General features: G+C 57.3%; 56 protein-coding genes and 2 tRNA genes (2 of these 58 running past the window's edge). 24 read left to right on the forward strand and 34 right to left on the reverse strand.

Annotation, left to right across the window (positions count from 1 at the left end; translation table 11 throughout):
- Positions 1-488 carry the final stretch of a carboxyl transferase domain-containing protein gene (locus tag INT39_RS07070; RefSeq protein ID WP_193073234.1) on the forward strand. Its footprint begins 2,797 nt before the window's first position, so the window shows 488 of its 3,285 coding nt (coding positions 2,798-3,285); its start codon lies off the left edge, out of view; it ends in the stop codon at positions 486-488.
- 136 nt (positions 489-624) lie between these two features.
- Here the strand turns inward: INT39_RS07070 and INT39_RS07075 are convergent, their stop codons facing one another.
- From INT39_RS07075 to INT39_RS07100, 6 genes are all read right to left on the reverse strand, one after another.
- Positions 625-2,262: an amino acid ABC transporter ATP-binding/permease protein gene (locus tag INT39_RS07075; protein WP_193073238.1), complete on the reverse strand. Its 1,638-nt coding sequence runs from the start codon at positions 2,260-2,262 to the stop codon at positions 625-627.
- Positions 2,255-3,949, reverse strand: a complete 1,695-nt coding sequence (gene cydD, locus INT39_RS07080; RefSeq protein ID WP_193073241.1) for a thiol reductant ABC exporter subunit CydD — start codon at positions 3,947-3,949, stop codon at positions 2,255-2,257. Before cydD ends, INT39_RS07075 begins: the two co-directional genes overlap by 8 nt.
- 20 nt (positions 3,950-3,969) lie before the next feature.
- Positions 3,970-4,971 (reverse strand): cytochrome d ubiquinol oxidase subunit II, encoded by a 1,002-nt coding sequence (gene cydB, locus INT39_RS07085; RefSeq protein ID WP_193073244.1) that lies wholly within the window; start codon positions 4,969-4,971, stop codon positions 3,970-3,972.
- A gap of 1 nt (position 4,972) precedes the next feature.
- Entirely contained in the window at positions 4,973-6,373 is a 1,401-nt protein-coding gene (locus INT39_RS07090; protein WP_193073246.1) for a cytochrome ubiquinol oxidase subunit I, read from the reverse strand.
- Positions 6,374-6,548: 175 nt separating this feature from the next.
- Complete coding sequence (locus INT39_RS07095) at positions 6,549-7,268, reverse strand: LrgB family protein (RefSeq protein ID WP_193073250.1); 720 nt, start codon at positions 7,266-7,268, stop codon at positions 6,549-6,551.
- A complete protein-coding gene (locus INT39_RS07100; RefSeq protein WP_193073446.1) occupies positions 7,265-7,624 on the reverse strand; it encodes a CidA/LrgA family protein in 360 nt (119 codons plus the stop codon). Before INT39_RS07100 ends, INT39_RS07095 begins: the two co-directional genes overlap by 4 nt.
- Before the next feature lie 203 nt (positions 7,625-7,827).
- On the opposite strand from INT39_RS07100, the gene INT39_RS07105 reads away from it, so the two are divergent.
- Positions 7,828-8,601 (forward strand): outer membrane protein OmpK, encoded by a 774-nt coding sequence (locus INT39_RS07105; RefSeq protein ID WP_193073253.1) that lies wholly within the window; start codon positions 7,828-7,830, stop codon positions 8,599-8,601.
- A 55-nt stretch (positions 8,602-8,656) separates the two neighbouring features.
- On the opposite strand, the gene INT39_RS07110 is transcribed toward INT39_RS07105, so the two are convergent.
- Both INT39_RS07110 and INT39_RS07115 read right to left on the reverse strand, forming a co-directional pair.
- A complete protein-coding gene (locus INT39_RS07110; protein ID WP_193073257.1) occupies positions 8,657-8,836 on the reverse strand; it encodes a hypothetical protein in 180 nt (59 codons plus the stop codon).
- A 105-nt stretch (positions 8,837-8,941) separates the two neighbouring features.
- Positions 8,942-10,378, reverse strand: a complete 1,437-nt coding sequence (locus INT39_RS07115; protein ID WP_193073260.1) for a YdgA family protein — start codon at positions 10,376-10,378, stop codon at positions 8,942-8,944.
- 156 nt (positions 10,379-10,534) lie between these two features.
- Here INT39_RS07115 and INT39_RS07120 point away from each other — a divergent pair, with 156 nt between their 5' ends.
- A complete protein-coding gene (locus tag INT39_RS07120) occupies positions 10,535-11,425 on the forward strand; it encodes a carboxylate/amino acid/amine transporter (RefSeq protein ID WP_193073262.1) in 891 nt (296 codons plus the stop codon).
- Here the strand turns inward: INT39_RS07120 and INT39_RS07125 are convergent.
- Positions 11,397-11,738: a hypothetical protein gene (locus INT39_RS07125; RefSeq protein ID WP_193073265.1), complete on the reverse strand. Its 342-nt coding sequence runs from the start codon at positions 11,736-11,738 to the stop codon at positions 11,397-11,399. The two genes, INT39_RS07120 and INT39_RS07125, sit on opposite strands and share 29 nt — an antisense overlap.
- Positions 11,739-11,769: 31 nt before the next feature.
- Between INT39_RS07125 and INT39_RS07130 the strand changes: the two genes are divergently transcribed.
- Complete coding sequence (locus tag INT39_RS07130; RefSeq protein ID WP_193073269.1) at positions 11,770-12,624, forward strand: acyl-CoA thioesterase; 855 nt, start codon at positions 11,770-11,772, stop codon at positions 12,622-12,624.
- A gap of 13 nt (positions 12,625-12,637) precedes the next feature.
- Here the strand turns inward: INT39_RS07130 and benD are convergent, their stop codons facing one another.
- From benD to INT39_RS07165, 7 genes are all read right to left on the reverse strand, one after another.
- Positions 12,638-13,417, reverse strand: coding sequence for a benzoate diol dehydrogenase BenD (gene benD / locus INT39_RS07135; RefSeq protein WP_193073271.1), 780 nt, complete (start codon positions 13,415-13,417; stop codon positions 12,638-12,640).
- Positions 13,414-14,436, reverse strand: a complete 1,023-nt coding sequence (gene benC, locus INT39_RS07140; protein ID WP_193073274.1) for a benzoate 1,2-dioxygenase electron transfer component BenC — start codon at positions 14,434-14,436, stop codon at positions 13,414-13,416. The genes benD and benC overlap by 4 nt, the downstream gene beginning before the upstream one ends.
- 32 nt (positions 14,437-14,468) lie before the next feature.
- Complete coding sequence (benB, locus tag INT39_RS07145; protein WP_193073277.1) at positions 14,469-14,954, reverse strand: benzoate 1,2-dioxygenase small subunit; 486 nt, start codon at positions 14,952-14,954, stop codon at positions 14,469-14,471.
- Positions 14,951-16,327, reverse strand: a complete 1,377-nt coding sequence (locus tag INT39_RS07150; protein ID WP_193073279.1) for a Rieske 2Fe-2S domain-containing protein — start codon at positions 16,325-16,327, stop codon at positions 14,951-14,953. Before INT39_RS07150 ends, benB begins: the two co-directional genes overlap by 4 nt.
- Before the next feature lie 101 nt (positions 16,328-16,428).
- A complete protein-coding gene (catA, locus tag INT39_RS07155) occupies positions 16,429-17,367 on the reverse strand; it encodes a catechol 1,2-dioxygenase (RefSeq protein ID WP_193073282.1) in 939 nt (312 codons plus the stop codon).
- 90 nt (positions 17,368-17,457) lie between these two features.
- Entirely contained in the window at positions 17,458-17,748 is a 291-nt protein-coding gene (catC, locus tag INT39_RS07160; protein WP_193073283.1) for a muconolactone Delta-isomerase, read from the reverse strand.
- A 14-nt stretch (positions 17,749-17,762) separates the two neighbouring features.
- Complete coding sequence (locus INT39_RS07165) at positions 17,763-18,881, reverse strand: muconate/chloromuconate family cycloisomerase (protein ID WP_193073284.1); 1,119 nt, start codon at positions 18,879-18,881, stop codon at positions 17,763-17,765.
- Positions 18,882-18,986: 105 nt separating this feature from the next.
- Here INT39_RS07165 and INT39_RS07170 point away from each other — a divergent pair, with 105 nt between their 5' ends.
- Positions 18,987-19,889 carry a LysR family transcriptional regulator gene (locus INT39_RS07170; protein WP_193073285.1) on the forward strand — a complete coding sequence of 301 codons (903 nt, stop codon included), beginning with the start codon at positions 18,987-18,989 and terminating at the stop codon, positions 19,887-19,889.
- A 124-nt stretch (positions 19,890-20,013) separates the two neighbouring features.
- Positions 20,014-20,799, forward strand: coding sequence for an alpha/beta fold hydrolase (locus INT39_RS07175; RefSeq protein WP_193073286.1), 786 nt, complete (start codon positions 20,014-20,016; stop codon positions 20,797-20,799).
- Between the two features lie 117 nt (positions 20,800-20,916).
- Here the strand turns inward: INT39_RS07175 and INT39_RS07180 are convergent, their stop codons facing one another.
- The 6 genes from INT39_RS07180 to INT39_RS07205 all read right to left on the reverse strand — a co-directional run bounded on the left by INT39_RS07180 (position 20,917) and on the right by INT39_RS07205 (position 26,238).
- Entirely contained in the window at positions 20,917-21,309 is a 393-nt protein-coding gene (locus INT39_RS07180; protein WP_193073287.1) for a septal ring lytic transglycosylase RlpA family protein, read from the reverse strand.
- A 128-nt stretch (positions 21,310-21,437) separates the two neighbouring features.
- Positions 21,438-21,887, reverse strand: a complete 450-nt coding sequence (gene cynS / locus INT39_RS07185) for a cyanase (protein ID WP_193073288.1) — start codon at positions 21,885-21,887, stop codon at positions 21,438-21,440.
- A 69-nt stretch (positions 21,888-21,956) separates the two neighbouring features.
- Positions 21,957-23,189 (reverse strand): acetamidase/formamidase family protein, encoded by a 1,233-nt coding sequence (locus INT39_RS07190; protein ID WP_193073289.1) that lies wholly within the window; start codon positions 23,187-23,189, stop codon positions 21,957-21,959.
- Between the two features lie 237 nt (positions 23,190-23,426).
- Positions 23,427-24,629 carry a 3-oxoadipyl-CoA thiolase gene (gene pcaF, locus INT39_RS07195; protein WP_193073290.1) on the reverse strand — a complete coding sequence of 401 codons (1,203 nt, stop codon included), beginning with the start codon at positions 24,627-24,629 and terminating at the stop codon, positions 23,427-23,429.
- A gap of 18 nt (positions 24,630-24,647) precedes the next feature.
- Positions 24,648-25,421 carry a CoA-transferase subunit beta gene (locus INT39_RS07200; RefSeq protein ID WP_193073291.1) on the reverse strand — a complete coding sequence of 258 codons (774 nt, stop codon included), beginning with the start codon at positions 25,419-25,421 and terminating at the stop codon, positions 24,648-24,650.
- A gap of 1 nt (position 25,422) precedes the next feature.
- Positions 25,423-26,238 (reverse strand): CoA transferase subunit A, encoded by an 816-nt coding sequence (locus INT39_RS07205; RefSeq protein WP_193073292.1) that lies wholly within the window; start codon positions 26,236-26,238, stop codon positions 25,423-25,425.
- A gap of 145 nt (positions 26,239-26,383) precedes the next feature.
- On the opposite strand from INT39_RS07205, the gene INT39_RS07210 reads away from it, so the two are divergent.
- Positions 26,384-27,214 carry an IclR family transcriptional regulator C-terminal domain-containing protein gene (locus tag INT39_RS07210; RefSeq protein ID WP_193073293.1) on the forward strand — a complete coding sequence of 277 codons (831 nt, stop codon included), beginning with the start codon at positions 26,384-26,386 and terminating at the stop codon, positions 27,212-27,214.
- A 780-nt stretch (positions 27,215-27,994) separates the two neighbouring features.
- Here the strand turns inward: INT39_RS07210 and INT39_RS07215 are convergent.
- Positions 27,995-29,530, reverse strand: a complete 1,536-nt coding sequence (locus INT39_RS07215) for a phospholipase D family protein (protein WP_193073447.1) — start codon at positions 29,528-29,530, stop codon at positions 27,995-27,997.
- 264 nt (positions 29,531-29,794) lie between these two features.
- On the opposite strand from INT39_RS07215, the gene INT39_RS07220 reads away from it, so the two are divergent.
- The 4 genes from INT39_RS07220 to INT39_RS07235 are packed head-to-tail and all read left to right on the forward strand — an operon-like array spanning position 29,795 to position 33,315.
- Positions 29,795-30,424 (forward strand): paraquat-inducible protein A, encoded by a 630-nt coding sequence (locus tag INT39_RS07220; protein WP_193073448.1) that lies wholly within the window; start codon positions 29,795-29,797, stop codon positions 30,422-30,424.
- On the forward strand, positions 30,421-31,038 hold the full coding sequence (locus INT39_RS07225; protein ID WP_193073294.1) for a paraquat-inducible protein A: 618 nt from the start codon (positions 30,421-30,423) through the stop codon (positions 31,036-31,038). The genes INT39_RS07220 and INT39_RS07225 overlap by 4 nt, the downstream gene beginning before the upstream one ends.
- On the forward strand, positions 31,028-32,710 hold the full coding sequence (locus tag INT39_RS07230; protein ID WP_193073295.1) for an intermembrane transport protein PqiB: 1,683 nt from the start codon (positions 31,028-31,030) through the stop codon (positions 32,708-32,710). The genes INT39_RS07225 and INT39_RS07230 overlap by 11 nt, the downstream gene beginning before the upstream one ends.
- Positions 32,707-33,315 (forward strand): membrane integrity-associated transporter subunit PqiC, encoded by a 609-nt coding sequence (locus tag INT39_RS07235; RefSeq protein WP_193073296.1) that lies wholly within the window; start codon positions 32,707-32,709, stop codon positions 33,313-33,315. The genes INT39_RS07230 and INT39_RS07235 overlap by 4 nt, the downstream gene beginning before the upstream one ends.
- Positions 33,316-33,369: 54 nt before the next feature.
- Here INT39_RS07235 and INT39_RS07240 read toward each other — a convergent pair.
- From INT39_RS07240 to INT39_RS07265, 6 genes are all read right to left on the reverse strand, one after another.
- Positions 33,370-33,445 (reverse strand) — tRNA-Thr (locus INT39_RS07240).
- A 316-nt stretch (positions 33,446-33,761) separates the two neighbouring features.
- The gene (locus tag INT39_RS07245; RefSeq protein ID WP_193073297.1) at positions 33,762-35,009 is read right to left on the reverse strand and encodes a methyltransferase; all 1,248 of its coding nucleotides are present in this window, start codon (positions 35,007-35,009) and stop codon (positions 33,762-33,764) included.
- Positions 34,990-35,667, reverse strand: coding sequence for an ABC transporter permease (locus INT39_RS07250; protein WP_193073449.1), 678 nt, complete (start codon positions 35,665-35,667; stop codon positions 34,990-34,992). Before INT39_RS07250 ends, INT39_RS07245 begins: the two co-directional genes overlap by 20 nt.
- 20 nt (positions 35,668-35,687) lie before the next feature.
- Positions 35,688-36,380 carry an ABC transporter permease gene (locus INT39_RS07255; protein ID WP_193073298.1) on the reverse strand — a complete coding sequence of 231 codons (693 nt, stop codon included), beginning with the start codon at positions 36,378-36,380 and terminating at the stop codon, positions 35,688-35,690.
- Between the two features lie 55 nt (positions 36,381-36,435).
- Complete coding sequence (locus INT39_RS07260) at positions 36,436-37,188, reverse strand: ABC transporter substrate-binding protein (protein ID WP_193073299.1); 753 nt, start codon at positions 37,186-37,188, stop codon at positions 36,436-36,438.
- Positions 37,185-37,967 (reverse strand): ABC transporter ATP-binding protein, encoded by a 783-nt coding sequence (locus tag INT39_RS07265; RefSeq protein ID WP_193073300.1) that lies wholly within the window; start codon positions 37,965-37,967, stop codon positions 37,185-37,187. Before INT39_RS07265 ends, INT39_RS07260 begins: the two co-directional genes overlap by 4 nt.
- Before the next feature lie 471 nt (positions 37,968-38,438).
- On the opposite strand from INT39_RS07265, the gene INT39_RS07270 reads away from it, so the two are divergent.
- The 13 genes from INT39_RS07270 to INT39_RS07330 all read left to right on the forward strand — a co-directional run bounded on the left by INT39_RS07270 (position 38,439) and on the right by INT39_RS07330 (position 52,684).
- Positions 38,439-39,755 (forward strand): tyrosine-type recombinase/integrase, encoded by a 1,317-nt coding sequence (locus tag INT39_RS07270; protein WP_193073301.1) that lies wholly within the window; start codon positions 38,439-38,441, stop codon positions 39,753-39,755.
- A 97-nt stretch (positions 39,756-39,852) separates the two neighbouring features.
- On the forward strand, positions 39,853-40,680 hold the full coding sequence (locus INT39_RS07275) for a hypothetical protein (RefSeq protein ID WP_193073302.1): 828 nt from the start codon (positions 39,853-39,855) through the stop codon (positions 40,678-40,680).
- A gap of 103 nt (positions 40,681-40,783) precedes the next feature.
- Positions 40,784-41,008 carry a DNA-binding protein gene (locus INT39_RS07280; protein ID WP_193073303.1) on the forward strand — a complete coding sequence of 75 codons (225 nt, stop codon included), beginning with the start codon at positions 40,784-40,786 and terminating at the stop codon, positions 41,006-41,008.
- 1 nt (position 41,009) lies between these two features.
- On the forward strand, positions 41,010-41,171 hold the full coding sequence (locus INT39_RS07285) for a hypothetical protein (RefSeq protein WP_193073304.1): 162 nt from the start codon (positions 41,010-41,012) through the stop codon (positions 41,169-41,171).
- On the forward strand, positions 41,168-42,076 hold the full coding sequence (locus INT39_RS07290; RefSeq protein ID WP_193073305.1) for a PriCT-2 domain-containing protein: 909 nt from the start codon (positions 41,168-41,170) through the stop codon (positions 42,074-42,076). Before INT39_RS07285 ends, INT39_RS07290 begins: the two co-directional genes overlap by 4 nt.
- Complete coding sequence (locus tag INT39_RS07295) at positions 42,073-43,806, forward strand: DUF3987 domain-containing protein (RefSeq protein WP_193073306.1); 1,734 nt, start codon at positions 42,073-42,075, stop codon at positions 43,804-43,806. The genes INT39_RS07290 and INT39_RS07295 overlap by 4 nt, the downstream gene beginning before the upstream one ends.
- Positions 43,803-44,162: a hypothetical protein gene (locus INT39_RS07300; protein ID WP_193073307.1), complete on the forward strand. Its 360-nt coding sequence runs from the start codon at positions 43,803-43,805 to the stop codon at positions 44,160-44,162. Before INT39_RS07295 ends, INT39_RS07300 begins: the two co-directional genes overlap by 4 nt.
- A 1-nt stretch (position 44,163) precedes the next feature.
- Positions 44,164-44,763 (forward strand): hypothetical protein, encoded by a 600-nt coding sequence (locus INT39_RS07305; protein WP_193073308.1) that lies wholly within the window; start codon positions 44,164-44,166, stop codon positions 44,761-44,763.
- A 287-nt stretch (positions 44,764-45,050) separates the two neighbouring features.
- Positions 45,051-46,598, forward strand: a complete 1,548-nt coding sequence (locus tag INT39_RS07310) for a type I restriction-modification system subunit M (protein ID WP_193073309.1) — start codon at positions 45,051-45,053, stop codon at positions 46,596-46,598.
- Complete coding sequence (locus INT39_RS07315; RefSeq protein WP_193073310.1) at positions 46,595-47,761, forward strand: restriction endonuclease subunit S; 1,167 nt, start codon at positions 46,595-46,597, stop codon at positions 47,759-47,761. The genes INT39_RS07310 and INT39_RS07315 overlap by 4 nt, the downstream gene beginning before the upstream one ends.
- Positions 47,761-48,636: a GIY-YIG nuclease family protein gene (locus INT39_RS07320; RefSeq protein WP_193073311.1), complete on the forward strand. Its 876-nt coding sequence runs from the start codon at positions 47,761-47,763 to the stop codon at positions 48,634-48,636. The genes INT39_RS07315 and INT39_RS07320 overlap by 1 nt, the downstream gene beginning before the upstream one ends.
- Positions 48,633-51,914, forward strand: a complete 3,282-nt coding sequence (locus INT39_RS07325) for a type I restriction endonuclease subunit R (protein ID WP_193073312.1) — start codon at positions 48,633-48,635, stop codon at positions 51,912-51,914. The genes INT39_RS07320 and INT39_RS07325 overlap by 4 nt, the downstream gene beginning before the upstream one ends.
- Before the next feature lie 8 nt (positions 51,915-51,922).
- Positions 51,923-52,684 carry a M48 family metallopeptidase gene (locus INT39_RS07330; protein WP_193073313.1) on the forward strand — a complete coding sequence of 254 codons (762 nt, stop codon included), beginning with the start codon at positions 51,923-51,925 and terminating at the stop codon, positions 52,682-52,684.
- 414 nt (positions 52,685-53,098) lie between these two features.
- Here INT39_RS07330 and INT39_RS07335 read toward each other — a convergent pair.
- From INT39_RS07335 to INT39_RS07355, 5 genes are all read right to left on the reverse strand, one after another.
- Positions 53,099-53,174, reverse strand: a tRNA-Phe gene (locus INT39_RS07335).
- Between the two features lie 97 nt (positions 53,175-53,271).
- Complete coding sequence (locus INT39_RS07340) at positions 53,272-53,544, reverse strand: oxidative damage protection protein (protein ID WP_193073314.1); 273 nt, start codon at positions 53,542-53,544, stop codon at positions 53,272-53,274.
- Between the two features lie 10 nt (positions 53,545-53,554).
- Positions 53,555-54,613, reverse strand: coding sequence for an A/G-specific adenine glycosylase (gene mutY, locus INT39_RS07345; protein WP_193073315.1), 1,059 nt, complete (start codon positions 54,611-54,613; stop codon positions 53,555-53,557).
- Positions 54,610-56,796, reverse strand: a complete 2,187-nt coding sequence (locus INT39_RS07350) for an AsmA family protein (RefSeq protein ID WP_193073316.1) — start codon at positions 56,794-56,796, stop codon at positions 54,610-54,612. Before INT39_RS07350 ends, mutY begins: the two co-directional genes overlap by 4 nt.
- 31 nt (positions 56,797-56,827) lie before the next feature.
- A protein-coding gene (locus INT39_RS07355; protein WP_193073317.1) for an NAD(P)/FAD-dependent oxidoreductase crosses the window boundary here: on the reverse strand, positions 56,828-56,898 show its 3' portion. 1,042 nt of this gene lie beyond the right edge of the window; only the last 71 of its 1,113 coding nucleotides appear in the window; its start codon lies off the right edge, out of view — the gene reads right to left on this strand; the stop codon is at positions 56,828-56,830.

Raw genomic sequence — 56,898 nt, forward strand, 5'->3', positions numbered from 1 at the left:
TGGTATCCCTGTGCGACACCCCCGGTTTCATGGTGGGACCGGATGCCGAGCAACAGGCCACGGTGCGCCATGTATCACGCATGTTCGTCACGGCGGCCAGCTTGAGCATTCCCTTCTTCACTGTAGTGCTGCGCAAGGGCTACGGCCTCGGGGCTCAGGCCATGGCAGCCGGCAGCTTCCATGCACCCATGTTCACCATCGGCTGGCCGAGCAGCGAGTTCGGCGCCATGGGCCTGGAAGGTGCGGTACGGCTGGGCTATGCCAAGGAATTGGCTGCGCTGGAAGACCCCTCCGAACAGCAGGCGTTGTTCGACAAGCTGGTAGGCGAGCTGTATGCCCGGGGCAAAGGTCTGAGCATGGCCAGCTTCCTGGAGATCGATGCGGTCATCGATCCGCTGGAAACCCGGGATTGGTTGTTGAGAGGATTGAGTTCGGCGCCGCCGGAGTCGCTGCAGGCGGGCACCCGGCCGTTTGTGGATACCTGGTAGTCTTGCCCGTGGCTATTGGTTGTCTCATGTAGGAGGGCCGACCCGGCGCGGCGCTGGCCGCCAGGCCAGCTAAAAGCAGCGAGCACGGAGTCCGTAGGCAAACCCGGGACGGCCCGCCTTGTCTGTTAAGTGCAGGTCAAGCACCGATACGCACACTCTGCAACGCCTCAGCCATGACCGGCTGGTGACTGGCGATCAGCAGCAATCCCTGTTGCTGACGCCGCACCAGCGCCGCCATCACTCGCTCGCGGGTGCTGGCGTCCAGCCCGGCGAAGGGCTCATCGAGCAGCAGTATCGGCCGCTCGGCCAGCAGCAGTCGCGCCAATGCAATACGCCGCGCCTGCCCACCTGAAACCGCCGAGCCCAGCTCACCGGGGGCCAGTTGCAGCTGCAGCGGATGCGCATTGACCCAGTCATCCAGGGCCACATCCGTCAGCACCTGCCATAGTTGCTGATCGCTGGCCTGCGGGTTACCCAGGCGCAGGTTGTCAGCCAGCGGCAGATTGAAGATATCGATATCCTGTGGCAGATAGCCGATCACCTCCCGCAAATCCCAGTCAGTCAGTGGCTCACCGTTGAGCAGACACTCCCCGCGGGACTCCATTTCCTCACCCGCCAACAGTTGCAGCAGCGTTGACTTTCCGCCTCCTGACGCCCCTTGCACAAGCAGCGCCTCACCCTGCGCCAGCTGCAGATCGATATTGTCTGGACCATTCAGCGCACCGGGCCAGCGGGCGCTGACCGCGGATAGCTGCAACGACCAAGGCGCCTGCGGCCTCGCTCCTGCTGAGGGCAAGGCCGCCTCCGCGCCCGCCAGGGTATTCAACCGGTCCCGCGCCGCCTGGCTCAACCCCAGCGCGATGAAACTGCCTGCCAATGGCAGCAGCGCCTCGGACAAGCCAAACAATGTCAGCAGCGCAGCGAGCAACAAGGGCACCGACACGGCCTCTTCAGCCATCAGCGCGCCACCCTGCCACACTACCGCCAACAAACTGGAAGCCAGTGCCAACTGCTGGAGCAGCGTCATGCGGCTGGTCAGTTGCTGCTGGCGTTCCTGCCGAGCAAGGTGGGCACGGTCTCGCTGCAAAAAATCCGCGCCACGCTCACCCCAACGCTGCCAGATCAGCAGCGGCGTCAGCAGTTGCAGGCTATCAAGCAGGAATTCCCGGCGCTCTTGCGCATGGGTGACTTCATCACGCGCCAACCGCCCGCCCCGCCAGTAACCCAGCCAGGGCAATAGCCAAGCCAGCAGAACGCCGGGCAGCGCTGCCAACAACAGCGTTTGATTCAGCAGTGCCAGCCAACACAACAGCGTCATCAGCAACAGGCTGGCCCAGGCCCAGGGCAACACCACACGCAAGGGAAACTGGTCGAGCAGATCAATATCCGCCACCAGGCGGTGCATCGCGCCCGCGGTGCGCAATGACAGGCGCCGACGTTGGGCAATACGGCTGAATAGCTGACTACGCAGATCCCGCAGCAACCCCAATGCCGCACTGTGCGACGCCAGGCGCTCGGTATAGCGACCCACAGTGCGTGTCAGCGCCAGTAAACGGATGATCGCGGCAGGTACAAAGATATCCAGAACATAACCGGCGCCAGCAACCGCCGTGCCAGCAAGTGCCGCCGCCGTGATGAACCAGCCGGACACCGCCAGCAGCGCAATGGCCGAGAACAGCGTAACAGCGCCCAGCACCCCGGCCAGCCACCAGCCACCCAGACGGCTGTTGAGCAGACTGCGCAGACGCACCACCGGCTTCCGTTGCTCAGTCATGCATTCCCCCTTCCAGACTGACTCGCCGGTCCAGCCAGTCCAGCCCCACCACATCATGACTCACCAGCAACAGAGTACGATCCCGGCTGAGCCGCTCCAGCAGATCACCGATCAGCTCCGCAGTCTGCGGATCGAGGTGCGCGAGGGGTTCGTCCAACAGCCAGACCCGCGTGTCGCGCAGCAGCAGCCGGGCCAGGGCCAGGCGGCTCAACTGGCCACCGGACAGACCCAAGCCCCGCTCGCCCAACGGCGTCTCGAGTTGCAGCGGCAGTTGCTGCAGTAAAGGCCAGAGCCCGACATCCTGCAGTACACCGATCAGCTGTGCATCACTGGCCTCGGGGGCCGCCAGGCGCAAGTTGGCCGCCACAGTGTCCGGAAGCAGTTCAGGCTGCTGCGCGAGAAAGCCGACGTACCGGTGCCAATCACTGCGGCGCACCACGCTCAGCGGCAGATCGTCGATCAGAATCTCCCCGGCATACGGTACAAAACCCAGCAACACATGCAGCAACGTCGACTTGCCACTGCCACTGGGGCCTTGCAGCCAGACTCGCTCCCCTGCTGCCAACCGCAGATTCAGCGGACGCAGACGCGCGGCTGCCCCCGGCAGATCCACGCTCACATTGCGGCAATCAATAGTCGGCGCACGCTCGAGTGTCAGCGGCTGGCTGCCGGGGTGCTGCCATATCTCCAATTGCAACAGGGGCAGCAGCTCGGCCAACGCGCCTTCGGCCTCTGCCCGGGCGTGATAGTCAGCGCCCAGCTGACGCAGCGGCGCATAAAATTCCGGTGCCAGCAGCAAGATGAACAGCGCACCCTGATAGGGAACGGGGATCTCGCCCTGTGCCCAGGGCAGCATGCCGAGCAGCCCCATGCCCAGATACAGGGCGACCATGGCAATGGCAATCGAGGCGAACAGTTCCAGCACCGCGCCGGACAGAAAAGCCATGCGCAATACCCGCATGGTCCGGCTGCGGTAGTCTTCGGCAGCCTCTTCAACGGCCTGCTGCGCCGGCCCCAGCGCCTGCAGATGGCGCAAGGTAGCCATGCCGCGCAACAGATCGAGGAAGCGCCCGCTCATCTGCCCCAACGCCACGAACTGACGCCGGCTGGCGGTGGCTGCCGCCTGTCCCAGCAACACCATGAACAAGGGCACCAGAGGCGCAGTCGCCAGCAATAGCGCAGCGGCCAGCAGGCTATGCCAGACAGTCGCCAGCAACAACATCAAGGGCACGATGACAACCAATTGCCGCTGTACCTGATAACGGCTGATATAGCCGTCCAGCGCGTCCACCTGCTCGAGCAGGCGACTGCTCAACTGGGCATCGACTCCCAACCCACGGCGCGCCGGCCCGAGCATCGCCAATCGCTGCAACAGCTGCTCACGCAGACCCTCTCGTGCCTGCAGACTGGCACGCTGCGACAGTCGCTCACGGCCGTATTGCAGACAGGGTCGCACCACCAGGCACAGCGGCAAGCCAACCAACCAAGGCCACCACGCGGAGAGCTCCAGCGGCTGGGCCGCCCCCGTCTGCCAGATAGCCAGCCAATAGCTGAACAGACTGGCCAGCAGCCAACTTTGCAGAACAAAAAAACCCGCCGCCATGACAGCCAGCCACAGGGCGGTATTCAACAACCGCCGCTGCGGAAGCAGCAACCAACGCAGCCAGCCGTCACTGCCTTCAGGCATGGATGACCTGCTTGCCCTGTTCAGTGGTAACCCTCACCGACCCGCACCTTGCCGCGGAATACCCAGTAAGTCCAGGCGGTGTAAGCGAGGATTACCGGAATCACGAACAGCATGCCAATCAGCAAAAACAGCTGCGAACCCGGTGCGGCCGCCGCATCCCACAAGGTGTAATTCGGCGGCACCACATAGGGCCACTTGGTCACCAGCAGGCCGATGTAGGTGAAGGCAAACATGCCCATGGTGGCAACAAAGGGCATGGACTGCTGACGTCGACGCAGGCTGCGCAGCACCAGAAAGGCGAACAGCAATGCCAGCAACGGGAAGATCCAGATCAGGCGGATGACGCTGAACCAGCGCTCGAAGGCCGAGGGATCCACCGCCGGAGTCCAGACGCTGACCACGGCGAATACCAGCAGCACGACCGCCAGCAGCCAAGGCGCAATACGGTAGGCCCATTGCTGGATATAGCCTTCGGTCTTCATGATCAGCCAGGTGCTGCCGAGCAACGCGTAGCCGGCCAGCAGACCCAGCCCGGTCATTACCGTGAAGGGCGTGAGCCAGTCCAGAGCGCCCCCCACATACCGCCCATCCAGAGTATTGAAGCCTTGTATGTATGCACCCACCACCGCGCCCTGGGCGAAGGACGCCACCATGGAGCCCCCCGAAAATGCCCAGTTCCACAGATTGCGCGAAGAGTTGGCCTTGAAACGAAACTCGAAGGCCACGCCGCGGAAGATCAACCCTGCCAACAGCAGAAAAACGCCTATGTACAACGCCGGCATCAGCACCGAATAAACCAACGGAAAGGCCGCCAGTAACCCAGCCCCGCCGAGGACCAGCCAGGTCTCATTGCCGTCCCATACCGGCGCTACCGAGTTCATCATCACATCACGGGAGTCCTCATCCGGAGCAAAGGGAAAAAGAATCCCCACGCCCAGATCGAAGCCGTCCATCAATACATACATCATGATGCCGAAGGCGATGATCACCGCCCAGATAATGGTCAGATCAATGCCATGCATGTCAGTGCCCTCCCTCTTCGATGCTCACATGGGCCGCCGACAGAGGCCGTTTGGGACGTTCTATGTCATGCACCTCATCATGCTGATCAATGCTTTCGAGGCCTGCGCGCAGCACCATCATCAGGTAATACAGGCCGGCGCTGAAAATCACCGCATACACCAACATGTACCCCAGCAGCGTGAACAGCACCATGCCCCCGGTCAGTGACGGCGTGAGTCCTTCGATATGACTCATCTGCCCATAGACCACCCAGGGGAAGCGGCCAACCTCGGTCACTATCCAGCCGCACAGCACCGCGGCAAAGGGTGCAAAGGTCATCAGCCGCATGGCATTGAGAAACAGCGGCTGACGCCAGTAACGCCCACCAGCCCGCAGAAACAACCCGGTCAGGGCGCAGCCGATCATCAGCAAGCCGATACCGACCATGACCCTGAATGCCCAGAATACTATCCATACCGGCGGCCGCTCCTCAGGCGCCACCTCCTTGAGTCCCGGCACTTCACCATCCAGATCATGGGTCAGAATCAGGCTGCCGAGTCGCGGCAGGCCGATCTCGAAATGATTGGTCTCGTTTTCCTGATCAGGGATGGCGAACAGCAGCAGCGGCATGCCACGCATGGTGTCCCAGTTGCCTTCCATTGCTGCCACCTTGGTCGGCTGGTGCTCCAGGGTATTGAGACCGTGGTAATCCCCGACCACGGCCTGGGTCGGAGCGAGAATCAGGATCAGCCACAAACACATGGACAGCGCACGCCGGTTGGCCTCCACCTCTCGCCCGGTCAGCAGATACCAGGAGCTGACCCCGGCGACCACGAAGGAGCCGGTCAGAAACGAGGCCAGCACCATATGGGTGAAACGATACGGGAACGACGGATTGAAAATGGCCTCGCGCCAACTGCCCACGACAAACATGCCATCAATCAGCTCGGTACCCACAGGTGTGTGCATCCAGCTGTTGGCTGCAAGAATCCAGAATGTGGAAATGAGCGTACCCAGTGCAACCATGCAGGCTGCGAACAGATGCACGCCTGGCGGCACCTTGTCGCGGCCGAACAGCAACACGCCGAGAAAAGCCGCTTCCAAGAAGAACGCCGTGACCACTTCGTAACTGAGCATCGGCCCGATGAAATTTGCCGCTGCGTAGGAGAAGTTGCTCCAGTTGGTACCGAACTGGAAGGACATCACGATGCCGGAGACCACCCCCATGGCAAAGGCCACAGCGAATACCTGGATCCAGAAACGCGACAATCGGGTCCATACCGGATTGCCGGTCTTGAAGGCCAGCGCCTCAAGAAAGGCAATGAAGGTCGCCAATCCAATGGTGAACACCGGAAAAATGGCGTGAAAGCAGACCACAAAGGCAAATTGCAGGCGCGACAGCAACAGCGGATCTAATTCCATCTGTGCAGCTCCTTGGGTGGAGAAAGGAAACCGGCGGGCGCTCCCGTTCCACAGGTGTAACAAGCAAAGCAGAACAGTCAGGGTAGCGGTGGTTCAGGCCTACCGCTACCGCGCTATTGCTTGTGACAGGGGATCAATGAATGCGTTCCCGATATTGACACCGGGAATGAGACGACTACAACAGCAGCCAGAGGGTGACACAGACCGGCAGCAACAACGCGGTCACGATGCCCATCAGACTCATGGCCAGGGCAGCAAAGGCGCCCGCCTCCTTGCCTTCGTCCAGTGCCAAGGCAGTACCGACGGCGTGAGCCGTCAAGCCCAGTGCCATGCCCCGTGCCGCTGGATGAGTGACCCCGCCGACCTTCAACAGCCAAGGGCCAAGCAAGGCGCCCAGCACCGCGGTATACATCACAAAGGCCGCCGCCATGGCTGCCACACCACCCAGCTGCTCAGCCACCATCATGGCAATCGGCGCCGTCAGTGATTTCGGCGCCAGCGTCATCAGCATCGAGAAATCCGAACCGAGCAACCAGGCCAGCAGAATGGTACCGCCAGTAGCGAAAGTGCCACCGACCAACAGGCTGATAGTCACTGGCCAGAAAAACTGCCGGATACGCCGCAGGTTATGGTACAGCGGCACCGCCAACGCCACCGTCGCAGGTGCCAACAAGAGCGACAACGGCGCCATGGCCGCGAGATAGGTCGGGTAGTCCATCCCCAGCAACAACAACACGCCGATCAAGACCACGATGGACACAATCAACGGGTGCAACACAGCCATCCGGGTGCGTTCGTATAACGTCAACCCAAGCTGGTAGACGCCCAGCGTCAAACCAATGAGAAACAGCGGATGCGCAACCACCGCGTCCCACGCCAGGAGCAAGCTGTTCATACGTCCTCCTCGCCCGCCTGGCGCATGATCAGATACTGCATGAGGCGTCCGGTCAGCGGTACTGCCAGGATGAAAGTCAACGTCAGACTGACAAAAATCGAAACGGCTTCAGTGGTCAGCTCATTGCCATACATCATGACGCCGACCGCGGCGGGGGTCAGCAGCAGTGGCAGAAAACGCAGCAATCCAGAAGACGCTGTTTCCAGCGATTCACTGACGCGGCCACGCAAGCGCAGAAAGATCACCAGCAGCAGCATGCCGATGATGGCGCTGGGTAAGAAAGGCAGAAACAACACATTCAAGGCTGTACCCAACAACTGAAACAGGATCAGCCATGTCAATCCACGTAACAACATCAGATAAATTCCAACCAATACGATGGTGGCCGACACGGCTGCCATCCCAGACCATAATCCGGCGTTATTATCCCGCCGCCGACGAACCGGTAACCATACCACTTAAAGCGTCAAGTGCGGCACTCGAGGACAACGAAAGCATTTTCTTTTTCTGAAATGTCTTTACTATGGCGCGCTTCACCAATCCAGCCGGAAACTACTCCATGCGCACACTGATCAAGGGAGCCGCTGTCGGCGGTCTTGCCATTGCCAGCGGTCTCGCTATCGCCTCACCCCTGCAATGGCAGGACAACAGCCTGACCTACCTGTATGGCAATGATTTCGAAGTCGACCCCAAGACCCAGCAGGCGGTCACCTTCGAACACGTCAGCGGTTGGAGCTTCGGCGACCTGTTCCTGTTTGTCGACAGCATCCACTACAACGGTGCCAAGGATGCCAACGGCAACAACAGCACCTGGTATGGTGAAGTCGCACCTCGCCTGTCGCTGGGCAAGCTGAGCGGACAACAGATCAGCTTCGGCCCGATCACCGACGTACTGCTCGCCGGCACCTATGAACGCGGCCGCGGCGACATCAAGAACTATCTGCTCGGGCCAGGCTTCGATCTGAAGCTTCCCGGCTTCGACTACTTTCAGTTGAATACCTACTACCGGCATTCCGATACCCCCGAGGGTGTGCGTGGTGCCTGGCAGATCACTCCGGTATGGGCCATGACCTTGCCGGTGGGCAAGTCCGACATCCTGATCGACGGGTTCATTGACTGGATCGTTGATAACGACGGTGACGGCAAGCATGCCAACCTGCACTTCAACCCACAGGTCAAATATGATCTGGGTAAAGCGCTGGGCTGGAAGGCCAAGCAGCTGTACACCGGTGTTGAATACAGCTACTGGAAAGACAAGTACGGCATCGAGAACAGCTCTGCCTTCGATACCAATCAGAACGTCACCAACCTGCTGGTCAAGGTGCACTTCTAAACTGATCCAGCAGCAACAGAACCCCGGCGCCTGTCTTGGCGCCGGGGTTCTGGATTCAGCTCAGCGATACGGCTTTCAGAATCCGCGTGCCTATGGTTACCAGCAACACGGCCGAGCCGGATAGCATCAATCCCACTCCCCACCCCTTGTCCCGAAAACTGAAACCAATACCCAACAGCAGAAATCCGAGCACCAGCAGGCTCAGCATGAGGTGAAGCTGATCAGTCACAGTCATTGCATATCTCTTCTAAGGCCGCCTGCGGTCTAGCTGCCACAGGTTTGATGCCGATATGGTACTTGCCCGCCATGACAGTGCCAAGGCGAGCACCTGCCTCTGCCGTTATTCCAACGCGCCCAGTGCAGGCCCGGGAGACATCATGGTCAGCAGGCCGATAAAATCCTCGAGCGCGATATTCTGGCCGTTGAGATCGATCATACCCTCAGCATAACGCAGGCTCGACAGGATATTGTCGCCCTCCAACGTGCCAAGCTGCATCACTTCAGCCATGCCTGCAGCCATTTCCGCCGCCATCACCGCTTCCTGCTCTATTACCGCCGCATCGGCCTCCGGCTGGAACAGTGCTTTGTAACGCACCATGTCGCTGAGCATGTGTTTGGACAACACCAGATTCGCATCCAGGCCGCCAATCAGCTGCTGCGCCAGCAGTGCCGGTGGTTGATCGAAGGAGACCGGACTGCTCAGATCCACGCCCAGTTTGAAGCGACTTTCACCGTTCGCAGTCCTGATCGAGAAGTTATCCAACGCCAACCGCGGGTTGCTCTCCAGCAACTGCTGCAGGGCGGCGGTAAATTGCTGCTTCATGGCTTCTGGATCATCTGGCTCGAGCCCCATACTCAGGGTGTTGTACATCCCCGCCAGCACCGCCGTGGCCTCCGGATCAAGCCGACTCATACTCCAGTCCATCTGCACTGAACCCAGCGGTTGACCGTCATAGTTGACCGAGCCCACCCGGTAATTAAGCACGCCCTTGACGCCATCGGCGTCCAGCATCGCGTTATCGGACTGCACAATGTCCTGTAATACCAGCGCCGGTTTGTCGGCGACCTCCACGGCCAGGCTATCGAGCGTCAAATGACCATCGCCGAGATACAGTCCGAACTTGCTTTCGCGTTGACGATCCAGCTGAAACTCGCCGCCCACCAGACTGACCCGGGCCTCGCCCTTGATCTCCAGGGAATCGAACCGACCGCTGAGCAGCACCTTGCGGCCCGTGGTGTCCGTCTGGAAATCTGCGCCCAGGCCGGAGAACGTTATATCGCTATCGGCGTCGCTCAGCGTCATCGGCGCGATACGCAGGTTACCGGTAATATTGTTGCCGTAGCCGATGCTGCTGGTGATCGTGAGAGGCGCCTGCCCTGCGCTGGCGGTGAACCATTCAGCCAGGGTCTCGCTGGGCTCCAGCACGGCATGACTGGTCGCCATGACCGGCATCCACTGCAAGGCAAACAATCGCGACACCGGTATCGGGCCATGCTCTATACGGTCACCGATAAACAGATCAACCGCTGGCTCATCAGCGCTGGCTGCCTGCAGTATCAGCCGGTAACGTGCCGTACTTGAGAGTATTCCTCGCTCGAATGCCACCAGCGCCAACGCCACATCCGCATTCGGAAACTGCGCCGCCAGCTGCTCGTTGCCCTTGAGAATGGAGTCCCGCAATACCGACTCCAGCTGAGTGCCGGTGTACCAGCCTCCGCCTATACCCGCGACCGCCAATATCCCCAGCGTCATTGCTGCTATCCGTGTCTTTTTCATCGCTTGGTCTCTGTATGTGAATGCGATTGATTTGTCTTGATGCAGTAAAGCCGCACAAATCTGCCACAGCGCTCAATAGATTGCATCTGTTTCAAGAAGACGACTATCATCCTTCGCCGCCTGCTCGGCGCTCAGCTGCCCCACCGAAGGACACCCATGTTCTATCTCATCGCCGTCACCCTGTTATGGGCCGTCTCGTTCAGCCTTATAGGCGAGTATCTGGCCGGGCAGGTGGATAGTTATTTTTCCGTATTGACCCGTATCGTTCTGGCAGGTGCCTTGTTTCTGCCGCTGCTGCGCCCACGGCGTTTGCCCAGGGGCATGGCGCCCGGTCTGCTCGTCGTGGGCGCTCTGCAGTTCGGGTTGACCTATATCTGCCTGTACCTGTCCTTCGAGCTTCTCACCGTGCCCGAAGTCCTGCTGTTCACCATCTTCACACCCTTGTATGTGGCGCTGGTGGACAACGCCCTGCGTCGGCGCTTCAGTGCCGGCCCGGTGCTTGCCACCCTGATTGCAGTGGTGGGCGCGGCAATCATCCGTTATGACGGTATCAGTGATGACTATGTGAAAGGGTTTCTGCTGCTGCAGCTGGCTAATGTCGCCTTCGCCACGGGTCAGGTGGGCTATGCCCATCTGGTGCGCCATTTTCATACGGACACCCGGCAACAATGGCATGGTTTCGGCTTTTTCTTCATTGGGGCATTGCTGGTGGCGTTACCCGCCTGGCTGCTGTTGGGGGATCATCAGAGGTTGCCGCAGACGCTGCTGCACTGGAGCGTGCTCGGCTGGTTGGGCCTGATCGCGTCGGGACTGGGGTTCTTCTTCTGGAACCGGGGCGCAACCCTGGTGGATGCGGGCACCTTGGGCATAATGAACAATGCGCTGATCCCGGCTGGCCTGGTGGTCAATCTGCTGCTCTGGAATCAGCAGGCCGATCTGCCGCGCCTATTGCTCGGAGGTGCGGTGATCGGCTTGTCGCTCTGGTTGAATCTGCGTTGGGACAGCTGGATCAGCCGGCTCAGAAAATCAGCATCAGCAGACCGATGATAACCACCAAGCCGACCAGAAAAATAATGCCTGCGGTGCTGGCGAGAAACTTCAGCATAAAAAACTCCCGGTTTCGAGGTATGTAACGATTTCGACCCGGACAGCGGATATACAGTTCAGCTTTTCCTGGCCAAGTCCCAGACAAACATGGCAAGTCCTCATGCGCGGCCCGAGTTGTGAGACATGAAGCGGATCTTGCCATTGGCACGACCGGGTACAGCGCGAGGGAGTTCAGGTGAAGTTTTCTGATAAACGCGTATTTATCAAATTGATGTCGTTGCTTCCGGCGGTCGAAAACCGGATGCTCGTTCAATACAGCCACCTGATTGGATTTACCGGCCCCCATGACAGAACAAGATAAAGCGTCATCCTCACGCTGCTATACATTTTCACCGCGCTATACCGACCTGGATACCTGGCGCCATGTGAATAATTCCCGCATCTATCAATTGCACCAGGAGGCGCGCGTGCGCGCCCATGTCAGCCGTTTCGGACAGGATGCCTGGTTCTCCGACGATGCACGCCTGCGCCCGGTGCGCAGCATCACCGACTATCGGCAGGTCAGCTGGTACGGCAGTGATATCGAGGCCCGTGTCAGCGTGACCGCCTGTGATGAGGACAGCTTTCGTGTGTATAGCGAGCTGCATCAGAATGGCGTGCTGGTAGGGACTCAGGATTGCCTGATGGGCGCGTTCGAGGATGGTCGGCGGATCGCGTTGCCGGCGGATATACAACAGGTGATGGCGGATGCCAGCACAGGCAGCGCCGCGCCACTGGCGCCGGCCGACTACCGAGACCACCTGCAGCACGCGCACAACTTTGCCATCCGCCAGCAACTCACCCCACGTTATGCCGACGTGGACGCCGACAGCCAGCGCAGCGAGGCGGCCCTGGCGCTGTACATGGAACAGGCTCGCTCAACCGGTGTTCGGCAATTGGACTTTGCCGGTCTGGGCGTACTCGTTGCCTCGGTGGACGTCAGTTTCGAGCACTATCAGGCTGGCTGGGCGCCGTTGGAGCTGGCTGCCGGCATCAGCCGGATCGGCAACAGCTCCTTTCTGTTCACCAGCTGTGCGCTGCACAAGGACGAGGTCCAGGTCAGCGCGCGCAGTGTCATGGTGGTAATCGACCCCGCCACCAACCGCCCAGTGCCAATTTCACCGGCATTGCGTGAGCAGTTGGAGGCGTGGTTGATTTGAGTGGGCCGGGGGCTCAGCCCTGGTCGCCGCCCGCTACCGGCAAGATGGTGCCAGTGATGTAGCCAGCTGCATCCGAGGCCAGGAACAGGATGGGTTCGGCCTGCTCGTCGAGCGTGCCGTAACGGTGCATGAAGCTGCTGTCGTTGGTCTGATCGATCAACTGCTGATACCAGCCCTTTTCCCGCTCGCCCTGCTCTTCGGTATTGCGGGGCGTCAGACGCGGCGGCGCTTCGGTGCCACCCGGTGCGGTGGCGTTGACGCGAATGCCTTGCTCGGCATACTCGAACGCCAGGTTCACGGTCAGTCCATTGACGCCGGCTTTGGCCGCGCCGTAGGGCACACGCATCAGGCCGCGGGTAGCTACCGATGAGACGTTGACGATAGCGCCCTTCTGCTGCTCAACCATGTACGGCAATACCGCACGACAGCACCACAGAGTAGGAAACAGCGAGCGCTGGATTTCCTTCTGGATCTGTTCGGGCTGGTAATGCTCATAGGGCTGCGCCCAGATGGTGCCGCCCACGTTGTTGATCAGCACATCGATGCGCCCATACTCCTGATGGGCGCGCACCATGACGCTTTCGGCACCCTCCCAGGTTTCCAGATCCGCCTGCAGGGCCAGGGCTTGCACACCCTGCTCCCGCAATTCAGCCGCCACACCCTGCACGTAATCGCTGATATCCACCAGCACCAGCCGGGCGCCTTCGGCGCCAGCCAGTTCAGCAACCCGCTTACCGATGCCCTGTGCCGCACCGGTAACGACCATCACCTTGTCGGTGAAGCGCGCGCTCATGCGACCTCCAACGGCGCCACACTCGGCGTGAAACGCTCATAGTGGAAGGAGTTCGGTTCGATATTCTGCTCGCGGAAATAGCCCAGCACCGCATCCACCATGGGCGGAGGCCCACACAGGTAGACATCCACATCACCACCATTCAGTGGCGCATCCTGCATGTGGTTGGTGACATAGCCCTTGTTCGGGTGGGCACTGTCCGGGCTGGAGGTGACAGTCTTAAAGGTGAAACCGTCGATGGCATCGGCGAACGCCTGCAACGCCTGAACACAAACCAGATCTTCATCACTGGTAACACCGTAGACCATATGTATCGGCTGATCGGTGCCACGCGCCTTGAGCTGTTCAAGCATCGACAGGAAAGGTGCCAGACCCGTGCCGCCAGCCAGCATGACCACCGGACGCTCTACCGGACGCAGATAGAAGATACCCATGGGGCCGGCGAGCTTGACCTGATCACCGGTTTTCGCTCCACCTACCAGCCAGGAGCTCATCAGCCCGCCCGGCACATTGCGGATCAAGAAGCTCAGTTCCCGGCTACCGGGCTCGGAGCTGAACGAGTAGGCACGTGTCTCCTCACTGCCTGGAACCTGAATGTTCACATACTGGCCAGGCAGGAAGATGATGTCGGCATCGGCAGTCACCTTGAGCTCGATGGCGGTGGATGAAATCAGATTCACCTCGGCGACGCTGCCTGTGCTCTCCATGATGCCGGTCTTGCACATGGTGGAAGCCACTGGAACGTTCACCACGCAATCGGTGGACGGCACCATCTGGCAGGTCAGTATCAGACCCTGCTCGGCTTCATCCTCGGTCAGGGCTTCTTCGAGGTATTCCTCACCCAGATCGTATTGGCCCTGCTGGCAACTGCCCTTGCAGGTGCCACATACGCCATCGGAACAATCCATGGGCAGATTGATCTGGCTGCGGTAAGCCGCGTCCAGTACGGTTTCACCCTCATTGCAATTGATGAAGCGAGTAATGCCGTCTTCAAAATTGAGTGCGATGTTGTAGCTCATGTTGGTGGCTCCCGATCGGTGCGTCCGATCAATCACAGGTGATAGATATCGATCACCTGGTTGATGTAATCGTTATTCAGAATGACTTTCTTCTCGGTGATCACTGGCTGCTCGCCAGTGGTGTCCAGGGTGTAGAAGGCCGTACCGAAGAACATCTGGGTGGTGTGGTAGCGATGGCTGTTGGTCTGCCAGTTGAAGCGCAGCTTCACTTTACCGTCAGCCTGCTCCAGCACTTCCAGATTGGTGCGCAAGTGCGTGGTACGTGGCTCCGGCATAGACGTGGCACCGGAGCGCTCGGTTTTGATCCGGTACACGCGATCTTCCAGGCCATGACGGTTGGGGTAATAGATCAGTGACAGCTCGGTCTGCGGGTCTTCCGTGAGGGCATCCTCGTCATCCCAGCAGGGCATCCAGTACACCACGTTCTTGTCGTAGCAGGTCAGCCACTCATCCCACTGGCGGTCATCCAGCAGGCGAGCTTCACGGTAGATAAAGGCCTGAATCTGTTCGAAATTCATGCTGAAGTCTCCTCTGTGCTGACGGCCACAAAACGGGCGCGCTCGCTTTCCACTGCACGCAGCATTTCATCAGCCCAATGCTGGTGGTGGATAATGTACAAGCCTTCGTCTTCCGGCTTGGCACCGCTCAGAACAGGCTTCAGATCGATGCGCTTGGCACCCTCGTCGGCGCCTTCAATCCAGTGCGCCGCACCACGGCTCATATCATTCCACTTCAGGCCTTCAGCCTTGTAGCCTTCCTGACAGGCACGGAACTCTTCCAGGTCATCCGGGGTACCCATACCACTGACGTTGAAGAAGTCTTCGTACTGGCGGATACGCATGGCGCGCTCCTCTGCCGGCTCGTTCTTCGGTGCCCAGCAGTAGATGGTGATCTCGCTCTTATCCACCGAAATCGGGCGCAATACGCGAATCTGGGTAGAGAACTGATCCATCAGATACAGGTTCGGATAGATACACAGGTTCTTGGTGGTGTTGACGATGGCATCAGCACGGTCTTCACCGACGCTCTGCTTGAGGCGATCCAGATGCTTGAAGACCGGACGTACCTCAGGGTTGTTCAGTCGCGTCCAGAGCATCATGTGGCCGTGCTCGAAGGAGTAGAAGCCGCCCTCACCAGACCAGCCCTTGGCGTCTACTGCCGCAGTACCGCCTTCGTCGTAGTTGCGCTGCCCCATGGTCGACAGGTAGTTCCAGTGTACTGTGCCCACGTGATAACCATCGGCGCCGTTTTCTGCAGCCAACTTCCAGTTACCTTCAAAGGTGTAAGTGGAAGTACCACGCAGGACTTCCAGGCCGTCCACTGCCTGATCGACGATGTTGTCGATGATTTTGGTGGTTTCACCCAGATACTCCTGCAGCGGCGGTACATCCGCACTCAGGCTACCGAACAGGAAGCCACGGTAGTTCTCGAAGCGCGCCAGGCGCTTGAGATCATGGGAACCGTCGGTGTTGAAACTCTCTGGATAGCCACCCTTCTTCTGATCCCGAGCTTTCAGCAGCTTGCCGTCGTTCTTGAACGTCCAGCCGTGGAACGGGCAGGTAAAGGAGGTCTTGTTACCGCGCTTCTTGCGGCACAAGGTGGCGCCACGGTGGGAGCAGGTGTTGAGCAGAGCCTGCAACTCACCTTCTTTAGAGCGGGTGATGACCACTGGCTGGCGGCCCAGCGTCAAGGTGAAATAGTCACCGGGGTTTTCAACCTGGCTTTCATGGCCAAGGAATACCCAGTTGCCCTCGAAGATGTACTTCATCTCCAGGTCGAACAGCTCCTGGTCGGTAAATACGCTACGGTCACCACGATATTTGCCCGTGGCCGGGTCGACTTCCACTGCACCGCGGATCTTTTTTTCAAGTTGGTCGAGTTGACGAGTCATATTGGTAACTCCAATCTTTTGTTTTTACACCCCGTGGGGCGTACAAAGTCGGACCGGCCCGGATGCGGGCCGGTCAGCGCCCTACGGCGGGTGAGGAGACCTCAGGCGACGTTTTCCAGCGCACGCTTGCGCTCGTGACGTGCCTGCAGCTCAGCCTTGTCGGTCGATACCAACTGGAAGTTGAACTCCACTTCAGTGATCGGGCCAGTCACGCCATGCTTCTCGCCTTCGGCAGAATGCTCGACCGAATGCGCCTCGACCACCAGCTCATCGCGGGTTGCGAAGGCGAAGTCGTCATAGGTGAACTCATCACCGGCCAGGTTGATCTGGGTAGTCAGGTGCTTGTGTCCTGATGCCGAGATGAAGAAGTGAATATGCGCAGGGCGCTGACCATGACGGCCGAGTTGATTCAGCAGCGTCTGAGTGGAACCCTCGGGCGGGCAGCCGTAGCCGGACGGAATGATGGAGCGCGCAACATAGCGACCGTTCTCGTCAGTCTTGATCCGGCGGCGCAGGTTGTAGTCACTCTGCGACTTGTCGAAGTAGGAATAGTTACCCTTGGAGTCGGCATGCCAAACATCAACAATAGCGTTGGCCAGCGGCTTGCCATCTTCATCAGTGACCTGACCTTTGAGCAGCATGGCCTGCCCGGTCTCATCAGTGCCGTCGTCCATGCGGGCAAAGCTCTCAGCCAGCGGCGCGCCAGCCACATACAGCGGACCTTCGATGGTGCGCGGGGTGCCACCGGCCAGACCCGCCGCTTCATCTTCAGCATCCATGCGGATATCCAGATACTTGTCCATACCCAGGCCCGGCGCCAGCAAGGACGCTTCGCCGTTCTTGCCCAGCTCGCCAACGTAGTAGACAGCGCTCCAGAATTCTTCCGGAGTGACATCAAAGTCTTCAATCAACTGGAATACATCGCCCATGAAGCGATGCACGATCTTTTTCACGCGCTCATTGCCGCCTTCCATTTGGAATCCGGCAATCTTGTTCAGCAGTTCCTGTACTTCGGCAGTGTGGGTAGTTTTGATTGTCATGGTTATATTCCTCATTATTTATTCTTATTGCCTGATCACAGCTTTGGCGTTGGCAATGTTATTCAATGGCGCCTGGTTCACGGCTGGCTATCAACGGTCATCTTCATGAATTGACGACGGATGACGACACAATGGCGCGACGGTAATATCCATAAAAGGGAACAGCGGCAGGTTACTGATCAGGTCCTGCAATTCAGCGTTATCTTCCACATCAAAAATACTCACGTTGGCGTAGCTGCCCGCTACACGCCACAGGTGGCGCCATTTGCCCTGGCGCTGCAGCTCATGGGAATACGCCTTTTCCCGCGCCTTGATTTCGTTGACCACTTCCGCCGGCATGTCCTGGGGAATATTGACCTTCATCTCGACTTTGAACAGCATGGTTATCTCCTCGGTTATTTGCGGCGGTATTCAGCCAGCTTGTCTTCGTCAATTTCGACACCCAGGCCCGGGCCGGTAGGCAGGTCCACGCCGTTATCATGGAAGTTCAGCGACTTGACCACGATGTCGTCTTTCATCAGCAGCGGACCGAACATCTCGGTGCCCCACTGCAGGGTTTCCAGGGTTGACCAGGCGTGCAGCGAGGCTGCCGTACCGATAGTCCCCTCCAGCAACGTGCCGCCATAAAGGCCGATACCTGCAGCCTTGGCGACTGCCGCCTGTTCCAGAGCGCGCAGTGGGCCACCGGCCTTGGCAATTTTCATGGCCACGGCGCCGGAGAAACCTTCAGCCGCCAGCTTGTACATGTCAGTCGCGTCCGCCACGGCTTCATCCGCCAGAATCGGAATGTGAAATTTGGAGGACAGACGCGCCAGCGCAGCAAAATCCTTCATCGGGGTGGGCTGTTCCACCAGGTCAATGCCGGCAGCCTGCAGCTCGGCCATACCTTTGGCGGCAGTCGCCTCGTCCCACGCCTGGTTCACGTCGACCCGGACGCTGGCCTGGTCACCGACGGTCGCCTTGATCGCTGCCACATGGCGCACGTCATCCATCAAGGGGCGCGAACCGATCTTCAACTTGAAATCGCAGTGGCGCTTGGCAGCGATCAAGGTCTTGGCTTCGTCGATATCCTTGGCGGTATCACCGCTGGCCAGTGTCCAGAGCACAGGGATATGCTGGTGAAGAGCACCGCCCAGCAGAGCGGACATGGGCTGGTTCAGACGCTTGCCGAGCAGATCCAGCAGCGCGGTTTCGATAGCCGATTTGGCCAGATTGTTGCCACGACTGGAGCGATCCAGCATTACCCGCAGGGTATTGATGTTGTTCGCCAGCTGACCAATCAGCTGTGGCTTGAAATAGGTGTCGATGGTAAGTTTAACGCTTTCGGGACTTTCCGGGCCGTATGCCAGACCGCCGATAGTGGTCGCCTCGCCCAGACCCTCAAGGCCGTCCGAATCCTTGATACGCACGATTACCATGGTCTGCACACCCATAGTGGTCATCGAAAGCTTGTGCGGCCGGATGGTCGGGATATCGACCAGGACGGCTTCAATGGACTGGATAATGGCAGACATGTGTTCTCCGAATTCGAGGCAAAAAGACTGTGATCCGAACAATATGAAGTTTTGGTTACGTGAGCCAATATTGATTAAGTAGCCAGCGATACCCTGGAGGTATGGATGGAGCTGAGACACCTGCGTTACTTCGTCGCAGTCGCAGAACAACGCAACTTCACCCGTGCAGCCGAGAAGCTGTTTATCGCCCAGCCGCCCCTGACCAGAGCCATCAAACAGCTGGAAGAAGAGATCGGCGTAGAGCTGTTCATCCGCAAAACCAGGGGACTGGAGCTGACCTCCGGCGGCACCTACTTTCTCGCCCACGCGCAGCAGATTCTAGACAAAGTAGAAACCACCATCGCTGATACGCGGCGTATTGCCACGAACCGCAAGACCATTTTTTCCATCGGTTTCGTACCTTCGGTGTTCTACGGCCAACTACCGCTGATGGTTCGCCGTCTGCGCCAGAACAAGAACCTGGAGATAGTGCTGCACGAACTGAAAACCCGGGAACAGATCGATGCCCTGAAAGCCGGCAAGATCGATATCGGCTTTGGTCGCCTGCGCATTGAGGATCCGGAAGTGGAGCAGGAGAGCCTGTTCGACGAACCCCTGATCGCCGCCCTGCCCGCCGGGCACCCGCTCACAGCCAGACCGCCGAGCATGAAGGAGCTGTCTGAAGTGCCCATGGTCGCCTTCCCTTCCAGCGCCGGCCCCAATTTCGCCGACCTGACGCTGGGGCTGTTTCGGCGGCGCGGGCTCAAAGTCAACGTCATCCAGCAGGTCAATGACCTGCAGACCGCCCTGTCACTGGTCGCATCGGACATGGGCTTCACCCTGGTACCCGAACAGGTGCGCCGTCTGCAGCGCGAAGATGTCGAATTCATGCCGCTGGAGGATGACAACATCACCACACCCGTCATCGCCTCTCGACGCAAGGGCGAAAACCCCAATGCCATCATGCGGCTGACCAACACCATTCTGGCGGAGCTGGTGGACAACCGGATTACCGGTCGCTATCCCTGAGAAACAATGCTGATCGACGCATTGCACTTGACGGAACAAATCAGCCGGACGCAAGATGTTCGCATGAAAAACATAAGTTCGCATTACGAACTCCGAGCAACCAGCCAACCGAACGGGACACCTCATGAATTTCTGCACTCACAACGGCCGCACCATCAGCTACCGCCTGCTCGGCCAAGCCAGCAACCCACTGCTGGTACTGGCCCATCCACTGGGCATGACTCAGGGTATCTGGGATGACATGCTGCCAGAGCTGCTCGGCAAGTTCCGCGTACTCACTTGGGACCTGCCCGGCCACGGCGCCAGCAGCGCCTGGGCAGAAGGCTCCGACGCCATCGAAGCCGAAGACCTGGCCCAGGAAGCACTGAGCCTGGCCAAACTGGCCGGCGCTGAGCAATTCCATTTCGCCGGCACCTCCATCGGCGGCGTGATCGGCCAACAACTGCTGAGCCAGCACGCCAACAAACTGCTGTCCGCCACCCTGACCAATACTGGCCCGGTGATTGGCACCGCAGAAGCCTGGGGCCAGCGCGCCGATATGGTCATGGACAAAGGCCTGCAAACCATGGCTCCCGACCTGGTACCCCGCTGGTTCGGCCCGCAAGCCTGCGCCGACCAACCGGCCTTGGTACCGGGCTGGTGCGTACAACTGGGCCGTACCGACAACCGCAGCTACGCCCTGCTGTGCCTGATGCTGGGCCGCAGCAACTTCAGCGATGCTTTCACCGATGTTCAGGTACCGCTGCAGATCATTGCCGGCAGCGACGACATCTCCACCCCGCCTGCGTCATTGCAGGCGCTGGCAAAAGCGCTGGGTGCAGCTGAGCCGGAGGTGTTGGATAAGGTGGGGCATGTGCCGGCGGTGGAGAGTCCACAGACATTGAGCGAACGATTGATCAGACTGGCCTAAGTTTTGCCCTGGGCCGAGCAGAGCCCTTCGCAGCCAAGGCCTCCTTGTATCTCTCCCCCGAGTGCTGGTTAGCTACCAGCACTTCTGGTGCTCTAACCATTTCAGGCCTATCCGAAACTACCTGATGACCTCAATCCGGACGCTCAGCAGGCCCGCGGAGGTATCACCGATACTGGCAAAGGCAGAGCGGGAGAGGTCGATAACCCGGCCACGGACAAATGGCCCCCGGTCGTTAATGCGCACCACCACGCTTTTACCATTTCGCACATTAGTCACCCTGACCTGCGAGCCAAACGGTAGCGTCCGGTGTGCTGCGGTGTTCTGACCAGCCTTGTAAGGCTCACCGCTGGCGGTCTTCCGGTTCTGGTAGCGGTCGGCATAGAACGATGCCTGACCTGATTCCATATGCCCCACCCAGTTGCCGCCAACGCCAGACCTGGGCGTGCTGCTGCATCCGGAGATCACGGCCAGAACCACCAGCAGGACGAGTGCCTTGATAGTTGATTGCATTAAATACCTTTCAAGTTCATTGCGTTAGGAACCGACCTCATCAGGGACAGGTCGAGCTGTCGTGGTTAACTGACACCGAACGCTGCGTTAAGTTTTCTTCCGCAGCATCCGGTTGCTGAAATCTATGCTCAGTAGCTCTTGTAAGGCAGGAATTTGCCCGACAGTACCACCTGCACCCGGTCTCCCTTCGGATCAGCCTGGCGTTGGATGTCCATGGAAAAATCGATGGCGCTCATGATGCCGTCACCGAACTCCTCGTGGATGAGTTCCTTGATGGTAGTGCCGTAAACGCTCACGATTTCGTACCAGCGATAGATCAGCGGATCAGTGGGCACGGCACTGGGCAATGACCCCTTGTAAGGCACGATCTGCAGCCAAGCGACGGCTTCGTCAGGCAGCTCGAACAGTTGCCCCAGCGCCTCGGCCTGCGCCTTGTCGAAGGTCATCTGGCCCAGGCAGCCCGCAGTCACGAACTCCTTGGATAACCCCACTGCCTCCGCTGCCTCCCGCCATTGCAGGCCCTTGCGCACCTTGCTGGCGAGGATCAGGCGGGTCACTTCTTCTCGGTTTGAAATCATGCTTTGCTCCTTGACGTTCCGCTCAGCTGAAACTGTTCTGGATTCGTTACTGGAATAAAGAAATAACGATCACGGCTGAAACTCACTGAAGTCCGACTTGCGGATCATTGAGTTGATGCCCTTGGTCTTGTCGACCACCTGGGAGACTTCAAAGTCAGTCGCTGCGCTGAGATAGGCGTAGGCGACCGTCTCGTCCACCCCATACTGCTCAACGAGGAAGCGGATAGCTTCGCGAGTGGACTTTTTCATCGCCTCGTCCAGATCCTCATCCAGGCCCAGGGTGATCCAGAAATCATCTGTTTCACCCATCGGCTGGGAGAGCTGCTTGCCGGGAATATCCTCAGCCCCGCTTTCCAGCAGCGTCAGGCGAAAAGTGGCGCGGGCCGAGCCTTCCAGAGCAGTTAAGGCGACCTCGCCATCGCCTTGCACGAAGTGGCTGTCACCGGTGTAGAACAGGGCACCCGGCACCGCGACAGGGTAATAGGCAGTCGCGCCTGCGCCAAGGTCGTTCACATCCACATTACCGCCGTAGTGTGCCGGGGGAACGGAGTGGACTGGCTCGTCGGTATCCGCAGCCACCCCCATGATCCCCATGAAGGGCTGCAGCGGGAATTTGATCTTCCTGCCGTCGCCGCCATCCAGCACACCGACGTATCCGTTCTCACCCCGTGAGATGGGCGTGAATATCGATAGATTGCCGTACCGCTCCGGATGCTCGGCACTGGGATCAGCCTGAGCCGGGGTCTTCGGATATTCACCCGGCAGCGTACCCTTGCCGTGCCGGTTTGAAATAACGCCATAAGGAACACGGGGCTCGACCGCCAGGATCTCCACCTTGAGCACATCGCCCGGCTGTGCACCTTCGATGGCAACCGGACCGGTGACCACGTGCGGACCATCCTTGATGAAATCATGGGCACGATCCGAGGCGGTCAAGGCGATGGCTTCGGCCAGGACATGCTCGTGCTTGACGCCATGCGAGCTGAAATACGCAGCAGGATCGCGCCCTTGGTCCTCCAACAGTCCCTCATGGGACACCGTGTCAAAGGTAACTACGCTGCCGGACGGAACAGTCAGTACCGGCTTGGCGGTACGGTTCGGGAGATATCCCCAGATCACGTTATCCAGGGATGATGGTACGTAGAAATTCCCCGCATACTCTCCTTGCTCCAACTGCGTTGCAGCTGGGGCAAGCTGTTCGAGGATAACGAAGGATTTCCCGGTCTCGGCGTGAATGGCAACGGCCAGCGGCAGTAACGCAACAGGCAGGTAACGGAAGAAAACGTGGCGGCGAACAGGCATGGTAGGTCCTCGGTGAATGGATCAACCGGAACCGAGCAATATCTGTGCCGTCTCGCTATAGGCCCAGCTTGGGGGCTTGCATGGGGGCTTGTATGACCGAAGTGCGCAAATACAGAGCAGAGCCCGGCATACCTGCGCCGTTTACATGCAGGGGCGACATTCACGAAGCCCGGAGAGTGGGCTGCACGAAGAGATTAGCAGGTAAGCAGTCCGCCGCTGGGGCGGACTGCTGAGGTTTTACACCCGCTCAATCAAGGTGGCAATCCCCTGCCCTACGCCTACACACATGGTGCAAATGGCGTAGCGGCCGCCGGTGCGTTGCAGTTGCAGCGCGGCGGTCATCAGCAGGCGGGCGCCAGACATGCCCAGTGGGTGGCCCAGGGCGATAGCGCCGCCGTTGGGGTTGACTCGGGCGTCGTCGTCGGCGATGCCGAGTTCACGCATGACCGCCAGGCCCTGTGCGGCGAAGGCTTCGTTGAGTTCGATGACGTCGATGTCATCAATGCTCAAGCCGTGCTTGTCGAGCAGTTTGCGGGTGGCCGGTACCGGGCCGATACCCATGATGCGCGGCTCGACACCGGCGGTGGCCATACCGAGGATCTTGGCGACCGGTTTCAGGCCATGGGCCTGTACCGCTGCTTCGCTGGCGACCAGCATGGCAGCGGCGCCGTCGTTGACGCCGGAAGCGTTACCGGCGGTGATGCTGCCGTTCTCGCGGAAGGGTGCGGCCAGTGCGTTGAGCTTCTCCAGGGTGGAGGCGCGGGGATGCTCGTCCTTGTCGAAGATCAGCGGTTCCTGCTTGCGGCGCGGGATCTCGATGGCGACGATCTCTTCGTCAAACACGCCATCAGCTTGGGCTTTGGCGGTCTTTTCCTGTGAGCGCAGGGCGAACAGATCCTGGTCTTCGCGGGAGATCGAGAACTGCTCGGCGACGTTTTCCGCGGTTTCCGGCATGGAGTCGATACCATACTGCTTTTTCATCAGCGGATTGACCAGACGCCAGCCGATGGTGGTGTCTTCGATCTTCTGACCGCGGGCGAAGGCGCTGTCGGCTTTGCCCATGACGTAGGGTGCACGGGACATGGACTCGACACCACCGGCCAGAACCAGCTCCATTTCACCGGCACGGATAGCGCGGAACGCAGTACCTACCGCGTCCATGCCCGAACCGCACAGACGGTTCAAGGTGGTGCCGGGGACGCTGGTCGGCAGGCCGGCCAGCAGCGCCGACATGCGGGCGACGTTGCGGTTGTCTTCGCCGGCCTGGTTGGCACACCCGAGCATGACTTCTTCGATGGCGGCCGGGTCGAGCTCCGGCGCCTGCTCCAGCACTGCCTTGATGACCTGCGCGGCCAGGTCGTCGGGACGCACGCTGGACAGGGTGCCACCGAAGCGGCCAATGGCCGAACGGCGGGGGTTACACAGATAAACGTTACTCATTACTGACCTCGGATTCAGTTATTGACCGGCGTGGTGAGCGGCGGTGCGTGCTTTCAGTTCGCGCAGCACAGTCAGTTCCTGCTCGGTCGGCACTGGAGTGGTTTCCAGTGTGTCGGCAAAGCGGATCTCCCAGCCAGTCGCCTCAATCACCTGCTCGCGGGTCACGCCTGGGTGCAGCGAGGTGACTACCAGTTCCTTGGTCTGTTCATCCGGTTTGAGGATACACAGGTCGGTAATCACCACCGTCGGGCCACGACCAATGTTCGGCACGTTGTCCCGCGCCTTGCCATCACGACCAAAACCTACGGTGGTGATGAAATCCACGTCCTTCACGAAGGTACGCGTGGAGTGCTTGACGGTGATGAAGACTTCCTTGGCGTTGGTGGCAATTTCAGGTGCGCCACCGCCGCCGGGCAGGCGTACCTGGGGGTTGCGGTAGTCGCCAATCAAGGTGGTGTTCAGGTTGGCATAGCGGTCGATCTGCGCCGTGCCGAGAAAGCCAACGCTGATATGGCCGCCCTGCAGCCAATAGCGGAACATTTCCGGCACCGACACTGTGGTCAATGCCGAAGCGCACAGCTCGCCGTCGCCGATCGAGAGAGGCAGCACGTCCGGCTTGGTCTGCAGTGTCCCGGATTCGTAGATCAGGGTGACGTCCGGCGCGTGGGTCAGACGGGCCAGGTTGGCTGCCTCACTGGGCAGGCCAATACCAACAAAACAGGTCATGTCATTGGTCAGCGCCCGTGCAGCGGTGACGCTCATCATTTCCGAGGAGGTGAATTCAGTAGTCATCTCAGGCTGCTCCATTCTCGAATACGTTATCTTTCAGCCACGCCTGGAACAGATCGCGATCGCGCGCGATGGCATCCCACTCTTTATAGAAGGCGTTGTCACGATCGTAGTAACCCAGCGCGTAGGACGGTGCAGCGCCCTTCTCGGCAACTGCAATGGCGCTGATAGCCCAGGATGGCAATACACAGGCATTGACCGTTGCACCGAGATCATCAACGATCTCTTCCACCGTAACGATGCTGTGCTTGGCCGCCAGAACGGCTTCTTTCTGTACGCCAACGATGCCTTCCACCAGCACGTTGCCTTTACGGTCAGCTCGCTGTGCATGGATCACTGCAACATCAGGGCGGATCGACGGTATTGCCGCCAGCCGCTCACCAGTGAAAGGGCACTCGATGAACTTGATCTCGTCATTGACCTTGGGCAGATCACTGCCGATGTAACCGCGCAGAACCGCCAGCGGCAGGCCGGAAGCGCCAGCTTCATAAGCATTGGCCATCGCTGCATGACTGTGCTCGACCAGCTCCAGGCTACGCGGCCACTCCTTCTGTACCGCGTCACGCATACGATGCAGCGAGCCGACGCCTGGGTTACCGCCCCAGGAGAAGATCAGTTTCTTCGCGCAGCCGGCGCCGATCAGTTGGTCATATACCAGATCCGGAGTCATGCGAATGAGCGTCAGGTCGCGCTTTTCCTGGCGGATGATTTCATGGCCCGCAGCGAACGGGATCAAGTGAGTGAAACCTTCCATCGCGACGGTGTCACCGTCGTGAATGTACTTTTTCACCGCGTCCCGCAGAGAGAGAAACTCAGCCATCACATGTCTCCATTGATGTTATGATTTATGTTCGCAGTGCGAACTAATGTTTTGTATGCGAACATAATGGCGCAATTGATTTCATTCCGTCAACACCGTCTTTGGTCTTAATTGAAATAACGCCGCAATGTTCGGCATGCGAACAATGTTAAGATCGCCCCATTCATCCATCTCAGGAGAGATTGTTCTGGACAACACACTTCAACCCGGTGACCGGGACTATGTCGCCGCACTGGCATCCGGGCTGCAGATTCTGAAAGCCTTTGATGCCGAGCATCCGCGCATGACCCTCACCGAGATGGCCAGCCGCACCGACATGGACCGAGCCAAGGCGCGGCGTTTTTTGCTGACCCTGGAGGCGCTGGGCTATGTCAGGCGCAGCGGTCGGGATTTCGAACTGACCCCGCGGGTTCTGGAATTGGGACACGCCTTCCAGGCGTCCAATCAGTATCGCGCCGTCATTCAGCACTATCTGCAGGACATCACTGCCGAGATCGGCGAGTCATCTTCGCTCAGCGTGCTGGATGGTATCGATGTGGTTTATGTGGTGCGCTCGGCTGCCCCCCACCGCTTGATGGCGATCACCCTCTCGGTCGGAACCCGGCTACCGGCGGTCTATACCTCCATGGGCCGGGTGCTGTTGGCACAGTTGGCGGACGCGCAACTCGACAAGCTGCTGACAGAGGTCAAACTCCAGCCGCACACGCCGTATTCATTGACCGATATGGATGCACTGCGTGCGGAGATCGTCAAAGTCGGGGAGCAGGGTTATTCCATCGTCGATCAAGAGCTTGATCTGGGTCTGCGCTCGGTGGCAACCCCGGTATTCGCCGGCAATGGCGACTTGCTCGGCGCGATCAACATCAGCACCAACGCTGCCAGAGTGCCGCTTGAGGTACTGCAGAATGATTATCTGCCACGCCTGCAGCTCTTGGCCGACACCGTGCACAAGACAATACGTTCGGCAGCCGGTTGAGCCAGCAAAGGACGCGAGCCCATCGACGAAGCGATGTTGGTGGCGCAGACCATGACGCTGCGATGCCAGCGCTGCCGAACTGATCACCAGAGCCTCAGTGCCCCGGCAACCGGGGCGCGCTTCAACCGCTGTCAGCAATCAAGCGAACCGAGTGTTACCTGGAAGCTGTTACCCAACCAAACTGCTACCTCCCCCATCCAGCGGTAACACTTTACGGGGTAAACGGTAACACTTACCTCCCGCGCCCTTTCCGCCAAATCACGCAAAATATTACAAGCCATTGATTTTAAATGAAATTCAAAACATGGCACGACAACTGCTTTGTTATACGTACAACAAAAATAAAAACCGAAACCAGCAAAACTCATAACAAAAACAAGATTCAGCTCTACACATAACAAAAACAAAACGTACGAGTGCAGCAAACTGATTTTTTTGGAGAATGGGAAATACCAGCAAGCGAGCAATATGCTCGATTGGAACCGAGAAGAATAAAAAGTTGCTCCAGCAACCCACCGGATCCGATGTCATCTGACCACTGCCGCTTCCTGAGCGTCCAAAGCAATCCGCTTGCTTTAGGCAGCCCTGATGGGCTCAACGGTGTGGCAATGCCACCTCGCCAAAAAGAACAAGAAATAGCTCACAAAACAAAAATAAAAAGCATTTAGAGGGAGCGAAAGCTCCCTTGAGCTTTTCCCAGTTCCAGCAAAGCCCAGTCGGCTAGTCCAGCCAATCCTCTCCCAACGCCACGATACAACATCGTTAGATGTGTTCTGTAGATCAGAGCAACCATTCAATCGGCAATATCGACAGAAGAAACACGCCGCTGCGCTTGAGAAAGCGGGTGTTCGGTTCTTGTTCATAACGGATTTGCCTGTCGCCCAGCCGCTCAATCCAGTAGAGCTCGCCTTTATCATCAAGACGAACCTCATACGCGTTTTCCGGGATAGTGCTTTCAAAAGCTTGATGAACAGCCTCGGACAAAGCCGGGCTATCAATGACAAATCCAAGCTCGGTATTCAAATGGGCTGAACGCGGGTCGAAATTGAACGAGCCGACAAACATACGCTCACCATCCACGGCAAAGGTTTTTGCATGCAGACTGGAACCGGAACTGCCAAACGGGCCGGCGCTCTCGTTACGCTCGATATGCGGTGAAAGACGGCGCATCTCAAATAGCTGAATACCCGCCTTGAGCAGATCCTTGCGCCGCTTGGCATAACCGCCATGCACTGCAGCCACATCAGTGGCATCAAGGGAGTTGGTTAAAATGCGTATATCAATCCCCCGGTCGGCCAAAGCGGTAAAGGCTTCAACGCCAGCGGCTGTCGGCACGAAGTAAGGCGACACCAGCACGACCGTGCTCTTCGGCACACCCAGAATTTGCCCTAGCTGATATGTCAGCTTCCCCTCTTGCTCGGTCTCACCCAGCCCTTTCGCCGGATCATCGCTGACCATTCGAGTATCAGCCCATTCCAATTGCAGCTCACCATTCAGCAACAAACGAATAAAGGCCGACTGGGAAACCGCTTCAACATACTCCCTGGCGGCCGCGTCCCTCTCAATGAGCAGCGCAGTCTGGCTCAGCTGCGCAAGGCTTTTTTCAGAAACCGCAGGTACGATCTGCTCAACCGGATATGAGGAGTCACTGGCCCAGTAACGGTCAAAATCAGTTGATACCTGCTCGACAATCGGGCCGACCGACAAAACATCCAGGTCGGCAAACAGAATGCCTTCGGTCGCGCCAAAATACTCATCCCCGACATTCCGCCCACCGACAATGGATGCCTGGCTGTCCGCCGTGAAGGACTTGTTATGCATGCGCCGATTGGCCCGGGAGAAATGAGTGATGTAACCCAGCCACTTCGGCTTGCGGACGCTGAATGGGTTGAACAGGCGGACTTCGATCTGGGGATGCAGCGCCAGCGCGGCCAGCTCGGTGTCCAATCCCGCGGTACCATTATCATCCAGCAACAGCCGGACACGAACGCCACGATCCGCCGCTGCATGAAGCTCCTCCAGCAATAACGTGCCGGTCATATCCCCGTGCCAGATGTAATACTGCACATCCAGTGTCCGCTCTGCAGCTCGGGCCAGCAACATCCGCGCCGCAAAGGCGTCATGCGGATCGGCCAAGGTATGTATGCCGCTTTTATCTGGGTGCGCTTCCAGTCTCGGCGCCAGCGCCTGGCCGAGCAGAGTGGTCTGGCTTTGCTCGCTACTCAGCGCGGAGGAGGCAACTTTGTGGGGTGTGGGCAGGGCACAGCCTCCCAGCAATGCAGCTGTGAAAGAGATAACAAGCAGCCATTTGCCCATTTCCAATGTGCGAATAAACTCAGAGATGAACGCGCTCAATTAGGTTTTCCTGAAATTCGCCACTAGCGGTACCTGTTGTCCCGTCATGAAAAACAGTATCTTCGTGCGGACGATTGAGATCATTTGCGAATGCGGGTCTGCTGGCGATATTCGATGGAGCGTCATGTAAACTACCGCAGCACTCGGCGAGTGGTAACCTACCCGCAAACCATTGCCCTTGCAATGATCGACGCCAGGACTTACCGCCATGAAAAAGGGTATGAGATGTCTATATCAGGGGCTGAGGCAAGCCAACAGCAATTGGTCATTTGTGAGCATTGCGATTCGGTATACCAGCGCCCGTCCCTAGCCCATAAGCAAACAGCCCATTGTCGCCGTTGCGGCGCGCTGCTGGAGCGCGGCAGGCGCCTGAGCACCGATCAGCTGCTGGCCTTGACCGTTGCAGCAGCCATTCTGTTTATATTCGCCAATACTTTCCCCATCATGGGCATCAGCATGCAAGGACTGAGCAACAACGTCACGTTATGGTCCACCGTCGAAGCACTGGCCCAGGGCCGGATCACGCTGATTGCCCTCGTCACTGGTCTCAGTATTATCTTCGCACCCGCCCTGCAGATCATCTTGCTCGCCTGGGTGCTGGTTTATGCCCGTAACGGGCGTATGGCGCCGGGTTTTCGCATATGCATGCGCACCCTTGAGCGCTTGCGCCCCTGGAGCATGCTGGAGGTCTGCTTACTCGGCATTCTGGTAGCCATCATCAAACTGGCCGGCATGCTCCAGGTACACCCCGGCATCGGCTTGTGGGCCGTTTCCATGCTGACGGTGCTGATCATTCTGATCGGCGGGCGGGATGTGCGTGAGTTGTGGGGCGAACTAGGAGTCACGCCACGATGAGCCAACCTCACTATGCTGCAGAACTGGGGCTGCAGCTGTGTCATGACTGCGGCCATACCTGCCAGCTCAGTGATGCGGATTGCCCTCGCTGCTGGTCAGCACTGCATCCACGCAAACCCAATAGCATAGGCCGCACCTGGGCGCTGCTGGTCGGCGCGCTGATTCTGTATCTACCGGCCAACCTGCTGCCGGTGATGTATACAGACATGTTCGGCCACGGCAGTGAGAGCACCATATTGAGTGGTGTCATCGAATTCTGGCGCGGCGGCTCATGGGATATCGCCCTGCTGATCTTCATTGCCAGCGTGGTGGTACCCTGCATCAAGTTCTTCGTACTCGGGTTGCTGCTGATTACCGCGCAGCGCGGCAGTCGCTGGGCGATGCGCGAACGTGCGCGGCTGTACCGTTTTATCGAGACCATCGGCTATTGGTCGATGCTTGATGTGCTGGTGGTTGCCCTCGTGGCAGCACTGGTGCAGTTCCGTGCATTGAGCACTATAGAGCCGCGCATGGGCATTCTGTTCTTCGGCCTGGTCGTTGTATTGACGATGATGGCTTCAATGACTTTCGATCCGCGATTGATTTGGGATGCAGAGAAAAACGATGTCAGATAACACCTACCCCAACGCCCCCCAACCCGCTGCCGGCGACCCGGAAATCAGACAGAGCCGTGTGCGTATTTCCCTCATCTGGCTGGTGCCTATCGTTGCAGCACTGGTGGGACTGTCCATGGTGGTCCAGAGCTGGCTCTCCGCTGGCCCACAGATCACTGTCAGCTTTTTAACGGCTGAGGGACTGGAGGCCAACAAGACCCAGGTCAAATACAAGAACGTGGTCATTGGCCGGGTGACCGGCATTACCTTGAGTGAGGATCGAACGCGGGTACTCGCCACCATCGAGCTGGATCAGAACACCGAAGCCTTCATCCGAGAAGATGCCCAGTTCTGGGTGGTGCGTCCGCGCATCGGCGCCAGCGGCGTCTCGGGTGTCGACACTTTATTGTCTGGGTCATTCATCGGCGCAGACCCGGGCGATGCCACTGAAACACGCCGCGAGTTCATCGGCCTGGAAGCTCCGCCACCGGTGACATTCGGCGTGGAAGGCAAGCAATTCACCTTGCGTACCAGTGATCTCGGCTCGCTGGGCATCGGCTCACCCGTGTATTACCGCCGCATTCCTGTCGGACAGGTGATTTCCTACGCCCTGAGCGAGGACGGCAAGGGCGTGACCGTACAGATATTCGTCAATGCACCCTATGATGACTTCGTTACCGCGGACACGCGCTTCTGGAACGCCAGCGGCGTGGATGTATCCCTCGCCGCCGATGGCTTCAAGGTCAACACCCAGTCGCTGTCGTCGATCCTTGCAGGCGGGATAGCCTTTCGCGCCCCCGGTTACAGCACGAACATCGAGCCCGCCATCGAGGAAAGCGAATTTGCGCTATTCAACGATATGGCCCAAGCCATGGCCCCCGACGACGGGCCGGCACGCTTCGTACAGATGCGTTTCGACCAGACCCTGCGCGGCCTGAACATCGATGCGCCCGTGGAGTTTCTCGGCGTGCCCATCGGCCGCGTGGTATCAGTCAATCTTGATTATGATGAGCAGAGAAAGAGTTTCCCGGTGGTGGTGGGCGCCCTCATCTATCCCAACCGCCTGGGCACTGCGAATGAAAAACTACTCGCGCTGGTCGAAGGTAACGATGAAGAACGCAGCGCGCACCTGATCCGCTCGTTTGTCGAGAACGGTCTGCGAGCGCAGGCTCGGACCGGCAATCTGCTGACCGGCCAGCTGTACATCTCCCTGGATTTTGACAGCCGCGCCGCCGATGTGGTGTTCGATCCCCATGCCCGGCCGCTGGTGATTCCCACCATTCCCGGCAGCTTCGACAAGCTCCAGGAACAGTTGCAGGCCGTGGTGGACAAGCTCAGCAAAGTGCCCTTCGAATCGATGGCGAACAATATTGACGGTAGTCTGAGTGAGCTGCGCAAGACGCTGGCGCAGGTCAACAACGGCGTACTGCCGCAGCTGCAGAGCACACTGGAACGTTCGGAGCAGACGCTGCAGTCAGCTAATCAGGCGATGGCCGACGGATCCCCTCAGCGCCAACAAATGGGCGATACCCTGGAGGAAGCACAGCGTGCAGTGCGCTCCGTGCGGGTTCTAACGGACTACCTGAGCCGTCACCCTGAATCCCTTATCCGCGGGCGTGGCAACGCCGAGTCGCCAGCCAGCTTCAAGGGCGGCACCACCTCACGCGAACTCAATATGGAGCCTCAAGAATGATCCTGCGCCCCTATCTACTGGTCCTGAGTAGCCTGCTGGTGCTGAGCGCCTGCAGCTCAACACCCATGCGATACCACACCCTCATCCCGACGCAGCCGGCTGATGCCCCTGCCAGTGGCCAGATGGCTGACTTTCAACTGCAGCTTATGCCGGTGCGCATCCCCATGCAGGTCGACCAGCCCAGCCTGATCGTACGCGAAAATGATGGACAGCTGACCATCCTGGAAACCGCGCTCTGGGCCTCGCCACCGGCAGATGAATTTCATGACGCTCTGGCCTTCGCACTGGAACACCGCCTGGGCGTTCGCGACCTGGCTGGCCTGCCGGGCAATCCGGGACAGCCTGTAGTGAGCGTACGCACCGATGTGCGCCGCTTCGACTCCTTGCCAGGCAGTCATACCGCCTTGGATGTGGTCTGGAGTCTGGAACTCAAGAACAGTCAGAAACATCATGCCCTGACCTGCGCAAGCCGAATCAACGAGCCGGCCACCACCGAGGTTGCTAGCCTGGTGCAGGCTCACCAACGCTCGATCGGGAAATTGGCAGAGGAGATTGCCGGGGCTGCTCGGCAGCTGGTTGAAAATAACAGGGTGACTTGTCCGTAACGACATCTCCCAGAAACGAAAAAAGGCCCGCATTTCTGCGGGCCTTTCTATTCGTGGTGCCGGCACCAAGAGTCGAACTCGGGACCTACTGATTACAAGTCAGTTGCTCTACCAACTGAGCTATACCGGCATGGGCTGGCATTATATAGAGATGGGCCGATCTGTAAAGCGTTGCGCAGCGGGTGGGGCATAAATATTTTGGAATATGCGCTATTTCGATGCTTACTCACTTGTGCATTGTTTCTCTTCCATCACTTGACATTACCTGCATAAGCCCTTGTTCCACCAAGGTTATCCACGCTGATCATTTTTTGTACCGAAGTCTGCAGGCCGCGCCGTGCAAGGCTCCCGACGGGTTACCAAGGGGTCATCAACATGTTTATGCACAGCGGTCGGGGATAACTGTGGATTATCAAAATCTGTGGATAAGTCTGTGTGCAACCGGTTTACAGCGTGGGGGCGATCTGTGTGCTCTTTTCTGCAACCAACAACAGATTGCGCGGCGTGAGCTGTTGTTCACAGAACTGTCCGAGGCGTACCTGATAGCCCGCCTCCTGAAGATAGAGCGCGCGGTCCAGCAGCAGCCAGATTTCCAGGGGGCGACGGAACAGGCCACGCAGCAGTTCCAGATTGCGCACCTGGGCCAACCGATGCCAGCCTTGCTGTTCGAGATCAGCCCAGCTGTCCGGCTCGCGCAACTGCAGCTGGTGGTGCGCGGCCAAATCTCGGCAGAAGCTGGCGATACCTTGACGCAATGCACTTTCCGGGCGGGATGGGGTGGGTAGATAAGCATCTGTGCCCTGGGCGGCCCGCTGCCATAGATCAAAAGCCAGGCGCCAGGCCATGGACTGGTCACGCTGACGACGGGTGCGCTGGCCGGCGGTGATGCTTTCCTGCATGGGCAGACTGAGGTCATCGCGGGTCAGTCTCAACCTGGCCTTTCGGGCTGTTGCCGACAGCGGCTGGTAATCCGGGGTACTTATGCGGTTGTAGCAGCAGGGCGAGATCGCTATCTGCGCACAGCCATGGGCTGCGGCCTGTTGCAACAGGGTCATGTGCAGTTGCCCACAGGCGTGCAGGGCAACCACGCTGTGCTGTGGTTGCAGGTAGCGCCAGGTGTCTTCGCTCAGTACATCGGCGTCCACATGCCGACTGCTTATCCCCACCTCAATGCCGAGCAATTCCCCGGCGCGATTGAGTGCCGCATCCCGTTCCAGACACAACAATGGCTGACCGCCCTGCCAGGCCAACAGGCGACCGAGATGCCCCTTGCCGGCGCACCAGTCCAGCCACTGCTCAGTGGGCTGCTGCCACTGCCGGGCAGCGCTGGCTGCAAAGTGCGTGACCTGCTGCCACTTGCGCCCGGGAATGTGCCGCGTCAGCCGTTCCGGCAGCTCGCCCTGCTCTGCTTCACTCAGGTCCGGCAGGCCCGTCAGCGCAGTCGATTGCCGAGCCAGCGTTGCGAATGGCTCGGGCGCGTCCAGCAGCTGGGGTTGATTATGTGCAGCTTCGGCCTGCTCCAGCGTGCGCGAGCGCAGCCAGACAGCCAACTCAGGCATGTCGGCTTCCCAGGGCAGCATCAGCGTGGTGAAGGGCTTGGCTTGCCAGAGCGCCTGATGCTCATGGAGCCAGGCGTCCAGCTGACTGAAGCGGGCAGCGTAATCGGCGCCGGCTTCAGCGGTTGCGACTGGCATCCACTTTCAGCCGGCGTTCGACCAGCTTGAACAGCTGCGTGAACAACAGGGTGATCACCAGATAGATCAGACCGGCTATCAGGAAAAACATCTCGTACTGGTAGGTCCGCGCGTTCAGCGTGCGCACCACACCCATGATGTCCAGCAAGGTGACGGTATACACCACCGCGCTGGCCTTGAGCATCAGGATGACCTCGTTGCCATAGGCTGGCAGACCGATACGTATGGCCCGCGGCAGGATGATGTGCTGCAGCGTCTGGCGACGAGACATGCCCAGCGCCCGCGCTGCCTCGACCTCACCCGGCGGCACAGCCTGGATTGCCCCGCGCAAGATCTCGGCAATGTAGGCGGCGGTGTGCAGGGTCATGGTGAGCAGTGCACACCAATAGGGTTCCCGCAGGTAGGGCCAGAACATACTGTCACGCACGACGTCAAACTGCGACAGCCCGTAATAGACCAGGAACAGCTGCAGCAGCAACGGAGTGCCGCGGAAGAAGAAGATATAGCTGTAGGGTAGCGCGCGGATGTACCAGTGCTTGGAGGCGCGACCCAGCCCTAAGGGGATGGCGAAGAACAGCCCGGCCAGGACGGCAATGCCGACCAGCTGCAAGGTTACCAGAGTGCCATCCCAGAGCATTGGCGCCCAACGTACGATCATTTCCCAACGTTCGGCCCAGGTCACAGTTCAGTCCTCGCGTAGCCCCGATTGGCCCGATACTCGAACCAGTGCAGCGCAGCCATGATGATGACTGTCAGACCCAGATAGATCAGTGCCGCCATGAAGTAGAAGGTGAAGGGTTCCTTGGTGGCATTGGCCCCGACCTGTGCCTTGCGCATGATCTCTTCGAGAGAGATCAGCGATACCAAGGCGGTATCCTTGAGCAGAATCAGATAAAGGTTGCCCAGCCCCGGCAGAGCAACACGCCACAATTGCGGCATGGTGATGCGCCAGAAGATGCGCAACCGCGACATGCCCAGCGCCAATCCGGCCTCACGTTGCCCCGGGGGAATCGACAGCAGCGCGCCGCGAAACACTTCCGTGGCGTAGGCGCCGAAACACAACGCCAGAGCGATGGTGCCCGCAGCGAAGGGGCTGAGAGTGAGATAAGGGTTGCCGAAGTGGCTGCCCAGCCAGTTCATGATCGAGGTGGTGCCGTAATAGGCCATCAACACCCAGAGCGTTTCGGGAACGCCGCGCACCACAGAGGTATAGAAGCCACCGACACCGCGCAACGCAGCGCTGTTGGAGATCTTCGCGCTTGCACCGAGCAGGCCAAGCAGCAGCCCCAACGCCACCGAGGCGAGAGACAAACGTATGGTCATCCAGGTCCCTTCAATCAGGGCTGGACCAAATCCGTGCAAATCGAACATGAGTGTCAGGGTCTGTTGGTAAGCGCGACCGAGCCCCGCAGGGCCCGGTCAGCCATCAGTAAATGCTGAAGGGAAAGTACTTGGCGTTGATCTTCTCGTAGGTGCCGTCATCGACGATGGCCTGCAGGGCCTCGTTCAGACGTTCGCGCAGCGGGTCACCCTTGCGCACTGCAATACCGATCTTGTCGTCATCGAACACCGGCTCGCCCTTGAACTCGAAGTCGGCACCGGCATCGCTCTGCAGCCACTCGTATTGCACGAAGACGTCAGCCAGCACCCCATCGATACGGCCGGAGGCCATGTCGAGGTAGGCGTTCTCCTGAGTGTCGTACAGGCGGATACTGACCAGATCTCCCAGGTTCTCTTCCAGCCATTGACCGGCGATGGTTGCCCGCTGGGCACCGATGGTCTTGCCCTTCAGATAATCCTTGTCCGCCTCGAAGTCACTTTTCTTCGGTGCTACGAACTGCAGCTTGTTGGTGTAATAGGGATTGGTGAAATCCACCGCCCGCTGACGCTCTTCGGTGATCGACATGGAAGCCACCAGGAAATCGAAGCGGCGCGTGTTCAGAGCGGGAATGATGCCATCCCAGTCGGAGGTCACAACGCTGCATTCGGCTCCCATCTTCTCGCACAGGGCGTGGGCGATATCCAGGTCAAAGCCTACTGCCGTGCCGGTATTGTTGATTTCATTGAAGGGAGGATAAGCGCCTTCGGTGCCGATACGCAGCTTTTCCGCTGCTATTGCCTGACCGCCGAGCAACACGGCGGCCAGTGCCGCCAGGAGAACTGCCTTGTAGCTTTTCATCGATACTGCTCCTTCTTATGGCTGGACATGAACTGCTTGCAGCGCTCGGATTTTGGATCGTCAAAGACCTGATCCGGCGTGCCGATCTCTTCTACCTGCCCTTGATGCAGGAATACCACCTGACTGGAAACCTGACGGGCAAAGCCCATTTCATGGGTAACCAACAGCATAGTACGTCCTTCGTCAGCCAGCGCCCGAATCACCATCAACACCTCCTGAACCATCTCCGGGTCCAGTGCCGATGTGGGCTCGTCGAACAGAATGACCTGCGGCTGCATCGCCAGGGTACGGGCAATCGCCGCACGCTGCTGCTGACCGCCTGACAGCTGCGCCGGAAAGGAATGCCGCTTGTCAGCGATGCCGACCTTTTCCAGAAACACCTCGGCGGCAGCAATGGCATCAACCTTGGACTGCCCCAATACGCGGCGCGGCGCCTCGATGATGTTGTCGAGGATACTCATATGCGGCCACAGATTGAAGCTCTGGAAAACGAAGCCGACCCGGGCACGCAGGCGGTTGATCTGCTTGCTGTCAGCCGCCACCAGCGCACCATCGCGGCCGGGCTTGAGCTTGAGCTCCTCACCGGCCACCAGAATCTGGCCCTTGTGGGGATTCTCCAGCAGATTGATGCAGCGCAGCAGAGTGCTTTTACCGGAGCCGGAAGAACCAAGGATGGAAATCACGTCGCCATCGCGGGCGAGCAGATCAACACCCTTGAGTACTTCAAGGTCGCCATAGCGCTTGTGCAGGTTACGCACTTCGAGAGCAGGGGGTGTCACGTGTCGTTATCCATTTTGAAGCAATTCGGCAAAACTAGCACAGCCGCTGGGTTCGACCAACAATCCGTTATGCTGAGCCGACCAAAGCCACCGACTTTATTCGATCTTGCCACGCGATAGATGAGTCGGCGCCAGGCACGAGAATCTGCATGGTCGCTGACATGGGCGGTGCCTGGAGAGACCACTGACTGACCGGTCAACCACAACACGCCAATAAAAAAGCCCGCTGGGGTAAGCCAGCGGGCTTTGAATAGTGGTGCCCGGGGACGGAATCGAACCGCCGACACGGGGATTTTCAATCCTCTTCAGTAATGCTTTGCCGTAATTGAATATCCTTGATAGAATCCATTAAAATCAATGGCTAATGCCATTAATCCACAGGTCAGGCATTGATTGAGATTGTTTAATTTTTGGGTTTTTCTCTTACATCTGCCGTTACATACTTGGCGATGTAAGAATCGAGGGCACAGCATGGCTAAAGTATCTTTTACAGCAAAGCGCGTTAGGGAGTTCGCTTGTCCAACCGATAAAAGGCAGGCGTTCTTATGGGATACCACAGCGCCAGGGCTAGGCTTACGCACAACGCCCAGCGGCAAGCCAGCTTATGTATTCCAGAGCGTTTACCAAGGCAAAACACTCCGCATCACCATAGGCAGTCCCGAGGCATGGTCTATCACTGATGCCCAGGCCAAAGCGCGGGAATTGCAGCGGCTAATTGATGAAGGTACCGATCCACGCGAAAAAAAGCGGGAGACTCTGGCCAAAGCTAAAGCCGTCAAAGAAAAGCAGGCAGCTGAAGCCGTTACAGTGGCTGAAGCGTGGCAGGTTTATAGAGCGGCCCGCGCATCGAAGTGGGGGGAGTACCATAAACGAGATCACGTTAAGCAGATCCGGCCGCCGGGCATCACCAAGGCTGGCAAGCCAACCAAGGCCGGCCCGCTCTATTATTTCATGGACAAACGATTAGCCGAACTGACTCCCGAAGTAATTGAACAATGGGCAGAGGATGAAGGCCAGTCCCGCCCAACCTCCGCCCGGCTAGGGTGGAGGCTTTTCAAAGCCTTTCTGGCGTGGTGTGGTAGCCGACCGGAATACAGGGCGCTACTGCACGGCAATCCGGCAAGCACAAAGGCGACCCGTGAGTCGTTAGGCACCCCCAAGGCAAAGCAGGATGTACTACTCAAGGAGCAGCTACCGGCGTTCTTTGCAGCCGCCCAAGGGCTGAGCAGTCCGACCATTAGCGCTTATATACAGACTCTACTATTGACTGGCGCAAGGCCCGGCGAACTGCTGGCGCTCAAGTGGGAGGATATTAGCGAGCGGTGGCGGAGCATAACCATACGCGACAAGGACGAATCCAAAGGCGGCGAAGACGGCACACGAACAATACCTATGCCCCCCTATGTTTGGCACCTGCTGGCAGGCTTGCCCCGTCGGAATGAGTGGGTTTTTTCCAGCGATACTAAGGATCAGCCAATTAACCCACCACGACACCGCATGGGAGACGTTGCCCGCGTAGCGAATGTAGATGGGCTAAGTCTGCACGGCCTTAGGCGTTCATTTGGCAGCCTCAGTGAGTGGCTGGAAACCATGCCCATGGGGATTATTGCTCAGATACAGGGACACAAGCCAAGCGCAACCGCTGAGAAGCACTACCGGGTTCGCCCGCTGGATTTGTTGCGCTTGCATCACGAGCGATTCGAGGCATGGGTTCTCGAGCATGCGGGTATAGAGCACGACATAGCACAGCAGCCTGGCGGGCTGCGAGTGGTCACAAACAACTCATAACCAGTTAAGCAATGGCCTAGCTCGACGGGGCGAAAAGCGGTCACCCAACCGTCTGGCCATTGCCCTCTATTTGGGAGCCACCTTGGGAGATGCATCAGTGAATGGATTATTTGTTAGCAATTGCGATACGTTGGAAAGCGTGATTAGTGTACGGCTTGCTGCCATCTGGCTTGCTTGGGACTCTATTGAAGAACAAGTTGTGTATGAAACACGTGATTGTAGCAAAAAGCAGGATGAAGACTGGGAACGTATGATGGAGTTTAAAGGGAGCGGATCGGATGCTAGTAGAGCAAGCGTTCCTAGCCCTTACCTATATGACACTATTAAGCTGCCTTGTGTTTGGTGGCAGCAAGAGGCCGATAAATACCTGGAAGCATTACAGGTTAGTATTGAGCAAGGTCACATCAAGCCAGAACAAATCAGGCGCAGCTTTCCTGACTGCAAACTGGACTTAGACCGTACTTTTTTGCGAAGAGAGGAAATAGAAGCATTTTTGTCTCAATTTGGCCGTGGCGCCGGAGAGGTATTTTACGACTCCATCGCGCATCTCGATAACCGGCTCGCTGAAGTTGTGAGGGATTTTTATAGCCGCGTGCGCAGCCCAGTTGACCTTGAGGAAGCAAAACTAAAAGCTGCCAGTATGGACGAAGACGCGACGGTTGATTTAATTGCTGAAAACATGCAGTTAAAAGAAAAAATAAATAAATATGACCGCCAAAAAGTGGACAAAGACCCACAAAAAAGTGCTCTTATAATTATTGCCCGCGCTCTTGAGGTGTATCGAAAAAACCAGGGTAATAGTAATCAAGCTCGGTATGTTAGTGACCTGCTGGATGGCGAGAACTCAAAGCTTTTGTCTGAGCGCACAATAAACGGACTTTTGTCGGAAGCTAAAAAAACGCTCGCGGACACGCGAAAATCGTGACTTTAGAATTGCAATTGCAAGGCGGGCTTTTGTAATTGCAATGCGGTTTATGAGGTGACCGACCAGCATACCCCCCATCAATCAACACCAAGGGGGTTAAACCATGCAACAGCAAAACACCACGCCAGTAGTTATTCTGTCCCTAGACCAAGAAACCCGCATAGCACTACCCACACGTGAAGCAGCGTACCACCTGAACCGTAAAATGCAGACTTTGCATATTTGGGCCTGCAAGGAGAATGGACCGATTCGCCCGGCTCGTATCAATGGTCGCTTAGCCTGGCTGGTGGCGGATATTAAGCGCGTGCTGAGTGGAGAGGTGGCTTGATATGACAGATAAAAGAAATGCCACCCTCCGATCAAGAAAAGTGGCTCTTCATACCCTACTACAGCTGCTCAATTATAAAGCAACTTGGCTCGTTTTTTTAGCTTGGATTGTACCGTCCTTTTTTATTCTGGTGGCGCGTGCCTCCAAGGCGGTGCCGCTATGACTAACTTGGTAGTGGCAGAAAGTGGCTTGCAGTATTTAAACTCCCACGACCGTCAGGAATGGTATGAGGCGGCCATGATGCTTAAATCAGAGTTCGGAGATGCCGCTTTTAATGTTTGGGATGAGTGGAGTCAGCAGGGTGCAACTTACAATGCTCGCGATGCGCGCGCTGTTTGGAAAAGCTGCAAACTAACGGGCGGGTTCACCATTGCAAGTTTGTACTATCGCGCTAGGAGAAACGGCTGGCAGGGCTCCACTGAGTTCACTAGACCATGTTCAGATGAGTATGCTGCAAGAGCCTTGGAGCGGCAGGTCAAGCAGCAACAAGCCGAAGCTGAGCGTAAAGCTGTGAATACCAAAGCGGCTGTAAAGGCCCAATACTTATTCCCTAAATTGCCATTAGCGAATCCCCAACATAATCATCTGCTACGTAAAAGAATTCCAGCGTTTGATTCGCGTCAGCTCCGTGACGCTCTTGTCGTGCCACTTTTTTCAGGAGGCTTAATTGTAAACCTGCAGTTCATACAGCCGGATGGGACTAAACGATTCTTGAAAGGTGGTCAATCAGCTGGTGCGTACTTTCCTATTGGGCAGCCAGGGAAGGTAATTTACCTTTGCGAAGGGTTTTCAACTGGGGCAACTATCCGCCAGGTGACCGAATCTTTTGTCTTGTGCGCAATGAGTGCCGATAACCTAATGAATGTCGCATTGTTAGCTCGAAAAGAGCACCCAGCGACGCATATCGTCATTTGTGGTGACAATGACCGTAACCACAAAGGGCAAAAAGCCGCCCGTGAAGCTGCAATGGCAATCGGGGCTGAGGTAATGATTCCAGAGTTTCCAGTCGGACATTATGGGACTGACTGGAATGATTACTACCTGATGGAGCAGGAGGCGACCCAATGAGCGTTCTCGATAAGCTGCAACCAACAGGCCAAGTTGAACAGGTGGTTCCTGAACCGTTGACGGCCATACTAGAGGCCGCGACACCCTATCCAGTCGAGGCGCTTCCTCCGTTGATGCGCGATGCTATTAAGGCAAGCGCACACTATGCTCAGGCGCCACTAGCTTTAGCTGGACAGTCCATCCTGGGGGCGGCGGCGTACCTTGCGCAGACTCGCGTAAACGCACACTCTCGCGCCAGTAATAAGGGACAGCCATGCTCCTTGTTTATGTTGTCTCTAGGTAATTCTGGTGAAGGCAAGTCATTCACTCGTGATATTGCGTTTGCGCCAATCAATGAAGCGGAAAAGAAGCGCAGCGATGAGTATGAGCAGGAATTGGAGGAGTACAAGCAAGGCAGGGAGGGCTTGTCTGGTAAGGAGCTGAAAGCTTATGAAGCATCACACCAGGTACCGAAGGACAATCGAACTATCATAGGCAGTGACGCATCGTTCTCAAGAGTGTCCAGTTTGCTGGTTGAAGGCATACCGGCTTTGTTTTGGGGTACAGATGAAGGCGGACAGATGCTCAGTGGGCACAGCATGAAGGCGGACAACTTTGTTGCTGTTCTGGGCAGTATGACGCAGCTTTGGGATAGTGGTTACTGTGAGCGAATTAGGGCGCTGAGTAATTTGGATGCTTCCGGCAGGGTGTACCATCGGCGCTTTACCTTGGACTTAATGGCGCAAGAAATATCCATTCGTAATGTGCTGAATGATGATGTTATGAAAGGGCAAGGTTTCTTGCCGCGCTTCTTATTTACCGCACCAGAATCACGTGTTGGCACCAGGGTGTTGGTGGATGGCTGGCACGGTGATGACCCGCGCATACAAGCCCTTTGGGATCGGATGGGGAGCATTTTACAGAGCCCGATGGAGTTAGGCGTAGATAACCCATCTGAAGTTAGTGCGCCTGTTCTGGGGCCGACACCAGGAGCACAAGGTCTCTGGCGAGAGTTTTGGGAAACCACCGAGGGTAGACAAAGCAAAGAAGCCTTTGGTCGCTACTCACAGTTACAACCATTCGCCAGCCGAGCAGCTCAAATTGCTTTACGCCTGTCTGCTGTATTGGCTCACTTTGAAGGCAAAAACCATATTGATGATGTGGCTATGGCAGGAGCTGTTGCGCTTGCACAACACAGTCTTGAGGAATGGCACCGCTACGCATGTGCAACTCGCGTTGATGCAAAGACGCAAGCTGCTATCGATATGTCGGGGTGGCTGGTTAAAGAAGTTCAGGATGGTAAAACTGAGTGGATGGTGTTCACTGGCAGAGAGTGGAGTCGTTCAGGGTATTCCCCTTTGCGCAAGGCTGACAAGCGCGATCAGGCAATTACCTTCCTATTAGAAAAAAAGCATCTACTGACTGGCGACGACAGCGCCTACCGATTAAACCCTTTATTACTAGAATCCCCTGCGACAGGTGCGACAGCGGCGACAGATGCAGACAAAGCAAGGATTGGTGCGGATTACAGCGATTTCCTGAACTGCGACACCAGTGCGACTCATTGCGACAAAACCGGTATTGGCGCTAAAAAACAGGAGAATGTCGCAGCGTGTCGCAGCACCGTCGCAAACACTAAATGCCCGCAAAGCCGCATAGATAAGCGCCTGCATAAGAGTGTCGCAGTTGTCGCAAATGTCGCAACGATTTCGGCGAGTGAGGATGATTGGACAGGGAGTATGACGTTATGACTCCTGTAATCGTTATCGAAAAAGCAACGGCGGCCGGGGTTCATCTGGCTGCCAAAGACGGACAAGTTGAGCTGATTGCTAAGGAGAGGCCAGCTACTCATATCCTGGAGCTTATACGCACTCACAAGGTAGATGTGTTGGATGAACTAGAAGGCATGCAATCGTTGTGGCTAGAGCGTGTAGCGCACCTCCTGCAGTCAACGCCAGAGTGCCTGCTGCAAAGCACGTTATTAGAGCCTGTGGATGTACGGGAGTTATGGCACACGGAGCCGCGCCACACCGCCGAGCTCATATACAGCTGGGGTGAGCCAGAGCAGTACCAGCCACGAAAGAAGGCAGCAGATTTTGGAGAGTGAAATGGCCAAGCGCTACTCGAACGTTCAGGTGCGGAAAGCGGAAACTGAAGAGCAAGCTATGGCTCGCACAGTAACCAGTCCGGAATGCCTGAGCGCAGCCGTAATATCCATGAGCAGAGATCTTGGCACCGCACAAATGACGGAGATGGTAGCCGAGTTGAAACAGCAGTCTGCAGCTATCCATGACAATGACATGTCACGGGCCGAGAGTATGCTTACTGCGCAGGCTCATACGTTGGATGGCCTGTTTGCTCATTTATCAACCCAGGCTCTGAGCAGCACTGATTTGGCAAAACTTGAACGTTACATGAAGCTGGCGCTTAAGGCGCAGGCGCAATCCCGTGCAACCCTACAGACGCTGGGTGAAATTAAATCGCCTAAGCATGTTGCCTTTGTGGGGCAGGCGAATATTGGTAATCAAGTACAAGTTAACAACAGCAATACCACCGCGCCCGGGCGCACGCGGAAAAAACAAAAAGCGCCAAACGAACTATTGGAGACGCAACATGACGAACGGTTGGACACCCGAGCGGCGGGCAAGACAGGCAGAGCTAATCCGGCAATGGCAACCGTGGGCAAAAAGCACAGGACCGACCAGTGAAGAGGGCAAAGTTTTGGCTTCACGCAATGCCTATAAGGGCGGGTTTAGACCACAGCTTAGGGAGCTCGCCAAGGCGCTTAAGGAGCAGGAAACCTGGCGTCGGGATTTGCTGTAGTGCGTCTGCGCTCGTGCATTCATCTCAAAGCAAGCATGCTAACAGATAGCTTCGCGAGATCTTTGACGCAGATAGAACGGCATGCCCAGCTATTTGTTATAGTCGGCTAATTTCAAGCGCTGTTTAGCTAAACAATCATGACTTTGTCCAGACGCGACACTAGGGAAATAACATGAGCAACGATTCGGTCAAGCAGAATCAAATCAACAAAGCGGTCTGGAACGCCTGTGACACCTTCCGGGGCACTGTAGATCCGAGCATCTATAAGGACTACGTGCTAACCATGTTATTTGTGAAGTACCTGTCGGACGTTTGGCAGGATCACTACGACAAGTATGTGGAAGAATATGGCGATACGCCGGAGCTCATCGAAGAGCTGATGAAAAGCGAGCGCTTCGTGCTGCCCAAGGATGCCGGCTTTTACGCCTTGTACGAGCGCCGTCATGAGCCGAGTTGCGGTGAGCGCATCGACAAGGCCTTGCACGCCATTGAAGAGGCTAACACTGGCAAGCTGGCCGATGTGTTCCAGGACATCAGCTTTAACTCCACCAAGCTGGGTGAAGAAAAACAGAAGAACGACATTCTTCGTCACCTGTTGGAAGACTTTGCCAAGCCGGAGCTGAACCTGCGTCCGAGTCGTATCGGGAATCTGGATGTCATTGGTAACGCCTACGAATACCTGATCAAGAACTTTGCGGCCACCTCCGGCAAGAAGGCTGGTGAGTTCTATACCCCACCGGAAGTCTCCGAGCTGATGGCCGAGATTGTCGACCCGAAAGAAGGGGATGAGATCTGCGACCCGGCCTGTGGCTCCGCCTCGCTTTTGCTCAAGTGCGCCAACCAGATTCGTAAGGGCCACGATGGCTCCAAGAACTTTGCCCTGTTCGGTCAGGAAGCCATTGGTAGCACCTGGGCTTTGGCCAAAATGAACATGTTTCTGCACGGTATTGATAACCATAAGCTGGAGTGGGGCGACACCATTCGTAACCCGCTGCTGCTCGATGAAAACGGCGGCCTGAAGCACTTTGATATTGTGGTGGCCAACCCACCGTTCTCGCTGGACAAGTGGGGGCACGGCAGCGCAGAAAGCGATCCGTACTCACGGTTCCGTCGCGGTGTGCCACCCAAGACCAAGGGTGACTACGCTTTCATTCTGCACATGATTGAAACCCTGAAGCCAAAGACCGGGCGCATGGCCGTCGTGGTTCCTCACGGTGTCCTGTTCCGAGGCTCAAGCGAAGGTAAGATCCGACAGAAGCTGATCGAAGAGAACCTTTTGGATGCTGTCATTGGTCTGCCCGAAAAGCTGTTCTACGGCACCGGCATCCCGGCGGCCATTCTGGTGTTCCGCAAGGACAAGACAGACAACAACGTGCTGTTCATCGATGCCAGCCGGGAGTTCAAGTCAGGCAAGAACCAGAACCAGTTGTCCGATGAGAACATTGCCAAGGTGGTCGACACCTACAAACAACGGGACGCCCGGGACAAGTATTCCTACGTCGCCAGCCTGGAAGAAATTCAGGAAAACGACTTCAACCTCAACATCCCTCGTTACGTGGACACCTTCGAGGAAGAGGAAGAGATCGACCTGATGGCCGTGCAAGCGGAGCGGAAGGAGATCGAGGCTGAGCTTGCGAAGCTGAACGAGCAGATGGACGGGTATCTGGATGTGTTGGGTTACGCTTCTCAGATTAGCGCGACAAACGGAGGTGATGTGTGATCCCTAATGGCTGGAAGCTAGGTTATCCAACTGAATTGGTGTCTTTATTTAGCGGATTTGCATTTAAAAGCACGGATGCTGTTGATGCTGGCGTGCGTTGGCTAAAAATCGCAAACGTAGGGATTGGGGAAGTAAAGTGGGACAATGAGAGTCACCTACCTGAGCACTTTCAGGAATACTACAACAAATTTTATCTACAAGTCGGCGACATCGTCGTCGCAATGACTCGGCCTACTCTCGGTAACCATTTAAAAATTGCAAAGATAAAAAATAAAGAAGACGAAGCTCTACTAAACCAGCGAGTTGCAAAGCTTGTTATTAAGAAAGGAAACGACAGTGAATTTGTATATCAAGTTTTCAGGACTGAAAACATCGCTGCGAGGATAAATTCAGCTCTTTTAGGCACAGATCCTCCGAATCTGAGCGTGTCTGTTTTGCGGGACTTTACAGTGCCTATTCCTCCCCTCCCCGAACAAAAAAAGATCGCCCAGATCCTCTCCACCTGGGATCAGGCCATCACCGCCACCGAGCGCCTGCTTGAGAACAGCCAGCAGCGGAAGAAAGGGTTGATGCAGCAGTTGCTGACCGGGAAGAAGCGGTTGCCGGGGTTTGAGGGGGAGTGGAAAAAAGTTGAACTCGGTGAGGCTTTGGCCTACCAGCAGCCAACACCATTCCTTGTTACATCTACAGAATACTCCGATGACTTTCCTACGCCAGTTCTGACAGCGGGGAAGAGCTTCTTGCTGGGATACACTGACGAAACATTCGGGATTTACGACGATGGGCTTCCAGTGATTATCTTTGATGACTTCACGACGGCCAGCCAGTTTGTGGACTTCCCGTTCAAAGCGAAGTCCAGCGCCATGAAAATACTCACAGCCAAACCAGGATATTCAATCAGATTTATTTTTGAGGCGATGCGGATGATTAGGTTCGCGGTCGGAGGCCATCAGCGTCATTGGATCTCGATTTTTGCCAATTTGGTGATCCCGTGCCCGAGCTCCGAAGAACAGCATGCCATTTCAGAAGTCTGTGCCACTGCCGACCGGGAGATTTCTTCCTTACAAGCTCGGCTTGACTCACTGAAGAGTGAAAAGAAAGCCCTGATGCAACAACTCCTGACCGGCAAGCGTCGGGTTCAGGTGGACACGGAGGTAGCATAATGGCGCAAAAGCGACCTCGCACCATTCAGATATTTTTGCCCACGGGTGACCCTGCTGGAATTCGTATTGCCGAGCAGACCACTTCAATCATTAGACTAATTGAAGTGCCTCGAAGTGAGATGGCTGAGTTTGGAAAAATGCCAGAAGCCAAGCAAGTTGGTTTGTATTTTTTGATCCAGGGTGACGGTAAAGACGAGCTGTATGTTGGCCAGTCGGGTGATGTGGGCAATCGACTCATGCAACACCACAAAGATGAGAAAAAAGACTGGGAGCGTGCCCTGGTACTGGTGTCGCTCACTAACAATTTAACACAAACTCATGTTCTGTATTTGGAATCTCTGTCGATCGAAAAAGCGAAAAGCTGCCAACGGTACGAACTGATTAATGGTAATGGTGGGCAAAAACCCCACACACCTATTCCGTTGAAAGCCGATTGTGATGAAATCCATGAAACTGGAAGCTTGCTGCTGGCAACTCTTGGCTACCCAATCTTTGAGCCGTTGACCGAACCTAGCAAAGATAAAGCTGAGCAAACGTTTGTTTGCAGTCGTGCCGGAGTGGATGCGAAAGGGATTTACACCAGCGAAGGTATGGTCGTGCTAAAAGGGACATCGGCTCCTATGACTACGAAGCGAAAAACCCAACAACAATTCTTCAAGAGGCGGGACGAGCTATTAGCCAAAGGCGTGATTGCTGAACAAGGTGGGCGTTTCGTGTTCACGCGAGACTATCTGTTTCAAACACCTAGTGGTGCATCGAGCTTTTTACTCCTCGCTTCTTCTAACGGTTGGGTAGACTGGAAATCGCCGCAAGGGGTGACGCTGCACGATCATCAAGGCCGCAATCTAGAGTCGGTAACAGAGGAGGCCTTATGAACACCACCCCTCAAGGGAATGAGCAGCATTCCAGCCATATTCCGGCCTTGGCCACCCTGATCAATCTGGGCTGGACGTTTCTTCCGACATCGGAGTGCCAAGCCCTACGGGGCAGCCAGCGGGAAGTGGTGCTGAAGCCGGTGCTAGAGAAGGTGTTGCGCCAGCGCCGGTTCGAGTTCAAAGGGCAGTGGTATCCGTTGTCTGATCAGGCCGTGGATCAGGTGATTCGAGACATCACAACGCCGACCATGGCTCAGGGTTTGTTGGTGGCTAACCAGTCCGTGTACGACATGCTGACGTTGGGCGTGACTGTCACAGAGTTTGTGGGCGGCCATAAGGCTTCTCCAACCATTCACCTGATCGACTGGGACGACTTGGACAACAACGAGTTCCATGTTACCGAAGAGATGGAAGTGCTGTCGGCTCAAAGCACCCACACCCGGCGGCCAGATGTGGTGGCCTTTGTGAATGGCATTCCCTTGACGGTGATCGAAGCTAAACGCGCAGCCTCCGGCAATCCGAATAAAAACATGGTGGAGGAGGGCATCAGCCAGAACCTCCGCAACCAGAAGAATGATGAGATTCCGTTCCTGTTCGCCTTTGCCCAGCTGCTGTTCTCCATCAGTCGTAACGATGGTCGATACGGCACGACCAATACTCCCATGAAATTCTGGTCGAAGTGGGAAGACGAAGAGTTCGACGATCAGTATGTCAAGGGTATCAAGAACGGGTCACTGTCCTCGTCCAACAAGGACGCTCTGTTTCAGGACAAGCCCGCCAAAATTCGAGCTTACTTCGAGCAGCTTTGGTCAAAGCCCGTGGCACCCACGGAGCAGGATCGCTTGTTGGTCGGACTGCTGGATCGGCACCGCTTTTTGGAGTTCATCAAATATTTCATTTTGTTTGATCGGAAAATCGGCAAGATCGCGGCACGCTACCCTCAGGCTTTCGGCATCAAGGCACTGCTGGAGCGCATCTCCGAGTTCAAACCCAGTGGTGAACGCCGGGGTGGCGTACTCTGGCACACCACCGGTTCTGGCAAGTCTTTTACCATGGTGTACCTGTGCAGAGCTCTTCTGCTCAGCGACGCACTGAAGAGTTGTAGGGTTATCCTGGTCACCGACCGCGTAGATCTTGAGAAGCAGCTCTCTCAGACTTTCCTGACCGGCGGTGCGTTCGGTACGGACATCTCGGGCAAGAAAAGCGGTGACGCGGCGGCCAAAACCCGTTCAGGAAAAGATCTGGCCAAGCGAATCGGGCAGGGCACAGAGCGCATCATCTTCACCATCATCAATAAGTTTGCCTCAGCCGCGAAGCAGCCAGAATGTTACAACCCGTCTGAGAACATCATCGTCATCGTCGATGAAGGACACCGAAGCCAAGGTGGCGAAAACCACACCCGAATGCGCCTGGCCCTACCCAACGCCTCTTTCATCGCGTTTACCGGAACACCGCTGCTGAAGAATGAAAAAAGCGAAACCGCACAGAAATTCGGGGCCATCATTCACGCCTACACCATGAAGCGTGCAGTAGAAGACGGCACCATCACGCCCTTACTGTACGAAGAGCGTAAGCCCCTGCTCAATGTTAATCAGGAAGCGGTAGATACCTGGTTCGATAAAGTCACAGCGTCCCTGTCGGACAGCCAGAGGGCAGACCTCAAGCGCAAATACGCAAAACAGGGCCAGATCTACACGGCGCAAGATCGCATCAAACTCAACGCCTTCGACATCAGCGTGCATTTTAGTGAGAACTATAAGAAAGCGGGCCTCCAGCTCAAAGGGCAGCTAGCGACTGACAGCAAGCTCAGTGCGATCCGTTACAAGCAGCAGCTCGATAGCTGGGGTCTGATAACCAGTGCTATCGTGATCTCACCGCCGGACACCCGGGAGGGCCATACCGATGTGGATGAAACCAACCTGCCAATAGTGCAGGAGTGGTGGAAGAAGAATGTCATTGAAGATCCCCAAGAGTACGAGAAGGGGGTCATCGAAGATTTCGGTACCGACGGGCCGCCGGACATCCTGATCGTTGTAGACAAACTCCTGACCGGTTTCGACGAGCCACGAAACGCGGTGCTCTACATCGACAAGCAGCTCAAAGGTCACAACCTGATCCAGGCCATTGCCCGGGTGAACCGCCTGCACCCACAAAAGCCCTTTGGATACCTGATTGATTACCGGGGCATTCTCAAAGAGCTGGATACGGCCATCAAGGATTACCAAAACTACGAAGACCAGACCCAGGGCGGGTTTGCCATCGAGGACATCGACGGCCTGTATTCCAACGTGGACACGGAATACAAAAAGCTGCCCGCTCTGCATGACAAGCTCTTGAGCTTTTTTGGGCACATAGACAACCGCCTGGATCCGGAGCCCTATCGCCAGGTGTTCATGCCCAAGTACGAGTCCGGCCCGGACGGTGAGGAAGTGGATACCCGGCAGGCGCTGCGTGAGGATTTCTACGAAGTGCTCACGGAGTTTGGGATGTGTCTGAAAACCGCACTCTCCACCCAAAGTTTCTTCGAGGACAGAGGCTTCACAGAAGCCGACATCCGACGCTACAAAACCGATCTGGCCTGGTTCTCCGACCTGCGTAAGACCGTTCGCATGGATGCCCAGGAAACCGTGGACTACTCAGAATACGAGGGCCAGATTCGGGATCTGATCGACCGGTATGTAACCGGCGTGGATGTGGCCCCTGGGGAAGAGCCGGTGCTGATTGAGTCGATTAGCGAACCCCGCCCTGAATACTGGTCGGAAGATAAAGCCAGAAACGAAACCGACAAGATCAAAACTCGCACCAAGAAAACCATTGAGCAACAGTTGGGCGATGACCCCTACGCCAAAAAGGTGTTCTCAGCCATGCTGAAGGATGCCATCGAAAAAGCCGAGTCCATGTTCGACTACACAGCGCAGTTCAGGCTGTTCAGTGAACTGGAAGCCAGGGTGGATGAGCGGGACGTACCAGGCCTGCCAACGGATGAGTTCAAGGACAACAAGCATGCCCAAGCGTATTACGGCACGTTTAAGCTGGCTCTGGGTGAGGCCTTTGCGGATTTGCAGTCTGACCAAGGCGGCCAGTTGATTGAAGAGGCCTTCGAGATCGATAAGGTAGTGAACCGGGCGGTGGCCGAGAACTCCCTGAACCTGGCGGGTATCGAACAAGACGTTCGTAAGAACCTGTTACCCCGTCTGTTCGGATTGGTTGGGCTCGATAAAGCCAAAGAAGTGCTGGATGAAGTCGTTCAGATCATTCGCAACGGGGTGGCCAAGTGATAACGGCCATGAACTCCAGCCAGGATGAGCGGGCACCTGTCCATGTCACTCGCTACGGTGACCGGGAGTTTCAGTACCAGATCCAGTACCTGACCAACTACCCACGGGCATCCATCAAGGTGCATGTGCATCCGAATGGCCAGGTTCAGGTAGATGCGCCGGGCAGCGCTTCCCTGCAGGACATCAAGGCCGCCGTGCAACGCCGGGCTCGCTGGGTATTGAAGCATCTAGCTGATATTGAAGAGCGCAATCGAGGTGTACTACCTCGACAATGGGTGAGCGGTGAAAGCCAGCTTTACCTTGGTCGGCGGTATGTGCTGAAAGTGATCAGCGAGACTGAGCAGCGCAAGGTGGCTTGTAAGCTGATTGGTGGCCAACTGCGGGTGCAGGGCAAAGAGCTGAGCCCGGAGCGGACACAGAGAGCTGTCTGGGAATGGTACCGAGAACGTGCCCGGCATGTGTTTCAGCGCCGACTGGATCTGATGGTGGAGAAACTACCGTGGATTAAGGCGGCACCGCCTTGGCGAATCATCGAAATGCAGACCCAGTGGGGGAGTTGTACCCCGGAAGGAGCCATACTGCTGAACCCCCACCTGGTGAAAGCGCCTACAAAGGCCATTGATTACGTGATTCTGCATGAGCTTTGCCATTTGGAAGAACACAATCATAGCCCACGCTTTTACGGGCTGTTGGATCGATTTATGCCGGAGTGGCGGGTGGTCAAGGATCAGCTAGATTGCAAAGCCGAGCTTTTCTTGGGCGACTTTTAGACTAGATACGGTGAAACGGTGCGCCATTGAGAGAGGCAACTCGACTCCTAAAACCGTAAGATTGTTTGAGATTTGCCTACAAGTTGCCTACAGATTCCAGAAACAAAAAGACCGTCTTTTGTGAAAACGGTCTAAGTACTTGATATGTATGGCGGGCCCAGCAAGACTCGAATCACCGACCAAAGGTTTATGAGTCCCGATCCTATAAGACAGGCGTTTATATGAGCCGTATACGTGGTCCGTATGTGCGGTTCTGTGAGAGGACTGAGGCGGTACGCCTCACCCTACTCGATGTGTCTGGTGATTGCGTTCGGAAAGGACAGTCTTACAAAAATGCTCTTACATCTGCCGTTACATACTTTCAGAAAGCAAAAAGGCCAGCTTGTAATAGCTGGCCTAAGTGCTTGTTTTGTATGGTGCCCGGAGGCGGAATCGAACCACCGACACGAGGATTTTCAATCCCCTGCTCTACCGACTGAGCTACCCGGGCAACGGGGCGCTATTAAACGATTGAAGGCCTTTCATGTCAAGCATCTGCTGAAGATATTTTCACTTTTTTCAGCTGCTTAGGCCACTACGCCAGAAAATCAGGCTTCTGGCGGAACATAACCCTCTGCCTGAGCGTACTCTTCGCCCGACAGAAACTTGTCCATCTCCTGCTGGATGAACTTGCGATCCTCGGCATCCATCATGTTCAGACGGCGCTCGTTGATCAACATGGTTTGGTGGGCCAGCCACTCGTCCCAGGCTTTCTTCGATACATCATTGAAGATCGCCTCGCCTTTTGAGCCCGGATAGGGCGGACGGTCGAGGCCGGGTAATTCCTGCTGGTATTTGCGGCATAACACAGTGCGCGACATGAAACTCTCCTCAGGCAACCGGGTCAAGAAGTTGTTCTACCCGCTTGAGCAGTTTGCTGACCGGTGCGGCCAGCCCCAGGCGGGAAGGCTGGCGCAGGTTATACCAGACCTGCCCGGCTTCGGCCACGCTCGGTGATGGGCTGACCCGCACCAGCAACGGCTGGATGTCCAGATGAAAATGGCTGAAAGTGTGTCGCAGCGGCTCCAGACTCTCGGTTGCGTCATGCTGCCAGCCCAGCTGCTCAAGCAGCTGCTCCAACGCCGCATGATCATCCAGCTGCGGCGGACACCACAGGCCGCCCCACAAACCGCTGTCAGGCCGCCGTTGCAGCCAGACATCTCCCTCAGGGGAGACCAGCAGCGGCATTACGCACTGACGCACCGGCAGCGCCTTGCGCGGCTTGGAGTGAGGATAGGCCGTGGGGGTGCCCAGCATGCGCGCCGCGCAGCCAGCCTGTACCGGACATAACAGGCACGATGGCTTGCTGCGCGTGCACAGGGTCGCGCCCAGATCCATCATCGCCTGGGTGTAATGATTGAAACGCTGCTGCGGCGTATATCCCTCGGCGACCTGCCACAGCCGGTCATGCACCGCCTTCTCACCGGGCCAACCTTCGACCGCGTGATAACGCGCCAGCACCCGTTTGACGTTGCCATCCAGGATTGCCGCGCGCAGCCCCATGCTCAAGCTGGCGATGGCACCGGCAGTGGAGCGGCCGATACCCGGCAGCGCCTCCAGGCCTTCGATACTGGCCGGAAACACGCCAGCATATTCGCTGACGACGATCTGCGCTGCCTTGTGCAGGTTGCGCGCCCGGCTGTAATAGCCAAGCCCGGTCCACAGGTGCAACACCTCGTCCGGAGCGGCCGCCGCCAGCGCATGCACATCCGGCAGCGTGTCCATGAACCGCTGGTAGTAGGGAATCACCGTGGCGACCTGGGTCTGCTGCAGCATGATTTCCGAGACCCAGACGCGGTAGGGACTCATATCCTGCTGCCAGGGCAAATCCTTGCGGCCATGCTGGTCGTACCACGCCAACACGGCGCTGGCGAAGGAATCAGTACTCACCGTCCGAACAGCCCCTTGAGCGCATCGCGCACCGCCGGAGCCTTGTCGCCGAACTCTTCCTCCAGCTTCTCACCAACCTTGTCCTGCACCTTGCGCTCGGCTTCGTTGCGCAGCAGCTGACCGGCGATCCGGGTCACACCTTCGGTGTCCACTCCGCAGCTCTTGGCAGCGTTATGCAGATAGCCTTCACAGCGGATCGGCCATTCGATGCCGACATAACGCTCGTTCACCTGGCAGGCCGCATCGGGCATATCACTCTTGTCACCTTCGAGCAGCAATCCCAGACGGTAATCCAGCCGCTGTTCCGGCAGGTTGATGTCCCCGTTACCCTTGGCCGCAATACCCGGCAACGCCGCGATCAGGTCGCGATTATTGACGTTGCCGTTGACGATCTTGAAGCTGCCACCCAGCTGACTGAATGGCGTATCCGCACTGCCGTGCTCGGCACCCAGCGGTTTGCGATTGGCCAGTGCTATGGCCTGGCACAGCTTCTGCTCCAGATTGACGCCAAGCAGCGCGCCGTCGGCCACATCAAAGCGCACATCGCCATTCAAGCCATTGACCCAGCGGCGCATGCTGTTGCCCTGGGTTTTCAGGTTCATGTTCAGATCCAGCTTGCCGCGAAACTGCTCGGCCACCTCATAAGCCCGCTGCAGCGCCAGCGAATCGATGCCGTCAAGCCTGGCATTCAAGCTCAAGGGTGCCGGAGAGCGACTGGCGTTGATGGTCGCAGTGGCGGCGAATGTCCCACCGAAGATGCCACCCTCGAATTGCTTCAGACGCACATCGCCGTCTACCGCCTCAACGGCAGCCTTGAACGGACTGATAGTCTGGCCAGTCAGCTGCACCTGCTGCATGCCCAAACTGCCGACCACGTTCAATCCGGTCAGCGTTTCCAGCGGCAGAACCGCATCGTTATTCCAGGGTTCCGGCGCCTTCTGCGAGCTGCTGCCGCCCTGCGCTGCCCCTGCAGGTGCCGGCTTGTCTTCCTGCGGCGGCAGGTAGTGGTCGATATTCAGGCTATTGCCGCTCAGGTCGAAGCGCAGCGCCTGACGTTCGAAATCGGCCAGGCCCATGCTGCCGTTCAGTTCGGTGCCATCAACCATCATCTTCAGGTTCTGCAGCAGCATACTGTTATCACTGCCCGCCAGATCGGCGCTCAGCGCCACTTTGCTCAATGCATTGTTCTTCGCCATGGCCGGCAGGCTCTGCCCCAGCGCGTGCATCAACGCGCGGGCGTCGAACTCGGCAATATTGATCGCACCGGCAAGCTGCAGGTCCGTGTCCAGCTGGCTGGCGGTCAGCTGACCGGTCGCCCGCAGATCAGCCAGCGACAGACGCAGCTGCTTCAGTTCGGCAACCTGTTTCTGCAGATCGATCTCGCTGTCGCCCTGCAGCTGCATATTCACCGCGCGACCGCCGAAGGGGTCGCCGCTGGCATCCAGCTTCAGGTCGAAGCCGTCCAGCTGATACAGCTCTTTATCCAGATCGAAGCTGGCGACGGTGTGCAGGTCGATGCGCACGCGCATGGCCGGTTGACCGGTCACCAGCAGGCCGAGAAATGCCACATCGAAGGGCTGATTCTCGATCAACGCGCCGGTGCTCAGGTTCACGTCTTCCAGTGACACCTTCTGGGCGGTACGACGATCAAGATAGGTGATATGGGCGTTGGTGATGCGCACGCTTTCTACCGCCACATCCAGCTGGTCATGCTCACCCGCTTCAGCCTCTGCTTCAGCTTGCCCCTCGACCGCCTCTCCGGTGACGGCATTTGCCTCCGCCTGCGGCCCAATGGTTGACCAGTTGGCCACGCCGTTTTCGTCGACTTCCAGACTCAGGCTGATGTCATCCAGAATCACATCGCTCATGCGCAGCTGCTTGCGCAGCAGCGGCAGGACTTCCACCCCCAAACCCATGCTGCCAACGCTGGCCAGGGTCTTTTCCGGGTGCTCGATCGGAGCCAGGCCGACCTCTTTGAGCTCTATCCCCAGCCAGGGAAATAGCGACCAGCCAATATCACCGCCCAGGGTCAGCTCCACGTTGGCCTGTTCCCGGGCCGCCTGCTGGATCTGCTCCTTGTAGTCGTTGGGGTCGAACATGCGGGTCAGGAAGAACAACACCCCGACCCCCAGCACGACAAGAGCCAGCACCACCAGGCCAATGATCTTGACTAGCTTTTTCATACCTACTCCCGTGATTCAGATTGTCGCCAGATTAAAGGTTGTCCAACTGCCCCGCCACCTCTTCGGCCAATGCCAAACTGGCGGTCAGCCCCGGGGATTCAA

The sequence above is a fragment of the Pseudomonas sp. FME51 genome (genome assembly GCF_014897305.1).

Excerpts from the sequence above, each read along its gene's own strand:
- INT39_RS07280 (WP_193073303.1), top strand. The coding sequence starts at position 40,784 with ATGCAACAGCAAAACACCACGCCAGTAGTTATTCTGTCCCTAGACCAA.
- INT39_RS07350 (WP_193073316.1), bottom strand. The coding sequence starts at position 56,796 with ATGAAAAAGCTAGTCAAGATCATTGGCCTGGTGGTGCTGGCTCTTGTC.
- INT39_RS07100 (WP_193073446.1), bottom strand. The coding sequence starts at position 7,624 with ATGTTGTTACGTGGATTGACATGGCTGATCCTGTTTCAGTTGTTGGGT.
- INT39_RS07075 (WP_193073238.1), bottom strand. The coding sequence starts at position 2,262 with ATGACTGAGCAACGGAAGCCGGTGGTGCGTCTGCGCAGTCTGCTCAAC.
- INT39_RS07205 (WP_193073292.1), bottom strand. The coding sequence starts at position 26,238 with ATGGCTGAGTTTCTCTCTCTGCGGGACGCGGTGAAAAAGTACATTCAC.
- INT39_RS07090 (WP_193073246.1), bottom strand. The coding sequence starts at position 6,373 with ATGGAATTAGATCCGCTGTTGCTGTCGCGCCTGCAATTTGCCTTTGTG.
- INT39_RS07245 (WP_193073297.1), bottom strand. The coding sequence starts at position 35,009 with ATGCCAGTCGCAACCGCTGAAGCCGGCGCCGATTACGCTGCCCGCTTC.
- INT39_RS07215 (WP_193073447.1), bottom strand. The coding sequence starts at position 29,530 with ATGGGCAAATGGCTGCTTGTTATCTCTTTCACAGCTGCATTGCTGGGA.
- INT39_RS07310 (WP_193073309.1), top strand. The coding sequence starts at position 45,051 with ATGAGCAACGATTCGGTCAAGCAGAATCAAATCAACAAAGCGGTCTGG.
- cydD (WP_193073241.1), bottom strand. The coding sequence starts at position 3,949 with ATGCCTGAAGGCAGTGACGGCTGGCTGCGTTGGTTGCTGCTTCCGCAG.
- INT39_RS07180 (WP_193073287.1), bottom strand. The coding sequence starts at position 21,309 with ATGCAATCAACTATCAAGGCACTCGTCCTGCTGGTGGTTCTGGCCGTG.
- INT39_RS07295 (WP_193073306.1), top strand. The coding sequence starts at position 42,073 with ATGAGCGTTCTCGATAAGCTGCAACCAACAGGCCAAGTTGAACAGGTG.
- INT39_RS07220 (WP_193073448.1), top strand. The coding sequence starts at position 29,795 with ATGTCTATATCAGGGGCTGAGGCAAGCCAACAGCAATTGGTCATTTGT.
- INT39_RS07095 (WP_193073250.1), bottom strand. The coding sequence starts at position 7,268 with ATGAACAGCTTGCTCCTGGCGTGGGACGCGGTGGTTGCGCATCCGCTG.
- INT39_RS07120 (WP_193073262.1), top strand. The coding sequence starts at position 10,535 with ATGTTCTATCTCATCGCCGTCACCCTGTTATGGGCCGTCTCGTTCAGC.
- INT39_RS07340 (WP_193073314.1), bottom strand. The coding sequence starts at position 53,544 with ATGTCGCGCACTGTGTTATGCCGCAAATACCAGCAGGAATTACCCGGC.
- benD (WP_193073271.1), bottom strand. The coding sequence starts at position 13,417 with ATGAGCGCGCGCTTCACCGACAAGGTGATGGTCGTTACCGGTGCGGCA.
- benB (WP_193073277.1), bottom strand. The coding sequence starts at position 14,954 with ATGAATTTCGAACAGATTCAGGCCTTTATCTACCGTGAAGCTCGCCTG.
- INT39_RS07175 (WP_193073286.1), top strand. The coding sequence starts at position 20,014 with ATGAATTTCTGCACTCACAACGGCCGCACCATCAGCTACCGCCTGCTC.
- INT39_RS07330 (WP_193073313.1), top strand. The coding sequence starts at position 51,923 with ATGAACTCCAGCCAGGATGAGCGGGCACCTGTCCATGTCACTCGCTAC.
- INT39_RS07270 (WP_193073301.1), top strand. The coding sequence starts at position 38,439 with ATGGCTAAAGTATCTTTTACAGCAAAGCGCGTTAGGGAGTTCGCTTGT.
- INT39_RS07325 (WP_193073312.1), top strand. The coding sequence starts at position 48,633 with ATGAACACCACCCCTCAAGGGAATGAGCAGCATTCCAGCCATATTCCG.
- INT39_RS07200 (WP_193073291.1), bottom strand. The coding sequence starts at position 25,421 with ATGACTACTGAATTCACCTCCTCGGAAATGATGAGCGTCACCGCTGCA.
- cynS (WP_193073288.1), bottom strand. The coding sequence starts at position 21,887 with ATGATTTCAAACCGAGAAGAAGTGACCCGCCTGATCCTCGCCAGCAAG.
- INT39_RS07165 (WP_193073284.1), bottom strand. The coding sequence starts at position 18,881 with ATGTCTGCCATTATCCAGTCCATTGAAGCCGTCCTGGTCGATATCCCG.
- INT39_RS07320 (WP_193073311.1), top strand. The coding sequence starts at position 47,761 with ATGGCGCAAAAGCGACCTCGCACCATTCAGATATTTTTGCCCACGGGT.
- INT39_RS07105 (WP_193073253.1), top strand. The coding sequence starts at position 7,828 with ATGCGCACACTGATCAAGGGAGCCGCTGTCGGCGGTCTTGCCATTGCC.
- INT39_RS07110 (WP_193073257.1), bottom strand. The coding sequence starts at position 8,836 with ATGACTGTGACTGATCAGCTTCACCTCATGCTGAGCCTGCTGGTGCTC.
- INT39_RS07225 (WP_193073294.1), top strand. The coding sequence starts at position 30,421 with ATGAGCCAACCTCACTATGCTGCAGAACTGGGGCTGCAGCTGTGTCAT.
- INT39_RS07130 (WP_193073269.1), top strand. The coding sequence starts at position 11,770 with ATGACAGAACAAGATAAAGCGTCATCCTCACGCTGCTATACATTTTCA.
- benC (WP_193073274.1), bottom strand. The coding sequence starts at position 14,436 with ATGAGCTACAACATCGCACTCAATTTTGAAGACGGCATTACTCGCTTC.
- INT39_RS07260 (WP_193073299.1), bottom strand. The coding sequence starts at position 37,188 with ATGAAAAGCTACAAGGCAGTTCTCCTGGCGGCACTGGCCGCCGTGTTG.
- pcaF (WP_193073290.1), bottom strand. The coding sequence starts at position 24,629 with ATGAGTAACGTTTATCTGTGTAACCCCCGCCGTTCGGCCATTGGCCGC.
- INT39_RS07235 (WP_193073296.1), top strand. The coding sequence starts at position 32,707 with ATGATCCTGCGCCCCTATCTACTGGTCCTGAGTAGCCTGCTGGTGCTG.
- catA (WP_193073282.1), bottom strand. The coding sequence starts at position 17,367 with ATGACAATCAAAACTACCCACACTGCCGAAGTACAGGAACTGCTGAAC.
- INT39_RS07305 (WP_193073308.1), top strand. The coding sequence starts at position 44,164 with ATGGCCAAGCGCTACTCGAACGTTCAGGTGCGGAAAGCGGAAACTGAA.
- INT39_RS07170 (WP_193073285.1), top strand. The coding sequence starts at position 18,987 with ATGGAGCTGAGACACCTGCGTTACTTCGTCGCAGTCGCAGAACAACGC.
- INT39_RS07285 (WP_193073304.1), top strand. The coding sequence starts at position 41,010 with ATGACAGATAAAAGAAATGCCACCCTCCGATCAAGAAAAGTGGCTCTT.
- INT39_RS07115 (WP_193073260.1), bottom strand. The coding sequence starts at position 10,378 with ATGAAAAAGACACGGATAGCAGCAATGACGCTGGGGATATTGGCGGTC.
- INT39_RS07190 (WP_193073289.1), bottom strand. The coding sequence starts at position 23,189 with ATGCCTGTTCGCCGCCACGTTTTCTTCCGTTACCTGCCTGTTGCGTTA.
- INT39_RS07150 (WP_193073279.1), bottom strand. The coding sequence starts at position 16,327 with ATGACTCGTCAACTCGACCAACTTGAAAAAAAGATCCGCGGTGCAGTG.
- cydB (WP_193073244.1), bottom strand. The coding sequence starts at position 4,971 with ATGCATGGCATTGATCTGACCATTATCTGGGCGGTGATCATCGCCTTC.
- INT39_RS07290 (WP_193073305.1), top strand. The coding sequence starts at position 41,168 with ATGACTAACTTGGTAGTGGCAGAAAGTGGCTTGCAGTATTTAAACTCC.
- INT39_RS07230 (WP_193073295.1), top strand. The coding sequence starts at position 31,028 with ATGTCAGATAACACCTACCCCAACGCCCCCCAACCCGCTGCCGGCGAC.
- catC (WP_193073283.1), bottom strand. The coding sequence starts at position 17,748 with ATGCTGTTCAAAGTCGAGATGAAGGTCAATATTCCCCAGGACATGCCG.
- INT39_RS07300 (WP_193073307.1), top strand. The coding sequence starts at position 43,803 with ATGACTCCTGTAATCGTTATCGAAAAAGCAACGGCGGCCGGGGTTCAT.
- INT39_RS07250 (WP_193073449.1), bottom strand. The coding sequence starts at position 35,667 with ATGATCGTACGTTGGGCGCCAATGCTCTGGGATGGCACTCTGGTAACC.
- INT39_RS07255 (WP_193073298.1), bottom strand. The coding sequence starts at position 36,380 with ATGTTCGATTTGCACGGATTTGGTCCAGCCCTGATTGAAGGGACCTGG.
- INT39_RS07210 (WP_193073293.1), top strand. The coding sequence starts at position 26,384 with ATGTTAAGATCGCCCCATTCATCCATCTCAGGAGAGATTGTTCTGGAC.